We start from the raw sequence: 57,381 nt of genomic DNA on the forward strand, positions 1-57,381 counted from the left end.
TCACCCAAAGCTGACAGGAATATGAATCACTTCATAAACCTGACTTACTTTAGTGTGAGACTCTTGATACTTTCGCTATCTGATCCGAGGATCAGCTCGCGGCCATCAAGCGCCCACACTTATCGGCTGTTAATTTTTAAAGAGCATGTCTGCGAGGACCCGGAGGCTTTCTCAGCAGCGCTGCGTTTTCAGCAGCAGAGAAGCGAGATTATGAACCGTCTTTTTCAGTTCGTCAACAACTTTTTAACTGCTTCGTTGCGACGGCTGGGGTTCAACTTCCTGCACCGCCGAGGCCGCTACGACCCGCCCGACAGCACCGCTTCCCTTCTTCCCCCGCGCCGCGTTTCCGTTAGCGCGAAAGAGGCGTGATTCTAAGCACCCGCCCCGCTCTCCGCAACCCCTTTGTGAAAATATTTTGAAAAAGCCCCGTGCGCTGCCGCGCACGGGGCTTGGGGTGTCACGCTCAATACATACTGCAGCGCGAGAAGTCCACGGCGGATCAGGAGCGCCGCCTTCTTTCCTCCTATATATAGACGGTCGACGACATCCTCTGGTCCACCGCGCTCCGTATTGGCGTCGCGCTCTCGTCATCCTGCTGCGGAACAAACGAGGGGGCGCACGCCGTCGAGTATCATGCCGCGATCGAACAACGCACTCACACCGACGATGGACAGCACCACACAATCCGGCGACGCCGATCTCCGCGATGAATACGCCGCGCTGCGCGAGCGCGCCGTCATGCTCGAAGAACAGGTCCCGCCGCTCCTGCAACGCATCTCGGATGTACTGCCGCGCATCAGCGGCGAGTCCGAACTAGCGGACGAGCATCGTGAACGGCTCGTCGGCGCGCGCAACGCAGCGATGGTCTCGATCGAAAACTATCAACAGGCGATCCCGTTCCTGCAGACCGCCGACTCGATCATCGAGCAGCTCGACAAGACGCCCGAGCGCGACGAGGACATCGAGTGGCGCGAATCGCTGCTGCAGCGGCTCGACGAACTGATCGACGTCGCGGTCGTGATGATCGACGATGCGCAAGGCTACTTCGAGCAGGCAGATGCCTGCGATCTCTCCAGCGTACCGAAGTCCATTCTCGAAGACTGAGCATCACGGCCGTGAGGCATACGGTGCGTCGACTGCCTATGTCGATGCGCACGCCACCTGCTGCGCACATGCCGAACGGCCGTCCCTGCTCGACACCGTGACGTCGGCAGTCCGATGCGCCTCCCGAAAAAGCTCACCCCGCTGCCACGGGTTCACCGGTATCAGCGAGCCGCGGCCCGTGACTGGAGCGTATCGAGAACGATAGTCTCGCCGACGACCGGTACACGGATATACCCGCCCTCCGCATCGCCATACGCGTGTGCGCTGCCGTCGATCACGTATTGCGCGGTCAATGCGCACAGCGTGGCGTCCCGCGCGTCGACCGATCGCAGCGTCGAAACATCGATTCCGAGTTGCGCGAGCAATTGCCGCCGCTGGTTGCGTTTCTGCTTCGCCGACGCAATCGCCTTGCCGAGCATCGCACAGGTAATCGCGTACGGATAAGTCTCGAAGCTCACGCGCCCGCCGGCATACCGTGCGTCGGTCAGCAGCGGATAGGCGCCGGCCAGCGCGCGGTAGACGCGCTCCCCCATGAACATCCAGTCGAAAAAGCCCGACGTGCTGGCCACGGCCTGCTCGCGCGACGGCGTCGGGAAACATGAGATCCGTTCACGCGCGAGCGCCTGCTCGGCCGCCCGGCGCCCGCTTCCGGTCCACCACAGGCTCGGCGCGTCGACGCCGACCGCCACCACGTCATGCTCGATACACAGCGAAGGCAGCGCTTCGGGCGCGATCCGCGCCTCGCGCCGGACGATCGTCGAGCCGCGCAGGATCACGAGGTCGCACTGCTTCCTGTCGCCGCCACGTCGACGCCCGCCACCGCAGGCAGTGACCGCGCGACGGATCGGGATCGGGCCGCCCGCATGGCCGCGCGTCAGTCGGCCGGCCGCGCGTCGTACGCGGCGTCGAAGATCCCTTCCAGACCCGGATGTACGCCGCGCATCCGGTCGACGACCGACTTCGCCCAGTCGAAGTACGCCTGTTTGCGCTCGAGCGGCCAGTCCGCGGGCGGATGCCGGGCGATGTCGCGCAGGTTGCAGATCTTGTCCGCGAGCTTCACGAGCTTCGCGCGGCGGCTGATCGTCGCCGCATGCTCGACCTGCAGGCGCTTGCGCTCGTCCTTCGGCAACGACTTGTCGTCGGTGACTTCCATCACGATGTCCGCGACGTCCTTGCCGAACAGCCGCAGCAGTTCCTGCTCGGTGGCCTCCGTGTCCTCGATCGTGTCGTGCAACACCGCGGCGACGATCACGCGCTCGTCCTCGATGCCGGCTTCGTTGGCCAGCACCGCGGCCAGCGCAATCGGATGATTGATGTATGGCGACGCCTCGTCGTCCTTGCGCCGCTGATTGCGATGCTTGTCCGCCGCGAACGCAATCGCAGCTACCAGCTTGTTCATGTCGATCCCTCGTGTGGCCGGACCCGTGACCGGCAGAACCGGTCGCGTGCGTTTCGGAACCGCACATACTACCTGTACGCGATGACCATTCCCACGTATCGGGACATCGGGCCGCCCGGCGTCATGCGCCGGCTGCCTCGCGCTGCAGCGCGACCACGTTGACCTGCGCGCCGAACACGTCCCGCACGAGCGGCAGCAGGTGATCGTGGTGCGTCAGGAACAGCACCTGGGTTCGCGTCGACAGATCGCGCAGCGCCTCGAGCCCCGCCTTCGCACGTGCATCGTCGAAGTTGATGAACAGGTCGTCGGCAACGAACGGCAGCGCGGTCCTGCTGGCGAGCTGCAGTTCGAGCGCCGCGATCCGCAGCGCGAGGAACAACTGGTCGCGCGTCCCTTCGCTCAGGCCGGCGACCTCGACCGACGCGCCCTTCGTGCGCCGCGCATACAGCGCGGGCGGCGTCCGTTCGGTGTCGACGGTCAGCCGCGCGAATTCGCCCAGCGTGAGTCCCGCGAAAATCTCGCCCGCCCGGCGCAGCATCGGCCCCTGCTTCTGGTCGCGATAACGATCGGTCGCCCACTTCAGCAAGCGACTCGCGGTCGCCGCTTCCAGATACTGTTCCGCTGCATCGCCCATCGCCGCGAGCGCTTCCTGCCGCTTTGCTTCGGCCACGGCCGCATTCGCCTGGCCGTCGATCGCGCCGAATGCCTGCCGGGCCACCACCTGCTGCTGCGCGAGCGCGTTCAGGCGCGTGCCGACGTCGCCCAGCGACTGCTTCACCGCTTCGAGATGCGCGGGCACGTCGGCGATGTCCTGTTCAGCGACCTCGGCCTCGACGGCCGGCTGGGACAAGCCGTCGCCGTCGCGCACCAGCGCCTCCTTCGCGGCATCGACGGCCTGTCGAAGCTGGCGCTGCCGATCCGATTGCTCGGCCAGTGGCAGCGCCGCGTCGATCGATGCGACGCCGGCCAGTTGCAGCAACGGCTGAATGCGCGCATCCGCGCCTGCCACCGCGGCGGCGGCATCGGCGACCTTGCCGTCGGCCTGCCGCACCGCGTCGTCGGCACGACCGATCGCACGCGCGGTTTCCCGTGCGGCCGCAACGCGCATCGTCAACCGGCGCGCAACGTCCAGCCAGTCGCCGCTCGCCAGCCACGCGGGCTCGAGCGCTTCGGCCAGCCGCCGTGCGCCGGCCTCGAGCGCGGCCAGCTCCGCGCGGATCGCGGTCATCCGATTGCGCGGCGCATCGGCGTCGGCCAGTTCGGCGGTCACCGTATTCGCGAGCGCGAGCGCACCTTCCGCGGCAGCCAGCGTCACCGCATGGGCGGACAGCTTCGCGTCGGCAAGCGCGTCGCGCCATTGCGCGTGCCACGCATCGTAGGCGGTCTGGGCCTGGTCGGCGCGCGAACGAGCCGTCGCGCATCCGCGTTCGGCTTCGCGCGCGCGGTCCTCCAGGCTGTCCTTTTGCGCGAGCGTCTTTTCCGCCGACTGCACGAACGTCCCGGCGATCGCGATGAGTGCCGTCAGGCCGTCGGCGTCGCCGCCGCGCGATACCATGCGCAGCGCCGAACGCAACGCGGCTTCCGCACCGGCCCGCGCATCGCGGATCGTCGCGAATTCGCGGCGCAGGCGCTCGAGCTCGAGCTGCGCGGCAAACACCGTGTCGCGCTTCGCGAGCCAGTCGCCCATCGCCGCCAGCGGCATGCCGGGCACGCCGGCCGTCGTCGCCAGTTCGGCCCACGCGTCGCGATGTGCCGCCAGCTCGCGTTCGCGCTCGTCCACGGTCGCCTGTCGGCGCGTCAACACGACGCGCGCGGATTGGACCTGCTGACGCAGCGATTGCAGTGTCGCCGCCGCTTGCGTGGCGCCGAGCTGCGCATCGACGAGTTCGTCGGCAAGGCGAATTGCATCGTCGACGGCCGGCGCGCCGGTTGCCAGATCCACCGCGCCGCTGCGAACGTCGCCCCAGGCGCCATCGCGGCGCGCGCGCGCCGCCAGCACCTCGGCGGTCGTGACGACCTTGTGGGTCTGAGCGAAATGCTTCTCCTGCAGTTCGAGCCGCTCGTGTTCTTCCTGCGCGCCGTCCCGTGCATCGCGTGCGGCGGCGGCCGCGCTCGCGCGTTCGCTCGCTTCGGTCAGCAGCACACCGAGCCGAGCCGCCGACGGCACGTCGAGCGCACGCAGCGCGTCGACCGGCTTGCGCCACTGGCCGAGCGCATCGAGCGCGTCGGACAGCGTCTGCTCGGCGGCCGCGATGTCGCGTTCGAGTGCCTGTTCACGCTGCCCGCTATTGCGAAAGCCCTGCGCATCGGCGAGCGCCGCACGAAGCGCTTCAGGCACATCGACGGTCGACAGGCGCGCCAGTTGTTCCTGTGCCTGCGCGAGTTCCTGCGTGCGCTCGTCGAGCGACTCGCGCGCGCCGGCCAGCGCCTGATGCAGCGCGCCGTGGTCGCGCAGCAGGTTCGCGACCGTCTTCAGCGACAGCGCGGTCGGCAGGGCCGCGCGCAGCGACGTCTCGTCGGTCGGCCAGCCGAGCTGCGCGGCGGCCGAACCCGCGGCGGACAGATGCCGCTCGACGTCCGCGCCGAGCAACAGCAGATCCTGTGCATGATTCATGCATGCGCCGCGCAGCCGGTCGAGCGCTTCGATATCGGCTTCGAGCGCGAGCGCGTCGGCATCCGGATCGATCGCATCACGCGCCTGCCGTTTCGCGAGCAGGTCCGCGCGCCGTTCCTCGAGCACCTTCTGTTCGGCCGCGAGATCGCCTTGCGCTTTCAGCAAGTCGGCATACGCGGTCGGCGGCAGCTCGACGACGGCCCCCAGTTCGGCCAGCGCCGCTTCCTTGATCGTCAGTTCCTTCAGGTACGGCGCCAGCCGCCGCACGCGCTCGAGCTTCGAGCGCAACGCTTCGAGGCGACGCTGCTCCACGCGCGCCTGCTCGATCTCCTGCTCGACCGCGTCGCGCGCCTCCTTGCGATCGACCCAGTCGCGCGTGCGCACCTGGACTGCCTTCAGTTCGCCAACTGCTTCGTTGAACGAAGTCTCGGCCTGCGCGAATGCGCTACCGCTGCGCCGCGGCGCCCACAGCTCGGCCGCGCGCGCGTCGAGTTCCTCGCGCACGGGGCCGAGCGTGCCGACACCCGCCGCCGATTCGAACAGCACCTGGCCGAGCTTGTCGGACGCGTCGAGAATGCTCCGGCCGCCGTCGACGAGCCGCCCGTGGTCGAGCCCGAACATCTGTTCGAAGAACTCGCGCGTCGCGCCGTCGAGGATGGCGTCGAGATAGTCGTCCGGCAGCTTGTCGTCGGCGGGCGTGCGCAGCGGACTGCGCCCGCGGGCGCGATGAAAGGCGAGCGCGCCGGCGCCGCCCTCCAGCACGCCGCCGATCCGCAGTTCGGGCGTCGCATGCAGGAAGTCGAGCGGGGTCTGCAGTTTCATCCCGAACAGCAGTTCCGACACGGCCGTCCGGATCGTCGACTTGCCGGCCTCGTTCGGCCCCACGATCACGTGGAAATCCTGGCCGGCCGACGGAAAGCGCAGCGTCTCGTCGGTGAACTTGCCGTACTTGATCAGGTCGAGCTGGCTGATTCGCATCGCTTATTCCCCCCTCGCCAGCCGCGCGAGCAACGCGGGACCGACCTGCTCGACCAGCGCCGTGAGTTCGCCGGCGCGCGCCATCGTCAGCAGCGGCACCTCTTCCTTCACGTCGCTGCGCACCTTGCCGACGAACGGCTTCAGGTCGCGTTCGAGCAGCGCGAGAAAATCCGGATCGTGTGCGGCATCGGCCAGGATCTGCTTCAGATCCTCCAGCGCCTCGAGTTGCTCGCTCTCGCCCTGCGGCTGCACGGGCGCGGACGTCGCGAGCCGGACCTTCTCCAGCCACAGCCGTTCGTTGCCGATGATGCCGATCTGGTTCAGCACCTCCGCACGCAATTGCGGCGCACGGCCGAAGAAGAGACCGTGCGCGGGCGTGCGCCCCGTGACCGTCACGCGCACCGCGCGCGGCACGTGGCCATCGACGCTCAACAGCGCCTCCAGCGACTGGCCGATCTTTCTCGACAGGTCGGCGACCGTCAGGCAATCGGACGCGTCGACCGACAACGCTTCCCAGCGCAGCACGTCGAGGTACAGGCGCTCGACGTGCGTGCGGCCCTGCTCCACCGTCACGAGTACCGCGCCGCGGCGGCCCGTCTCGCGGATATGGCGCCCCTGCAGGTTGCCGGGAAACACGACGGTCGACGGCCCCGACCAATGCTGGAATTCGTGCACGTGGCCGAGCGCCCAGTAGTCGTAGCCTTTCGCATGCAATTCCGCCAGCGAGCACGGCGCATAGTTTGCATGCGCCGCATAGCCTTCGAGCGCGGTGTGCAGCACGCCGATGTTGTAATGGCCCGGCACGGGATCCGGATAGCCGATCGCGAGATTGTCGACGACGGCCTTGTCCTTGAAGCTCTGCCCGTGCAGCGCCACGTCGAATTCCGGCAGCTTGAAGGTTTCCGGCTTGCGGTGGCCGAACACGGTGACGTTGTCGGGCAAGGTCAGCTTCTTCGTCATCTCGCTTTCGGCATCGTGATTGCCGCCGAGCACGAATGCGCGAATGCCGGCCTTGCGCAGGCGGCCCATTTGCTGGCCGAAGAAAATGCCGGTGTTGTGGTCCTTCCAGTCGCCGTCGTACAGGTCGCCGGCGATCACGAGGAACGCGACTTCCTCTTCGATCGCACGATCCACGAGCTGCCGCAGCGCCTCGCGCGACGCGTTGCGCAACTGCGCGGCCGGCGCATCCGGATACGCGCTCAGGCCGTGCAGCGGGCTGTCAAGGTGAATGTCTGCGGCGTGGATGAACTTCACGAAGATTCCTCTGTTTCATGACGAAGGGGCGATGTCGACCGGCATTGTGCGCCGTCGAACGACGCGCGGCCGCCGGTCGCAATCCGGACCGCCGCCGGGTGCGCCGTCGCGGGTGGCGGCGCTCGTCCGCACCGATCGTGCCGCCCGTCGCCAGCGGGTCGGGATGGTACCTGAAAGCGGGCGCCGCGAATTCGTCCGGCCTCGCGCCCACCGTGCTCACCCCGCACGCGTCACTCGCCGCACGGCATAGGCGGTGACGCGCAAGCCGCGAACCGCGGCACGCAAGCAAGCGCGAGAAGACGGAGCGGGATGGTCATGGTCGTGGTGCCTCGGAATGTTATCGGACCACGCCGGGCGGGCCGCGGCAGCGCTTTGGAGTCGTCTGTCGTCATGATGCCGATCGGACATGCTTGCCTGCATCGGCCGGTGCCGCGCAAGAACGACCGTCGACCGGGAGCCCCGCTATTTAAGCATGGCGGGCAGGCAATGGGCAGAGGGTGCGCGGCACGCCTGTTCCGGTTCGCGGCACACTGACGCGGCCGCGATGCGCGGCTCGCGCCAAAAAAAAGACCCGGCCCGCATCGAAGCGGGCCGGGCCTTGGCTGAAAGCGTATCGCTTACAGCGCGCCGCCTTGTGCCGACGCCGAGCCCTTCACGCCGACCGATGCGCCGCCCTGCACCGAGTTCGCCGCACCCTCAAGCGCTTCGCCGGCCTTCGCCTTCGCGCCGCCTGCGACATCACCCGCCGTCGACACCGCGCCTTGCGCGTGGCTCTTTGCCGAGGATGCAACATGCTTCACGTGCGACTTCGTCGTGTGCACGGCCGATGTCGCGGCATCCTTCGCCGAACCTGCAGCCGAGCCGACCGCCTGCGTCGCACCGCCAACCGCATTGCCCGCTGCCGAGCCGACGCCGCCGACCGTCTTGCCCACGCCGTTCAGCGCACCGCCGACCAGGTTGCCTGCGCCCGAACCCGAGCCCGCGGCATTCGCGCCTGCACCCGCCTGCACGCCCACGCCGCCGCCGAGCAGCGGCGTCTGGACTTGTGCACCGACGCCGGCGGAACCTTCTGCGCCCGTCTGGGCCGTTTGTGCGAAAGCGGCCGATGCGATTGCCGTCAGCGCGGCGCCAAGCAGAATCGTGCGAATCTTGTTCATGGTCATTCTCCCCAAAGACGTTGTTGCTGCGGGCCGCCTTCGTGCGGCTTGTCGCATGCCTCACCGCGACGTGCGGCAGGTGGAGCCAATGTAGCCGCACCCGCGCCCGAAACCGTCGAATTGCGGGGACTGTTACTTCCGTTGCAAATGCTGACGATTGACTCACACTGTTTGACAATCATCGCGGCAGGCACGTGATTGGCATCGTCCGATCGCATGCATCGGCGCATCCGGTACGCCGCATCGGCTAGCAGGGAAACCGGCCGTTCGTGTAGGCATCCCAAAGAACGCGTGACGGCCAGCCGTCGGTGCGGCCCGACAGCCGGCTTCGCGCGATCAGCTCGATGTCATCCGACACGCACGCCGCGATGTCGGCATTCCCCGAGGCCCGGAACGCGAGCCTGAACGCCTTTTCCCTCAGGGCATCCACGGCCGGCTTGTCCAGCACGGCGCCCGGATCGCCGTCGATTTCGTCGAATGCCGTCATCCAGCCGGCGTCGAACGGCTCCGCCTCGCGGCTGGCCAGCGCGCGATCGCAATCGACGTCGCCGAGAAAATCGAAAAACCCCGGGCCCGACAGGATGGCGTCAATTTCGAGCAGATGCGCGTTCGTCACGGCGCCCCCTTGCCACGATGCGTGGCCGTTCTGTTCATCGATCGTTGCTGCCATGTGCCGCCTTCATGTTTCGCATTGGTCACGTGCAGCACCCTGCCCGCCGCGACCGGCAGACCGGAGCCGCAGGCGAGCGCTGATCGGCGCGGTGCCGCGCGACGGCGCGCAATCAGCCCTATTCGCTCTTGTTCGACTGGATCAGCCGCAGAATCCGGCTGTCGTACGGCGACTGCATGACTTCGGTGATGCGGATCCCGGATGCGGCAGGGTGCAGCGGATTCAACAGGAAGTTGTGCGCGTGCGGCACGACGACGCTCGGTACGCGCAACAAGGCGCTCGGCTGCGTGTGCAGCCACTCGGTGCCGGCGCTGCGGGTCCAGTCGACGTCTTCTCGCCAGTCGGCCGGCGCATCGCCCTCCGCGATCTCGGCAACATCCACCGATTCAGGCACCTCGACCCGAAGCAGCTGGTAGCCGCTCGGCAATTGCGCAACGGTGGCGAGTTCGAAGTGAACGAGCGTCTCGAGCAACGCGAGCGCCGGATGCTCGGCGAGATAGACGACGGGCTGCCCGGCAAAATGCCAGCGCCCGCCGGCCCGCAATCCGCCGATGCCTTTCAGGTCCGCGTAATTGCTGATGCGCCACAGCGTCGTCAAGCGAAGTACCCCTCGTCGATCTGCGTGAGGGCTTCCTCGACGAGCCGCGCGCCATGCTCGGTACTCGCCATGTCGAGCGACGTGCGTCCGCCGAAGCGCTGGAGCCCGTTGCGCAGCCACGCCATCGCCTTGTCCTGGTCGCCGAACGTGGCCGTCGCCTGCGCGACGATGCGCGCCAGCCGGATCGCCTTGTCGGACTCCTCCTGCGACAGCCGTTCGTGCGCCTGGCGGCGATGGCTCAGCGTGCGCCGCGGGATGATGAAGGCGAGTTCGTCCGACTTCAGGCCGCGCTCCGACAGCCGGTCGATCACCGCGACGTCGACACGCGCGCTCGCCAACTCCGCGAGATCGGCGCCCGAGCGCACGCGAATCGCGAGCAGTTGCTCGAGGATCGTGAACTCTGCCTGGCGCGGGTGCGCGACGCCCGAAGGGTGAAACGCGATCGTACTCATGACTCTTCTCCGGCAATTTGCCCAACCATTATAGGCGTTTTGCCGAAGACGGGCGGATTCGGTCGTCAGGCGGTCGACGACCGGTCGACGGCGGGCAATTGCGGGTGTCGGCGAAACGGGGCTTCCCGCTCGCCGCGCCGGCACGCGCGGCCGGAGATGCGCGTCTGAAGCGGGATCGTGAAATTCACGTATATGAAGTCGCTGACTGACGTCATGAAGTTGTCACGTAACAACTTTTCTAATGAATATTCCATCGACGAAACGGAGCCCGCCACGTCCGGCCACCGAATTCGACATGCGTCGCACCGGTTGCCTTCCCCCCCGCCCCGCCTGCCACCGACACCGATCAACCGGCCCACGCCGACGCTCGGATCACGCTGCAGAAATTGCCTGCATGGAAATGCGGATCCTTGTCGGCCAGCACATCGGCCTTCACGTTGCCGAACGTCGTGTCCGGCTTGTGCCGGATACCGTCGTAGAACGCCTGGATGATGTCTTCCTTGAAGCGCGGCGTCCTCGGATGCGCGTGGACGACGGCTTCTCGCTCGACGTCGCTGTACTCCGGATACGTGAGGCCCAGCACGTCCATCTCGACACCCGCGGTGACGAGCGCGACGACCGGATGCATGTGCTGCGGAATGCCGGGGGTGGTGTGCAGTGCGATCGCGGTCCACACGACGTCGATGTCCTGCTGCGAAATGCCCCTGCTCTTCAGGAAATCGCGCGCGGCATTGGCGCCGTCCACTTCGAATCGCTCACACGCGCTGCTGTGTCGATGCGTGAGCCCCATGTCATGGAACATGCAGCCGCAATAGAGCAGTTCGGGATCGTAGCTCAGCCCGCGGCGCTGGCCCGCGAGCGCACCGAAGTAGTACACGCGGCTGGAGTGATGAAACAGCAGCTCGGACTCGGTATCCCGTACGAGTTCGGTGATCTCGCGCGCGAGTTGGCTATCGGGAAGGGTGATGCCGGCGACGTTCACAGTCATGATCGACCTCCTTGGAAGACAGCATTCATTCTGCGGAGACCGTCGTTTGGCATCAATCGGCGTATTACGCCAAATCCTGCCATTTTGCTCGATCGACGGCCACCACTGCCGGAACCATCGAATCGCACCCGCGTAATGCGCCGATGCCCCGCCCGTCGCATCGCACCGCGCGTCTATACTGCTACGCGTCACATTCGACACATCACGCAACCGAACATGCCGAAGGTCGTGGGTATTTTCGCGGTACCGGGCGTACAACTGCTCGACGTCTCCGCGCCGCTCGACGTATTCGCACAGGCAAACGCCGAAAGCGGCAAACCGTTCTATACGCTGCGGATCATCGCGAGCGAGTCCGGCCCGATCCGCACGTCATCGGGCGCGCAATTGCTGGCCGACTGGATCGCTCCCGACATTCCCGATCGCATCGATACGCTGCTCGTTGCCGGTGCACCGGGTGCCGGCCGGATCGCGCTGCGCACCGACGTGCTCGCGTGGCTTCGATCGGCCGCCGTGCAAAGCAAACGGTATGGCTCGATCTGCACCGGCGCATTCATCCTCGCGGCGACCGGCCTGCTGAAAGGACGACGCCTGACGACGCACTGGGCCGCGGCCGATGCGCTCGCCGCCGCCTATCCGTCGCTCACCGTCGAAGCGGACGCGCTGTACGTACGCGACGGCAAGCTGCGCACCGGTGCCGGTGTCACGGCCGGCCTCGATCTCGCGCTTGCGCTGGTCGAGGAGGATCTCGGCCGGGAAATCGCGCGGCGCGTCGCCGCGCAACTCGTCATGTTCTTCAAGCGCCCGGGCGGGCAGCTCCAGTTCAGCCGCAGCGGCGCGGCGCGCCCGGCGGGGCGTTCGGTGCTGCAGGAAGTCCAGCGCTGGATCGCCAGTCATCCGGAACTCGAGCACTCGGTGGCGGAACTCGCGAAGCATGCGGGCATGAGCCCGCGCCACTTCGCACGGCTCTTTCGCGCGGAGGTCGGCATGACGCCGGCCGCGTGGGTCGAAGCGACCCGCGTCGCGGCGGCTCGCCAGTTGCTCGAAAACGGACATGACACGCCGAAGCAGGTCGCCGCGAAATGCGGCTTCGCGAATGTCGATACGCTCAGACGGTCGTTCGCGCGGCATGTCGGGATCACGCCTGCCGAATACCGGAAACGGCAGGCGATCGTCGACGCGTGATGTGGTACGCGCGACGAGACGGCACGGGCATTCCCGTCGATGCGTGCAGAAAGGCTCGGCTCGATTTCAACGCGATGGGGCGCGCGGATTTCCGTGCCCACCATCAATACTTCGTTATCCGATTCAATTGAGCTTTCTATCGGCCAAGCTCGGGGCCAAGGTCGGCGTTCGGTCGCCATACGCTCCTGTCCTGTAGCGCGCCGGCCCGTCGTTCTTGCGTCGACATGCCATGCTCGACTCACCGCCGCCGCGACGATCATGCCGCACCGCAACCCGTGACCGCCATCAGGCACGCCAACAATCGTCCGACAAAACCCGATTTTCCCGCGAATCGTTTACCCAGTTGCAATAATTATTCGCTGGAACGCCTATTTCCGACCGGTATCGCGATCGCTACGATGCAAATCAACCGCTCAACGCAACCAAGCGAAGCGCGAAATCTACGAAAACCGGAGGTCATCATGAAGTCGTTCATCTACGCAGTCGCCGCTGCCAGCGCCCTGTCCGCATCGTTTGGCGCATTCGCTCAGTCGAACCCGTCAGACCAACTGACGCGTGCCCAGGTCCGCGCAGAACTCGTCCAGCTCGAACAGGCCGGGTACAAGCCGGAAGTCTCCGATGTCCACTACCCGAATGCGCTGCAGACCGCGCAGGCGCGCGTGACGAACGGCGACGCGACGGGTTACGGCGCACAGGCCGCCGCCGGCGTGCGTGCCGGCCGCGCGATCGCGGTCAAGCAGAACGCTCGCGACTCGGTCTATTTCGGTCAGTAAGACTGCCGCACGCGACGCATTCCGCGATACGCCCGTTGCCGACGCAACACCCCGCTCCCGTCCATCGGGGCGGGGTGTTGTGTTTTCGGCGCACGCGACATGCGCGCCGCACGACGCCCGATCGATGCGCGCGCGCGAATCGGCCGCCGCATCGCGCCGTTCACGCAGACCGCCGGCGTTTGCGCATAGAATGGCCGCGTGGTCGGCGCCGGCCGAAGCGAACGCGAGCGAGACCTCGACTCACCGGGCATACCGCACTCGCTGGCCGACCCGATGCCGCACTCATCGCATTTTTCGAAAAGGAGCGGTTTCATGTCTCAAACATCCGGTTCCATGATCACGTTTCGCCGTCCGGACGGCCAGGAACTGCAGGGCTACCTCGCCACGCCGGAAAAGACCGAAGGCGCACCCGCGGTCGTCGTCATCCAGGAGTGGTGGGGCCTGAATGACCAGATCCGCGGCGTCGCCGATCGCCTCGCGCGCTGCGGCTACTTCGCGCTCGTGCCCGACCTGTATCGCGGCAAGTCGACGGTCGAGGAGGAAGAAGCGCACCACCTGATGACGGGCCTCGATTTCGGCGACGCCGCATCGCAGGACATTCCCGGCGCGGTGCAATACCTGAAGACGCACGCGTCGCGCGTGGCGGTCACCGGCTTCTGCATGGGTGGCGCGCTCACGCTGCTGTCGCTGCAGTTCGCCGAGGCGGACGCCGGCGTCACGTGGTACGGCTTCCCTCCGCTCGACTACCTCGACCCGTCGAAGATCAAGGTGCCGCTGATGGGTCACTGGAGTACGCAGGATGCGTTCTTCGCGATCGACCAGGTCGATGCGCTGGAGAAGAAGCTGACCGACGCAAAGGTCGACGTCGAATTCCACCGCTATCTCGCGCATCACGCGTTCGCGAACGAAACGGCCGTCGGCCCCGGCCGCATCGGCGGCACGCAGTTCGATCCGGTGTGGTCGCAGATCGCGTGGGATCGCACGCTCACGTTCTTCGGGCGCACGCTCTGGGACAAGCAGCAGTAATACCGCAGCAGGCATCCGCCACTGCCGTGCAGCGATGCACGTCAAGCAAAACGCCACGGACTTGCATCCGTGGCGTTGTCGTATGCGGCAAGGATTGCGTTACGCGAGCGGCGATGGCGCCTGCCGCGATCACCAGACCGGCCTCGATTAGCTGGCGACGGAATCCGGATGGTCGGTCTGCCATGGAAGCCTGTGTTCGACGGAGCGGAAACGGAGGAGCGGGTTGCGCGTGGCCGGTGCACGACTTGCAAACGGTCGCGTGAACGCGCGGGCACGCGTCGCATCGATGCCAGGCGGTCGACACTTCACACCGAACCGACGATCTCCGATATCGAAAGCAGGTTTTCCATAACGGCGCGCATCGAGCGATGCAGCCGGTCGGTGAAGTCGTGCCGCGTCTTTTCACCATCAATTCAGGTATGCAAAGTATCTTGCGCAGCCGAACCTGGATTCAAGGACGATGCGTGTGCCGCATCATGCGATCCGGCACACGTCGTCCACCTTCGCTCAGGACTCGCAGGAACCGCGCAGCGCAGCCTCGTCGGCGGACAGCATTTCAGGCACGCATTCACGCAGGAAATCGACGAAGGTACGGATCTTCGCGTCGAGGTACTGGCGCGACGCGTACAGCGCGTAGACCGTCAGTTTCTGCAGTCGGTACTCGGGCAACACGCGAACCAGCGCACCGCTCGCCAGTGCGGGCACCGCGGTCGACATCGGCAACGAGCCGATGCCGAGGCCGGCGCGCAACGCGGCGCCGAGCGCGTCGGCGATGTTGACCTGGAAATCCGCCAGCGGCAGTTCGAACGTCTCGCGACCGTCGGGGCCGTCGAGATGCCAGCGGTCGCGCGGAAAGATCGGCGTGACGATCTGCAGGCACGCATGCGCTTCGAGATCGCGCACGGTGCGCGGCGTCCCGCGTTCCTTCAGGTACGCCGGCGACGCGCACAGCACGCTGTGCACATCGCCAAGCCGCTGCGACACCAGCCCCGAGTCGGGCAACTCCGTCGCGCTCAGTTGCAGCGACACGTCGTAGCCTTCGTCGATGATGTCGGGCACGTGCTGCGACAGCGTGAGCTCGACGGCCACCGACGGATAGCGCTGCCGGTATCGCACCACTGCGGGCACCAGGTAGGCCTGGCCGAAACTGGTCGTCGCGTGCACATGCAGGCGCCCCGACGGCTTCGCCTGCGCATCGGCCGCCTCGGCTTCCGCTTCGTCGATATAGCCGAGAATGCGCTGGCATCGGTCGAGATAGCGCTGTCCGGCATCGGTCAACGCGATGCGGCGCGTGCTCCGGTTGAGCAGACGGGTGCGCAGGTGCGTTTCGAGTTGCGCGACCGAACGCGATGCGTAGGCGGTGGTGATGTCCAGGCGCTGGGCCGCGCTCGTGAAGCTGCCCTCCTCCGCCACCCGGACGAAAATGCGCATCATCTGTAACGTGTCCATCGACATGTCCCCGGGATTGAAATCGCTTCGCAGCGGCGCCCGCCCCGGCACGGGCCGGTCTGGCGCGAATCGTGCGGAACAGTACCGCAGCGATGCAGGCGTGTCCAGTTTGCCGTGCACCGCGGCGGCAGGCCGTCGTTCACGCGACAACCCATGCCTCAGGACGACCGGCGCCGGAGCGATGCAGGCCGCATGGCGGCGGCCTGCCGGGCACGCATTGCGCGTGCCGCGTCGCGCTCAGGCCGGGTCGAAAGGATTGCTCAGCACGATCGTGTCGTCGCGCTCGGCGCCCGTCGTGATCATCGATACGGGCGCGCCCGCGACCGCCTCGACGCGTGCGATGAAATCCTGTGCGGCACGCGGCAGCGCCGCACGCTCGCGCACGCCCTTCACGGTCCCGTCCCACCCGGCGAACGTTTCATAGACGGGCGTTGCGCGTGCCTGCGCATCGAGGCTCGCGGGCAGATGGTCGACGCGTGCGCCGTCGAGTTCGTAGCCGACACACAGCTCGATCGACGCAAAGCCGTCGAGCACGTCGAGCTTGGTGAGCGCGAGCGAATCGATACCCGAGATCCGCACGGCCTGCCGCAACTGCGCGGCATCGAGCCATCCGCAGCGGCGCGGCCGGCCCGTGTTGACGCCGAATTCCTGTCCGCGTGCGCGCAGCGTTTCGCCGGTGGCGTCGTTCAGTTCAGTGAGGAAAGGGCCGCCGCCGACGCGCGTCGCGTACGCCTTGGTCACGCCCAGCACGTGGCCGAGTTTCGACGCGCCGAGGCCGGTGCCGGCCGCCGCTGCCGATGCAACGGTGCCCGAGGACGTCACGAACGGATACGTGCCCCAGTCGATGTCGAGCATCACGGCCTGCGAGCCCTCGAACAGGATGCGCTCGCCGCGCTCGTTCGCGTCGTTGAGATCGGCCCACACGGCACGCACGAACGGCAGGATCTTCGGTGCGATGTCGACCAGCATTGCCAGCATCGCGTCGCGCGAGCACGGCTCGAGCCCCAGGCCGCGGAACCATGCATTGTGGTGATCGACCAGCACGTCGAGCTTGCCGGCAAGCCGGTCCGGTTCCGCCAGATCGGCAACCCGCAGCCCGCGGCGCCCCACCTTGTCCTCGTAGGCCGGCCCGATCCCGCGCAGCGTGGTGCCGATGGGCTCGCGACGCAAACGCTCCTGCGCCTGGTCGATCGCACGGTGAATCGGCAGGACCAGCGTGGCGTTCTCCGCGATCGACAGATTGTCCGGCGTCACCGACAGCCCAAGCTCGGCCATCCGCCCGATCTCGGCCAGCAGCGCCTCCGGATCGAGCGCCACGCCGTTGCCGATCACGCCGCGCTTGCCGCGCACGATGCCGCTCGGCAACAGCGCGAGCTTGTACGTCTTGTCGCCGACGACCAGCGTATGGCCCGCGTTGTGGCCGCCGTTGTAGCGTGCGACGAGATCGGCCTGCGCCGCCAGCCAGTCCACGACGCGCCCCTTGCCTTCGTCACCCCATTGGGCGCCCACCACCACCACGTTCGGCATGCTCCATACTCCATGTGAGAAATTCAGACACATATTCCGGCCGCGTAGGCCGTTTGTGTGCCATATTGGCGAAGCATGATCGCCCGATCAAACGATTAAATCTGAGCATTCGCGTGAGTAAAACTCACGCGAAACGATGAATGGCCCGACGACTCCCTCCATTGAATTCGCTGCGCGCGTTCGAAGCCGCGGCCCGGCACGGCAGTTTCACGCTCGCCGCCGACGAGCTGTGCGTGACGCATGGCGCGATCAGCCGGCATGTCCAGCAACTGGAGGCGTGGCTTGGCCGGCCGCTGTTCGAGCGGCACAACCGGCGGGTCGACCTGACCGATGCCGGTCGCGCGTACCTCGCCGAGGTCGGTGCGTCGTTCGACCGGATTGCGCTGGCCACCGCGCAGCATTTCGGCCAGGGGCAGCAGCGCGTGCTGCGCGTCGGCGCGCCCGCGACGTTTTCGCTGCGCTGGCTCGTGCCGAAGCTGTCGTCGTTCCAGGTCGCCCATCCGGCCGTCGAAGTGCGGCTGTCTACATCGAACGAGCCGATCGAGAAGTTGCGCGACAAGGTCGACCTGATCGTCCGCGGCGGCCCGCAGGCAATCGACGGCTATGTCGCCGAGGAATTCCTGTCCGAAGTCAGGCTGCCCGTATGCGCGCCGAAGCTGCTCGAGGGCAGGCCGTTGCGTACGCCGGCCGATCTCTCGGGCTTCACGCTGCTGCATGCGGCGACCTATCCCGGCATGTGGCCCGAGTGGCTCGCGGCAGCGGGGCACGCGAATCTGGTGCCGCGGCATTCGCTCACGCTCGAGCATTTCTATCTGACGCTGCAAGGCGCGCTCGACGGTCTCGGCGTCGCGATGGGGCCGATCGCACTCGTCGCGGACGACATCGCCGAAGGCCGGCTGGTGCAGCCGTTCAGCGAACCGGCACTGCCGCCGTGGCGCTACTTCACTTATGTGGCGGCTGCGCGCGCGGAGGACGAAGCCGTGCGGGCATTCAAGGACTGGCTGAAAATGACGGGGAATGCGGCGGCAGCGAACGCGCGGCGCTGACCAGGTCCTGATGGCGACGATCGCTCGGTCGGTGTGGGTTTCGGGCGCCGCTGCGACGCCGCGTATTGCTCGTGCATGAACGTCTTTCGCCTCGTCGTTCATCCAACGGTTTTTGCATTCCGTAGGATTACTACTAGTCTGAACAGGACGGACAGAGCAGGAAGAGTCACCGCATCGAGGTGGTTTCCACCTCATCGAAAAACAAAGGATACCGAATTATTTGATGCGGATGTGATACCCGCATGGGTACCCGGGCGCGCATCGCGTTTCCACAGCACAAACGACAAACCCCGGCTCGAGCCGGGGCTTTTCTCGCGAGGGACGCTTATTGGCTGGCGCCCGCGGCTTCACCCGCCTTCTTCTCAGCGTTCTGCAGATTCTGCGGGTAGTTCGGATCGTTGGCCGCCGGCTTGTAACCCGCGTCTTCGAGCTTCTTCAGTTCGGCGTTGTTCTTCGCGCGCGCTGCCTTGTGTTCGGCTTTGCGTTTTGCCCGTGCTGCCTTGCGTGCTTCACGCTTCGCAGCTTTCGCATCCGAAGCGGCGGATGCGGCCGGTGCGCTGGCGTCGGTCTGCGCGAACACCGGAGCAGCCGAGCCGAAGAGGAACGCCGCTGCCGTAGCAGCCAGCGTCAGTTTTTTGATCTGGATTCGCATCGCTGAACTCTCTTTTCTGATTGGTCACGGAGTGAAAGTACATCGAGATACCGCCCCTGCCCCTGGCCGGTCTTCATCTCGCGATCAGGGCCTTTGCATCATAACCGCGTTGCAAAAAATGTGGCGCTATCGTGCGCACATTCTTGGGGATACACGTATGGGAAACGTCGCATCGTCACGTCTCCCGCGTGCCCGCCGGATCCTCGTTTCGCAGGGACACGGCAATACATCACGCGACGTGTGCGACCGCCGCAAACATGTGACGAAGCGGATTGTTCCGTCGATACGATGCAGGTTGCCGATGAGGATGAGATCCGCTTCGGCGCACCGCGCCCGCGTACGACGCCGACTGTTTCATCCGTGGAATTTGCTGCTCCCGCAACGCGATCGTTGCCTCATGAGCGGAACATGCGACGGAATCGCGGACCTGTGCGCCATGTTGCGATTTGCGGCCGCGCGAACGACGGCTCCTCCCATAAATGACCACGAATCGTTCCATGCCGAGTCCGCCCCGTTCCACTACACGTCGGCCCGATAGGATGCGAACGATCGGGTAACCGGTGGCCGCTTGCATGGTTACCTGTTCGGCGCGATTCGTCGCCACTTCTGGGAGATGACATCTGCAGCACAAGGTGAGCGCTTCGATCGGCATTCGTTCACGATCGCGCATCTGCATCGTACGATGCAGTCGCATGAGCGCCTGCGCTGCGCGCGTCATCGAATCTGCGTCACGAAGCGTTTTGCGCCTGTGCGACAAGCACGCCGGCGCGTCTGGCGCTGCGCGCATACGCCACAGCTTTTCCATCGGGTGCCCGCATCTCGTGCGGACGCGTCGCACGGACGGTCCATCAACCTGCGAGGAGCTAGTCGGTGAGCCTTTACAGGATCCGACAACTTCCGACGGTGAGCATTTTCGGGATTCGAGTATGTATCCAGTGAGGGGGAGCCTGGTTGATGGCGCTCGCCTCACGTTCGGAACCATGCCGGGATCGCCGTGACCGAAGCGCGTTTGATTGTCGTGTCGACCGGCACAGGGATGCAATTCTTGTCCCGGCTGTCGGGATCCTGTACCGATTCCGATACAGGCCCAAAGGTAGAAAGCTATGAGGCCAAATGAACGGAGCAAGGGCCGGGGGTTTCGTCCGCGCACGGGTTACTGACTGAAAAGTGTCGGACGAGCCGGCGCGCGATAGCCGGAGACTTATCCACGGAAGCGCGGACACAGACGCAAAAATAACCGCTCGCGGATGAATTCCGGTCATTTCTCACTGCCCTGAGGCGTACCCGCAGTATTCCTGTGCGGGTGTGATGGCCGTGGTCTACGGGTAATCCCGGACGGAGAAACCTCCCGCTGTGGGCATTTTCCGATCCCATAGATGGGAACCTATGTCCTGAAAACGCGGATTCCATCCCATAAGTTTCTACGTTTGAGCGCTTGTTAGTAGGTACTCACCCTCTTGCGAAGCCTTGTCAGGCCTGGGAGGCTCGCAGAATGAGGCCACATATCGGGGGATCCACAGGCTGGAGACCCGGATTGCTGTGCCCGTCGAGCCCGCTGGAGTCTCTTTGGTAGCGGTTTATGGGGGTTGTTTTTCTGCACAGGCACACGTGTGTTTACATCTTTGGTAAACAACGTTTACTTCTTTAACTACTTTTAGACGGCTCACAGCCTTGTCTGGCAAGGGTTTGACAGGTGTTCGGTACCCATTTATGGGAGCACAGGCGGAAGAGTATGGGGTTTCAGGTCTGTGGATTTGGGGAATCGGGTACCGCGTTGTGGGAAATGGGGGTTGTGGATATGGGGCACGCGTAGCCTGTTATGGGAATTCGGCCCAAAAACACTTCAGGTAGCCCTCTATGGGGGAATCCATTGGTAGCCATTTATGGTGCGTTCCAGCTGATCGGTTCGTGCCGCCGGGCACAGCATTTTATGTGGGGTAGCCGGTTATGGGGCGGACTTCAGGTAGCCGTTTATGGGTGCCTGTATTGACCGCGTGATCTCGTTTGGCTCGTCCCTATGGTTGTGGCGTCCCATAAACAGGATCAGGCCGGTACAAAGGTTACCTTCTGTGGGGGAGTCTGAAGGTAGTCATTCATGGGGAGCATTTTCGCCTGTCGGACACAGTTGAAGACACAACGCCACGCCGGTGGATTTCGACAGGTACCCATTCATGGGGCGCGTTGAAGGTAGCGCGTTATGGGAGGAACGCAGATCGTGTTGCAGGGCACCACGAATCGGGTTCGCCAATCCAGTTCGAGTCGATTGTTTCCCATGAATGGGTACCTTTGATAGGGCAAGTCCCATGCCGGATCCTGGCGACAAACCACACAGGTAGAAGGTTTTGGGAGCTATTTTTGACCCAAAGGTATATGGATATGGGGCTCCGAACAAATAGGAAAACCTAGGTTTTTCCTTTTGTGACTGGAACTTAGCATCGATAGTGAAAGTGATACCGTAGAAAGAGACGTTGCTCGGTGGCTGGAAAAGGTATAAAGTCCGCCATCAACACGGTCACCTTCTCCGGACATCACGATGCCGCGCAAGCCCGCAATCAAAGGCTCCGACAAGCAGGTTTCGCTATTTCAGACGCCCGAGCCTCCCGATCTGCTGCGCAAGGCGGTCCAGGCCATTCATATCGCTCCGAAGTCCGGAAAGATCGGGCTGCAGCAGCGCAAGATGTTCAGCTCGTTGATCAAGAATGCCCTTCGTCAGGAAGCGTTCGAGCCCGGCCGGACGAGCTTCTCGATCTCGATCGCCGCGCTCTCGCACGAAAGCGGGTTGAACAGCAACAACACGAAGTACGTGAAGGACACGGTCAACTCGCTGATCAGTACCGTCGTCAACTGGGACTACCTTGCGGCCGACCGCTCAACGGTGTGGAAGGCGTCGGGCCTGCTCGCCGGCGCCGAACTCGAGCAATCGGTGCTGAAGTACAGCTTCTCCGACCAGATTCGCAGCGAACTGCTCAATCCCGAGATCTACGCGCTCATCGATATGCGGATCGCGCGCGAGTTTCGGCGCTCGCACTCGCTTGCCCTGTGGGAAAACACGGTGCGCTACGAGGGGATCGGCATCACGGCGAAGATTCCGCTGCCAAAATTCCGCGATCTCATTCTCGGTCAGGACAAGGCGTCGCAATCGTACAAGGAGTACAAGCTCTTCAAGAGCAAGGTCCTGGTGCCGTGCATTCAGGAGGTGAACGAAGTTTCCGACCATACGCTCGAGCTGATCGAACACAAGTCAGGTCGCAGCGTGGAGGCCGTCCAGTTCAAGGTGACGCGCAAGCAGAGCGCAGATATGGTCGAGGAAGGCGACGTCAAGAACGAAGCACTCGTCGACGAAGTCGCCAAGTTCGGCATCCCGCGTTCGGAAGCGCGCCGGCTGATCACGCAGTACGGTGTGCAGCGCATCAAGGCGGCAATTGCCTATACGCTCAATCGGACTACGAAGAAGAATGCCGCCCCTGTCGACAACGTGGCCGCGTATTTCCGCAAGGCGCTGACACACGGCTATACGCTGGCCGACGGTCAGGGGACCGAAACGGCCGCGCCGGCAAAAGAATCCGCGCAGAGCAAGCAGGAACAGATTCGCGATAAATACCTGGCGGCGAAGGTCGACGAAGCTGGCGCGTATTTCCGCGAGCTGGAGATCGACGACCAGACCAAGCTGATCGAGCGCTACAACGAGACGGTGGCCGGTTCGAAGGATCTCACGCTGTCGCCGAAGAAGAAGGCGAGCAAGCTGGCGCAAACCAGTTTCTTCCGTTGGCTAGCGATCGACACCTGGGGCGAACCGACCTCGGACGACCTGCTGGAATTCCTGCTGAAAAGCAGCCTCGCGACCAACTGATCAAGGCCTCGCAGCCTGGCATGCGCCACGCGCCGGACTTCATCCGGTTGCGCGGTGCCGTGCAGGCGCGGGGCCTTTGTCTTGGCGCACCTACTTTTGCGCGGCTTCTGCCAGTTCGGCGACGTACGCGTCGATTACGGTCTTGAGCCGGTCGGCGAGTGCTTCCTGGTGAGACGCATCGACTCCCTTCAGTTGCAGATCCAGACGCCCGTCCGGATAGGTCTTCAGCTGACCGATCGCGCGTGATTCGAGCGCGAAATCGTGACGGACGCTGTAGCGCGTGCGCCCCGCCTTCTTGTTGCCGTCGCTCTGCGCGCGCAGGAAATTCTCGAGGTCGCGCACCGACTTTTTCCGGTCGATCACCGCGGTGAGCAGCCGGTCGGCAGCCGGTTCGCCCAGGCGCTCGAAAATCAGCTTCAGGAAGTACGCCGCCTGCAGGCCGACCACATCGTTCGCGCTGGCCATCCGTTCGAGCAGCGTGTTGGGCAGAGCGTTCAGCGACAGCGTCTTGCTGATCGATGCCTTGTCCTTGCCGATCTTTTCCGCGAGCGTGTTCTGGTCGGGGAAGACCTTTTCGTCGAGAAGACGCTTCCACGCGACCGCATCGTCGAAGATCGTCTGGCGCTCGTGGTCGTGGTTGGCGCGATACGCGATCGTGTAGAGCTGCTCGGGCGTATGGTCCGTGCGAAACGTCGCGTTGATCGTCTCGTCGCCGTTGATGCTCGTCGCGCGCAGGCGGCGTTGCCCGTCGATCACGACGAGCTTGCCGGGAAACTCCGGGAGCCGCGTGACCTTGATCGGCTCGATCTGCCCTTCCCGCTTCAGTGTCAGTGCGAGCTCGTGCAGGCTCGATTCCGAATAGAACACGCGCGGGTTGAACGGGTTCGGGATGCAGTCCTTGACCGCGACTTTCTGCGGCGCGCCGAGGTCGATCGCGTCGGCGGACGTGGTCGAGGCGGGGGCGACGGGGGAAGCGGCTTCGGCGGCGGGATTCGACGCGGGCACCGGCTCCGGCAGGCGCGTTTCGAGCGCCGCGTTTTCCTGCGCGAGCCCGCGCAGCAGGCCGGCCGCGAGGTGCAGGTTGCCGGTCGGCTTCTTCTCTTTTGAGGTGTCCTTAGCCATGAGCGGCTCCGGTAGCGCGCGTCGACGCGATGTATTGGGCCATTTCGGTGACCAGCCGCTCGATTTCCGCGCGGGCTTCCTTCAGTCCCTTCAGGTATCGATTGTGATGGTGGATCGTGGTGCCGAGGGCGAACGTCTGCCGGTAGACCTCTCGCTGCGCGATCTGGCTGTCGAGCAGATGCTCCCCTATTTCTTCAGCCTTTAGAATTTTTAAAATTTCTTCACGCATTTTAGTTTTTCCATTGACGCTATTCAGCATCAGCGCGGAAGACAAATTCGGGTTCCGAACGGCACGCATCGACTCGATCATCCGAATCATCGCGACGGTGCTGTACAGGTCGGCGGGCGACGGGGACAGCGGGACGAGGCAGAAATCGGCGACTTCCAGCACGGACGCGATGCGCGGGTCTTCGAGGTTGCCCGGGCAGTCCACGACGATCACATCGAAATTTGCATCCTGCTTCTTGATCTCGCCGCCGATGCCGCGACCGGCGGGGGCCAAAGACAGAACCGTCATCGGGAGCGTATTTTCCCCGCTTGTGACCCATCTGACTGACGTGCCTTGAGGGTCGGCATCGATCAAGGCGACTTTGTTGCCGCCAGCCTCGAAGGCCGCCGCGATATTGACGGAGATGGTCGTCTTTCCAGTACCACCTTTTTGATTACTAACGGCGATCTTGAAAGCCATTAAATTCCTCCAAGGAGTTTTGCGTAATATATGCAGTTGTTGTTGAAAAGTCCAGAAAAGTGTTAGATGCGCCAAGAAATTTTCTGATCAATGTGGTTGTCACGTGACAAGCAGGCCAAATGGCTAGCAGATTATTTCTTGAGTTCAAATCGACTGAAAAATAAAAACGGACAACACGTCGTTTGAGATGGTAAGTGCCGATGGAGTGGTGGGGAATTCAGCGGCGGAAGCGACAAGAATCGCGGTGCGGTTTCTAAGGGTGATTTTGTTGTCGACCTGAAAATGCGGGACAAGTTTTCCAACTACTTGCGAACTTGAACAGCGTCGGGATCTGCAGTTGTCACGTGACAAGTCGATGCGGATGACTAGGATCGCAAATGCCCGCCGACGGGGAGTATGCAGACTCGACGCGCGGTGGACTCGTGGGGATTCTTTCTTCCTCTTTCGTCATTGCCGCTGTTGCACTCAGATATGCTGGTGCTGGTGCTGGTGCTGGTGCTGGTGCTGGTGCTGGTGCTGGTGCTGGTGCTGGTGCTGGTGCTGGTGCTGCGACTGCGACTGCGACTGCGACTGCGACTGCGACTGCGACTGCGACTGCGACGGACGTGGTTGTTACGTGACAACCCGCCTCAGTTGTGATTCCGGGCGGGTTCGCTTGCCTCAATGCACTTACTAGAGAGCTTGCTAGCGTGAAGAAATCCGTGCGATATGTGAAGTGACGTGGCCGATTGGACCAGGTCATGGATGGGGGAGCCGTTCGAGTCGCATGGTTGTCACGTGACAACCGCTGAGGTCTCGTGTCGGAATTACCTGCTTCACACCGATGCGGCGTCTTCATTGGGAGCCAAATTAGCGAGTTGGAACGTGCGAGTGATATGTGCGAGCGAGCGGTACTGGCCGGGCGGCTCGGCCATCCTCTAGCATTCTTGTACTGTGCGGACTCTCGATCTCTCACGGCATGTCGGATGGGAACTTTGGTGACCATGATGTGGCCCCAATAAATTGCCCCCGGTCTGCGCTCCCCCTTGCCACGACGACGTGGCACGGGGAGGGTTGATATTCGGAGCTTTGTTGCGTCGACGAGTGATTCAATGGTGGCGGGTAGCGACGTCGTTTCACGTATCCTGATCGCGCGACGGCTTTTGGGGCGAATTCATGCATGTCAACGAGGCGAGATGACGCGAATCGACAGGGTCGTGAAACATTTCTCTAAAACGGTTCGTCTCCGTAAACCTTTGTCTAGCAATCAGTTGCGCCACTTTCTTCATGTTGTTTCACGCGAACTGAACGTGATTGATGGGTAAAATGGGGGCGCATGGATCTCGAGCGTCCTATTGGGTTCAAGCGATGAAAAGCGAGGTCAAACCGTATCAATGAAAACGTGTTTTGTGGTTTTCAATACGTTTCGCTCTGCGAAGACAATCGACACGCCGTCGAACTGCGACGTCGCCGAACAGACCCGGGATTCAAGAGATGCGACGCCCCTCTTCATCGCCAGTTGTCACGTGACAACGCGCTGCCCCGGCGGTGCCGGATTGCGAATCCACGGGGGTTGGGAGAAATCGAAGCGGGCGCCGGGCCGATGTTGAATTTACCGGGCGTCCAAAGACTGCGTCGAACTAATGCTGATTCTGTAGACAGCCTCGGATGAACGTCTCCGAGGGGCTTGGCCAATGTCTATCGCAGCGCATACGAAACGGGGATCTGCAGAAAACTGCATCAAGAAGATAAGGTGCATTGCCATCGTCGGGCTGGCCGTGTCTATCTGGATAGTGTGGAAGGTCAGATTTCCGGCCTCACCGACCATCAACCCCGTATCGCGACGAAAATTCACCGCCGCGACGTTCTCGCCCAGAAACCGTCGCGGCCATCGAACCTACTTCGTCGCTTGCGACGCGCAGGGTTGCCACCGGCGTGTCTTCGTTTCGGAAGTCTTTGCCGGCTCATCGACCGATCGCCACCACCGCTCGCCGCGATGCGGCTTATTCAGATCGAGTCGCTCGCCCATCCTGGGCGTTGACAGCTCGACGCCACGCACCATTGCCAGCGCGGTGACGCGTTCGAACGGCTCTTGCCAACGATGCATCGCGAGATCGAACGTGCCATTGTGAATCGGCATCAGCGTGCGACCGCGCAGGTCGATATGCGCCTGCACGGTTTCTTCCGGCTGCATGTGCACGTAAGGCCATTGCGGGTCGTATGCGCCGGTCTCGATCAGCGTCACGTCGAAGGGCCCAAGACGCTCGCCGATTGTCCGGAAACCGTCGAAATAGCCGGTGTCGCCGCTGAAGAACACGCGCAGATCGTCGTCGACGACGACCCACGACGCCCACAGCGTGCTGTTGCCGTCAAACAGGCTGCGCCCGGAGAAGTGCTGCGCCGGTGTCGCGATCAGCGTCAGGCCGTCGACGTCGATGCTCTGCCACCAGTCGAGCTGCCGTACCTTCTGCGAGTCGATACCCCATTCGATCAGGCGGTCGCCGACGCCCAACGTCGTGACGAACACGCCGGTGGTGGCCGCAAGCGCGAGCACCGTGTCGCGGTCGAGGTGATCGTAGTGATCGTGAGACAGGATCACGCCGCGCAACGGCGGGAGGTACTCGAGCGCAATCGGCGGCGCATGGAAGCGCTTGGGGCCGACGCGCCGGAACGGCGATGCACGCTCGGCAAACACGGGATCGGTCAGCCAGAACTCACCGCGCAGTTTCAACAATAACGTTGAATGCCCCAGCCGATACAGGCTGCGGTCGGGGGCCGCGTCGAGTTGCTCGCGGGTCAGTGAATCGATGGGCAATGCGCCTGTCGGAACCGTGTTGCGCGGCTTGTTGACCAGCATGTTCCATGCGATACCCAGCGTCTTGCCGAAGCCTTCGACCGGTCGCGGTGCGACGTTGCTGAAGCGTTCGCCGTTGTGCTGCGGCGACTCGCCGGACAGCGTGCGGCCACGCCTGGCGGCGGCGAAACCCAGTACGCGATGAAGAAAAACGAGAGGCGAAGCCATGTCGATTCGTCCGGAAATAAAAGTATACCGAGCAGTGTAGTTTATCCCTGGGAAAAGTAAACTCGGCGGTGTAGAATTTTTTGTATGGATACGAGCACTTCTCCTCAGCGCCTGACCGACCGAAAGCGTGCGGCAATACTCACCGCGGCGATCGAGGAATTTCTCGCGGCCGGCTATGACGCAACCAGCATGGATCGCATTGCCGCGCGCGCCGACGTGTCGAAGCGCACCGTCTACAACCACTTCCCGGGCAAGGAAGCATTGTTCGCGGCGATCCTGCATCAGCTGTGGGACGCGACACTTACCGCCGGCGCGCCGGCTTACTGCGCCGACGTGCCGTTGCGCGATCAACTGCTCGCGCTGCTGGGCCGCAAATTGCGGTTGCTGAACGACGAAGCGTTTCTCGCACTCGCACGCGTCGCGATCGGTGCGGCCATCCACTCGCCGGAACGCGCGCGCGACATGGTCGAGCGCATGGGCGAGCGCGAAGAAGACGTGACGGTCTGGATTCGCGCGGCCGCTGCGGCCGGCCGGCTGACGGTGACCGATCCGGTATTCGCCGCGCATCAGCTGCACGGAATCGTGAAAGCGTTCGCGTTCTGGCCGCAGGTGACGATGGGCCAGCCGCCGCTCGGTGTGCGGGAGCAGAAGAAGGTTGCGGAAACGGCCGCCGACATGTTTCTCGCGTACTACGCGCATGCGGACCGCGCCGATGCGAGCGTCGGGCAGGACTGACCGCACATCGTGCGAAGCGCGGAGTGGAACAGGCGCGTCGATATACTCGATGTGCGCTGCGTCTGCCGCCTCGAAGAATCTGCCATTCGACAGCGGAAGAACGCAGGCCCGGGCACACACGTCGACGTAGTCCGTTTGAGCCTTACCGACGTGTGCGGCGGCCGCATTTGAAACCGAACGCGAGCGAACCCCGATGAAGACGCTGTTGATCGTCTATCACACGATGACCGGAGGCACGCAGCAGATGGCCGAGGCGGCCGCGGATGCCGCGCGCCAGCAACCCGGCGTCGACGTCAGGTTGCAGCGTGCGGATGCGACGAGCGCGGATGACGTGCTCGCCGCCGACGCCTACCTCTTCGCGACGCCGGAAAATCTCGCCGCGATGTCCGGGCTGATGAAGGATTTCTTCGATCGCTGTTACTACGCGGCACTCGATCGGGTGAACGGCCGTCCGTATGCGGCGATGATCTGCGCAGGCAGCGACGGACAGAACGCGCTGCGCCAGATCGACCGGATCGCGACCGGATGGCGGCTCAGGAATGTGGCGCCGGGCCTGATCGTCTGCACCCATGCGCAGACACCGGAGCGCATCCTCGCGCCGAAGACGATCGGCAGCGAGGATCTCGCGCGCTGCGCGGAGATCGGCGCGGGTCTTGCCGCAGGGCTTGCTCTCGGCGTGTTCTGATTGGCGACGATCGAGCCGGCCGCCGCGAAGCCGCAACTGTGCGCAACGACCGGAGCGCGACGCCTCGTGTGCCGCGTTCGATGACCGCGAGTGCTAGCGATGCGCACGATTCGCGGGACACCACTCCAGCGAACCGCATTGCCGTTCGCGGCAGCGACACCCAGCGATACCAAGCGACACCAACAGCTTGTCGATGCCCCGGTCAACCTTTGCCGATACTGGCAGCCGATGATGTTCGGGCCACATGCTTTTCACGTGAAGCGCACTGAAGCGAGAAAGTGCGGAAAGCGACACTACGTAACGCGTGTGTCGATACCTGTCGAAAACACCGCCATAATGCGCGTCACGACTGCGCGGACGCCTTGCCTGCCACCCGGATCCGTCAAATCCGAACCGGTGAGTCAACCGACTGCCGCGCGTACCGGTATACTTCCACTCCTGCCTTTGTCCGGCATCGTGGCCGGGTGCCTGAAACAGTGGTGGTGGCGATGCGGCCCCGCAATGATCCGCATCGGTGGCAGTCGAGCCGCAGGCGATGCGGCGAACGCCGATGTGCGGAATGGCCGCACGAACCACACCTTATATTCCTGGTGGATTGAATTTATGGGTTTTGAACAACTTGCCGAATTGCGGGCGCAGCTCGCAGCCAAGGCCAAGCAGGAGCGCAACGCGAAGCGACCGGCTACGCAACCGGACGCAGGCGCGAAGCCGAAGTCCGGCGATCGGCCCGCTCGTGGGGCCAAATCGGGTGCCGGGGCCAAAGCGCCGTCCGGCGCGAAGCCCGCTTCGGCGAAGCCGTCGACGCCGGTCGATCCGGTCATCGTCGCAATCGGCAAACTGCAGCGCCGGTTCCCGCGCGCGTTCCCGAAGAATCCGGCTCCCAAGGTGCCGCTGAAGGTCGGTATCTGGGACGATCTCGCCCGCGAGGCGCAAGCCGTCGGCCTGAGCGAAGCCGAGCTGCGCGAGGCAATGTCCACGTGGTGCCGCGGCAATCGTTACTGGTCGTGTCTCGTCGAAGACGCGGTGCGGGTCGATCTGCAAGGTAACGAAGCCGGACGTGTGACGCATGACGACGCCGCGCGTGCGCGCCGGCTGAAGTCGCGTCGTCCGGGCAACAAGGGCGGCGCACAAGCAGCGAAGGGCGCACCGCAGCAGCCGAAGGCCGATGCACAGGCCGACGCCGCCGCGCCGCAGCCGGCAGCCGTGGAAGCACCGGCCGACGCAGCACCGCAGGCCGAGCAGCAAACGGCCGCGAGCGAGTAACACGCGATGCGTCGCCGCGCGATATGCGCGGTGACGCGCCGGCCTTCACCGCACATATCGCGCATCACAGACGGACCGACCTGTCCTTGTCTGGGCGGGTCGGGACTGCCACCGCTGGCCGTACAGCCAGTCAGCCTTGCCCGATCAGCATCGAACTGCCAATCGAACCGACGACGAAAGCACGTCGGCGGACGCGGCTTGCGAAACGTGTCGCTTACGTCGGGCGCGCGGCGACCAGGCATCGGGGAGTGTCGGCGCGCATCATGAATGCACGGTGCCGTCCCATCCGGAGAACGATGCACAGGCGGGCGTCCCGCACGACTGCGTATCCGCGCTTGCGCGCAGACGATCGACGCATGCGCCATCGAGTGAGTGACCAACGCACATCCGCTTGCGTTCAATCACGATAATTCGTGTTCCTAATGTAATCGGATCGGCGATGAAATCCGGATTCGCACCCACGCGAATATGTCTCACGGGAACTGTTGTCAGGCGTGAAGTGCGGCCGTATTCGAGAGACGGACGTGGAGATGTCCGGATGCGCCGTCGCGGCCGGCCGCTCGTCAGTTGGCGACCCGCAACACAAACGCGATAATCTCCCCGGCACGAATCGTCGGGCCGGCCTGCGTTGCCGCCCGCGCATGACGCGACAGGTACCTGAAAGCCTGCGCAATTCGTCCGACATTCCCCGACATTGAAAGGCACCGGCAAACCGCAAGCGCCACCGCATCGCACGCAACCTGCCGATTCCATACGCCCAACGCCAACGCCAAGACCGCATCATGAACCCGAGACATTCCGCGATTCTCGTCGCGCTCACCGCCGCCGCGCTGTTCGGCGCCGCGACGCCGCTCGCCAAGGCACTGATCGGCGCGATGTCGCCGTTCATGGTCGCGGGCCTGTTCTATCTCGGCAGCGGGATCGGCCTGGGCGTCGGGATCCTGCTGCGCGGGTTGCGCTGCCGCCGCGCGCCGGCCGAGGACGCAGCGCCGCTGCAGCGCGCGGACCTGCCGTGGCTCGCCGGCGCGATCGCGGCCGGCGGCGTCGCGGGTCCGGCGCTGCTGATGCTCGGGCTGTCGAGCACGCCGGCCGCCACGAGTGCGCTGCTGCTCAATCTCGAAGGCGTGCTGACGGCGGTCATCGCGTGGGTCGTGTTTCGCGAGAACGTGGATCTCCAGGTGTTTCTCGGCATGGTTGCGATCGTCGCGGGCGGCACGCTGCTGTCGTGGGTGCCGGGGCGCGCCGGCGTGCCGGTCGGCGCGCTGCTGATTGCCGGCGCATGCCTGTGCTGGGCGATCGACAACAACCTGACCCGCAAGGTCGCCGCGAACGATGCGATGGTCATCGCGTGCGTGAAAGGCCTGGTCGCCGGGCCCGTGAACATCGGCATCGCGCTCGCGACGGGTGCGTCGCTGCCCGCCGTTCCGGCCACGGCCGCCGCGATGCTGACCGGCCTCGGCGGCTACGGGATCAGTCTCGTGTTGTTCGTCGTCGCGCTGCGCCATCTCGGCAGTGCACGCACGGGCGCGTATTTTTCGGTGGCGCCGCTGTTCGGCGTCGTGCTGTCGTTGCTGATCTGGCCGGCGCTGCCGTCGGTCACGTTCTGGATCGCGGCCGCGCTGATGGCGCTCGGCATCTGGCTGCATGTGCGCGAACGGCACGAACACGAGCACGCGCATGAGCGGCTCGAGCATACGCACCGGCATCGGCACGACGAACATCATCAGCACGCGCACGACTTCCCGTACGACGGCGATGAACCGCACACGCATCCGCACGTGCATCTGCCGATCACGCACAGTCACGCGCATTTCCCGGATATTCACCACCGCCATCGACACTGATCGCGCGGCACGGGCGCACGCCCCGCGCTGTGTGCCACGCGCATCGCAAGGTAACCGTTTATGGGGCCGTCGCTCGTGTCCGCTGCACGGCTTCGGCGTCGATCGACGGGGCGAACCGTGGCGAGTCAGTCGTCCGTCTGAATCAACCGGATCAACGACCCGTCCGGGTCGATCAGCGCGCCGACGGTGCCGCCCCATGCCTCGCGTTTCGGCCGATGCACGCGCGGCCAGCCGGTCGTTTGCTCGGGAATGCCGGCGGCGAGCACTGCGTCGAAAAACGCATCGACGTCGGCGAGCCGGAAGCAGCAGCTGAACCAGCTCGTGGCCGGATCGAGACCGGGGTGCGGAAAGAATTCCAGCAGCAGGTCGCCGCGCCGCAGGATCATCCAGCCGTCGTCGCGCCAGGTTTCGACGAAGCCGAGCTTCGCGTAGAAAAGCGACGTAACTTCGAAATCGCGCGACGGCAGATTGGGACTCGCAAAGTCGGTCAAGGCGGTTCCTCCAGTGGGCGCAGCGATCGAACGAACGCGCGGGAAAAACGTGCGGACGGATGTCGCGCATGAACGGTCAAACGATACACACCGGCAAGCCGCGGGCCGCCGCTGCGACTATCGTCCCGGGGGAAAGCAGAATCCGAAATCCTCGCAGCCCGGGCATCCGGGGGCGGGCCCGGGCGGCAGGCCGAGCGATGCGGCCGCTTCCTGCGCGAGGAATTTCTTCCAGCGCAGGTTCGCGAGATTGCGTGCGGCGAGCGCGGGAAAATAGCGGTCGAGCAGCGCGGACACCGCGGCGCGTCCGTCGAGGCCGAGATCGCGCCACAGGTGATCGGGGCGCAGGCACGCATGCGCGATGATGGTCGCGACGCAGTCGGCATCGTCGCGTGCGACGGCGCAATGCGCATCCTGCATCAACCGCGCGTGCAGTGTCGCGATGAACTGCGCGTGCGCGGTCGGCAGCGGCGCGATGGCGGTCGCCGACACGAGCGCGGCGACATCGTCCGAACCCAGGTGCGGAAACTGGCGGGCAAGCAGGCCGCTCAACCGCGCGGGAGACAGACCGAGCAGCGCGAGCTCGTTGCGGCATGCGCGTGCCGCAACGAGGGTGCCGAACAGACGTGCATCCGGAGAATCGGCGTCGGCCGCCCCGGCCAGCAGCGATTGCAATACGCGCTCATGCGCGTGCTCGAGCATGGACGTCATCGTGTGCGCCCGCGCGCCGGTCGAGCGTCGCACGCCGCGTGCGGGCGCGGCGCACGATGGATCGTCGGTGCGGTCGACAGGGCGCTCACTCGACTCCGACGATCACGCTCGACGCCTTGAAGATGGCGGACGCGGCCTTGCCGCTCGCGAGGCCGAGACGATCGACGCTGTCGTTGGTGACGATCGCGACGATCTCGGCGCCGCCCACCGCCTTGATCACGACTTCCGAATTGACCGCGCCTTTCGCGATCGACGACACGGTGCCCGAGACGCAGTTGCGGGCCGACACCTTGCTGCTGTCGACGTCGACCATCACGATCACCGACGATGCCTTGACGAGCGCAAACGCCTTCGTGCCGGCCGCGAGGCCCAGCGATGCGACGCTGCCATGCGTGATCACCGCGACGATGTCGAGGCCGTCCTGGGTACGCAGCGTGATTTCGTCGTTGACCGCACCGGGCTTGACGGCGCCGATCTGGCCGGCGAATTGATTACGGGCGCTGGTTCGCATGATGACTCTCCGGGAAATGGGCGGCCCGACGGGCGGCCGGCGAATGACGGAAACTGCGGACGAGTTTACCGGCAATGCAGGCGACGCGCGACGTCGGCATCGACATACCGGACATGCGAAATCGCGCACGATGGCGCGGGACGGCAGACGTGTCGTGCACGCCGGCTGCCGCCCCGCGCGCGCTCACTTTGCGGCGGCCGGCGCCGCGGCCGGCGCAGCAGCCGGCGTACCCGCCGCCGAAGTCTGCTGCGCCGCAGCGGGCGCAGCATCGCCTTCCCATCCGCCGCCGAGCGCGAGGAACAGCTTGACCTGGTCGGCGGCGACCTGGCCCTCGGCCGCGGCGACCTGCGCGCGCACGCTCGTCAGCGTGCGTGTCGCATCGAGATCGGAGATGAACGACTCGCGGCCGGCCGTATAAAGCCGGTGCGTTTCGTCAGCGGAACTGCGCGCCGATTCGTAGGCCGTGCGCAGCGCATCGGTGCGCTGCACGTCGGCAGCATAGGTCGCAAGGCTCGACTGCGTTTCGCGCAGCGCGTTCAGCACGACGCCGTCGAAATGCGCGAGCGCGCCACCGGTCGCGGCTTCGGCCTCGCGCACGCGCGCGCGCTGGCCGTTGACCGGGAACGACCAGCTGATCAGTGGTCCGAACGACCAGCGATTGGTGGTGGATGAGAACAGGTCGGCAGCGACGCCGACCGAGCCGGCCGACGCGCCGATGCTGACCGACGGATACAGCGCGGCCGTCGCGACGCCGATCCGCGCAGTCGCGGCGGCGAGCTGGCGCTCGGCCTCGCGCACGTCGGGGCGGCGGCGCAGCAGCGCGGCGCCGTCGCCAATCGGAATCGGCTGGCGCAGCTTCGGCAGCCGCTCGCATTCGGCGACAGCCTTCGGCAGGTCGGCGGGTGAGCGCGCGAGCAGTGCGGCGAGCTGGTACTGCGCGATCTTGCGGCGGCCTTCGAAACGCGGGATGTCGGCCGCGAGCGTGCGCACCTGCGTGACGCCGCGCGTGACGTCGGTCTGGTTGCCGCGCCCCGCGTCGCGCAGCCGCTGCGACAGCTTCACGCGCTGCTGCTGCAGCGCGAGCGACTGCTTCGCGATCGCGAGCTCGTCGCCGGCGGAGCACGATTCGACGTAGGCGCGCACGACGTCCGCGACTACCGTGATGCGCGCGAGGTCGGCGGCCGCCTGCACGGCTTCGCTGTCCGCGCGCGCGGCCTCGACGCCGCGCCGCAGCTTGCCGAACAGGTCGAGCTCGTACGACACGCTGATGCCGACCGCGCCCTCGTTCACGACCGGCAGCTTGTTTTCGAGCAGATACTGTTCGGCCGATTCCTGCGCGCGCTGCACGGCGGCTTCCGCGCGGCCGGAAAAGCCGCCCTGTTCGTTCGCGACTTCCAGCGCCGCGCGCGAACGCGCAAGGTTGGCCGCGGCGACGCGCAGGTCGGTGTTCGATTTCAGCGCGCTGCGCACGAGTTCGTCGAGCACGCGGTCGTCGTACAGCTGCCACCAGTTGCCGGGCACCGGGTCACGCGACACGAGCGTGCCGTTCGCATCGTCGAGCGCATGGTTCGCGAGCGGCGCATTCACGTACGCCTGCTGCGGCAGCCTGTAGTCGGGGCCGACGGATTTGCACGCGCCGAGTGCGAGCGCGAGTGGCGCGAGTGCCGCCGCGAGGCGCAGGCCGTGCCGCTTCATTGCGAGGCTCCCTTCGCGCTTGCGCCCGCGGGTGCCGAAGCCGTCGCCGGCGCGGCAGCGCCGGCAGCCGGCTTCGCCTTGTCGTCACGACGCGCATCGGGCGAGCGCATCGCGACGGTCGCGGTGCGCCCTGCGATCATCCGGAAGTCGTCGGGCACCTCGTCGAGCACGACGCGCACCGGCACGCGCTGTGCGAGCCGCACCCAGCTGAATGCCGGGTTCACGTTCGGCAGCAGGTTCGCGCCCTGCGTGCGGTCGCGATCCTCGATCGCGGCGACGATGCTCTGCACGTGGCCGCGCAGCGGCCGCGGCTCGCCCATCACGACGATGTCGACCGGCTGGCCGATGTGGATGCCGCGCAACTTGGTTTCCTCGAAGTAGCCGTCGACGCGGAACGAATTGCGGTCGACGACCGACAGCACCGCGCGGCCGGCCGGCACGTATTCGCCGACGCGCGGCGCGCGATCGTTCAGGTAGCCGTCGACGGGACTCACGATCGTCGTGCGCTGCAGGTTCAGCTTCGCTGTGTCGAGCGACACCTGCGCGTCGGCGACGGCGGCTTCGCCCTGCTCGACGCGCGTGCGGCTTTCTTCGACCTGTTCGCTGGCGACCAGGTTGCCGAGCTGCTGGTTGCGCGCATATTCGCGCTTCGCCTGGGCGAGGGTCGCGCGGCGCTGCGCGAGCGTCGCTTCGGCCAGCCGTTGCGCGAGCGCGTAGCGGGCCTGGTCGATCACGAACAGCACCTGGCCGCGCTTCACCTCCTGGTTGTCGGCGACCTGCACCGCGGTGATGAGCCCCGCCACGTCGGGTGCGACCTGGATCACGTCGGCGCGCACGTGGCCGTCGCGTGTCCACGGCGAGAACATGTAGTAGTTGATGATCCGCCACAGCACGAGGGCGGCCACGACGACGACGATCAGGGTGAGCAGGATCTGCCCTGCCGAGAGCCAGGTTTTTTTCACGGTTAGCTAGCCACGAGATGGTGAGACACGATGACGACCGCGGCAAGCACGAACACGTAGATGCCGAGGTCGAAGATCGAACGGTGCCAGACGAGGCGGTAAAAGCCGACGCGTTCGAGCAGCGCGCGCACGACGATGTTGATCAGGTAGGCGATCAGCATCAGCACGAGCGGAGCCGGCACGAATACGCCGAAGATGTCGATTTCGCCGATCATGGTCGCGGTCGGAAAGACAGGTTGGAAAGCGGGATCATGCGCGTGCTCCGTCCGGTGCGGCTTGCGGCGGCTGCGCGGATGCGGCCGGGTACAGCGACAGGCGCAGGCCGACGAGCGCGTGCAGCGTGTCGCGCAGCCGGCGGTGCGTCGCGGGCGTGACCGGCGCCGCGGGCGTGCCGGGCGTCGTGCCGCCGTCCGCCGGCGCGACGGAAGTGCCGGGCAGGTTGCGCCCGGCCACGCGCTGCAGCGCGTCGTCGATCGATGCGAGCAGCGCGGGCGGTGCAGGCTGGCGTGCATTCGCGGCCGCGCAGCGCGTGTAGTGATCGTTGACGCCGGCGAGCACTCGGTCGATCGCATCGGGCACGTCGCCCGTCAGCTTGCGGCGCGAGCGGCGCAGGTCGAGCGCGTTCAGCGCGATGCGCAGGTCGCGGAAGCTCTCGATCGACGGATGGCGGTGGTCGTCCGACGCGCCGAGGCGCGGCAGCAACTGCGTGACGCGATCGAGCATGCGCGACGCATGGTTGCGCTGGTCGTCGAGCGGCTGCGTCGACGCGGAGCGCGCGACGTCCTCCCAGCCCGAGCGCAGCAGGCGCCGCACCGCGAGCTCCGCGCCGAACGGCCGCGTCGCGCGCGTCCATACGTACGCGAACAGCAGCCCGGCGACACCCGCGAGGTTGCTGTTCAGGAACACGAAGAAGTCGGCGTCGTATGCGCTCTGGATGCTGATGAAGGTGGCGGTGTTCACCGCGACGAGCATCGTCACCATGTTGAATTGCGGGCGCGGCAGCAGCGTGCCGATCAGGATGAACGGCCCCGCGAACATCAGCACGAGCATCGGGAAGTCGTGCACGTGCGGCAGCACGACGAACAGGTACAGCCCGGCGAACACGACGCTCGCGGCCGTCGACAGGAAGAACTTGAACACCAGCGGCGCCGGTTCGTCGAGCGCGGCGAAGAAGCTGCACGACACGGCCACGAGCGTGACGGCCGCGGCACCGTCGTGCCAGCCGGACGAGATCCACAGCGAGCACGCGAACACGATCGCGAGCACGACGGTCAGCGTCGAGAACAGCATCATCCCGCGATCGAAGAAGCGTTCGGTGCCGCCGAGCCGCCAGTGCCGGTAGCGCGGCTGCCAGACGCCCGACTCGTTCGCGATCAGCGCGCGCAGCGAGCGGCAGTCCTGCCAGATGTCGATGACCTGGCGCAGCCGCCACAGCGCGTTCGACAGCAGCGCGCCGTCCCAGCTCGCCAGCGCGCCGTCGGCCGGCTGCAGCGCGGCGATGCGTTCGCGCAGGTTGTCCGCGACCGGGTCGTGCGCCATGTCGCCGTCGTTGCCGGCCTTCACGGCCGGCAACGGCGCGTCGAACCACTTCGCTGCGTCGGCGAGCAGCGCGTCGAGCGCCGGCGGCCGCACGTGCAGGTCGCGCATCAGCGCGATCAGCGGATCGGCGAGCGACGACATCAGCGGCAGGAACAGCTGCATCCGGCCGGCGAGCGCCTGCGCGCGGGCGAGCACGCGCGGGTGCGCATGGTCGTAGCTCAGCTGGCTCAGCAGGAATTCGAGGCCGGTGATGGTCGCGGCGAGGCGTTGCCGGCACGCGGACAGCGCCTTGCCCGCGATATGCCCGGACAACGTCTCGCGGCCGTAGAACGCGGCGTCCTTGAACCATGCGTCGGTGCGCTCGATCAGCGTCGGCGCGAGCCGGTTCGGGAACACGGCGCTGCCGACCACGCTCGCGCACACGATGCCGAGCACGATTTCCTCGGTCCGCGCGATCGCGACGTCGAAGATCGTCGACGGATCGGTCACCGTCGGCAGCGCGACCAGCGGCATCGTGTAGCCGGCCAGCATGAACACGTAGCTACGCGCGGTGCGGTCGGAGATCGCGAGATAGAGCAGCGTGCCGCACCATGTCGCGACGATGACGCTGAACAGGAACGGCGTCTCGACGAACGGCGGCACGAACAGGATCGCGGCGGCCGCGCCGAGCGCGGTGCCGAGCGCGCGATAAAGCGCCTTCGAGCGCGTCGCGCCGACGAACGGGTTCGACACGATGTAGACGCTCGCCATCGCCCAGTAAGGGCGCGGCAGCTGGAAATACAGGCCGAGGTACAGCGCCAGCATCGACGCGGCGAACGTCTTGCCCGAGAACAGCCAGTCGCGAAGGCTCGGATAGGTCATGACGTGGAATCGGCTGGGTGGGACGGACGCGACGCCGGATGCTGCGCATCGGCCGCGTTGAACGCGTTCAGCACGCGCAGCGTGGCTTCGAGATCGGCGCGCGTGACGCCCTTGAGCACCTGGGCGCGCAACACGCGCAGGTCTTCTTCCATCTTCGCGGTGACCGCGCGGCCGGCGGCCGTCAGCGAGATCGTCTTCGCGCGGCGGTCGTGCGGATCCTCGTCGCGGCGTGCGAGGCCGGCCGCGCACAGCTGGTCGAGCAGGCGCACGAGCGACGGCCCCTCGATGCCGACGTGTTCGGCGAGCGTACCCTGGCGCACGCCTTCGCCGAGGCGGCCGGCGATCAGCAGCGGCGTCGCGCAGGCTTCGGATACGTTGTACGCGGTCAGCACGGCGTCGCTCGTGCGGCGCCACTTGCGCGCGGTGAGCACCAGCAGGCTGCTGACGGCGAGGCGGAGGTCGTGCAGATTGGTCATGGGCGAGATGATAGGAGCAAAAACATTCGATAGCAAACTATCGGTTTTGTCACCCGGGTGTCATGCCGCATGCCGGGGCGCCGACCTGCAATGCGCAATTCGGGCGTCCGGCCGAGAGGGGGTCAACCTGTAAGGTCGCAAGCGCGCGGTGCGCCGTGATGCCGCGCGGCAACCCGATGGATCGACCGGATCGCGCCGCCTGGTCCGACCGGGAGATCGCGCCCGGCGAACGCCGGCTCGCGAGGCCGACGCGTCGCCCGCATCCCCGTCTACCGCACGTACGGCAGCAACGCGCGCAGCCAGTACGCGACCGCCACCGCGCCGCCGTCCGGCGTGCCGATCGCGCGTTCGCCGAGATAGCTCGCCCGTCCCGCACGCGGTGTCATGCCGGCCGTCTGCTGCGCGCCGCGTTCCGCGGCGTCCACGGCGGCCGCCCATGCGCTCGCGGGGTCGCGGTCATGGTCGAGTGCGTGGTCGAACGCATCGGCGGCGGGCAGCAGCGCGTCGAGCATCGTCCGGTCGCCGGCGCGTGCGCCGCCCAGTTCGGCGATTGCATCGGCTGCGCTGCGCAACGCCGCGGCCCAGTCGCGTGCCGACGGCTCGGCGGTATCGGCCGCCGCGGCGAGGCGCCGCGACGCGCGCAGCAGCGCGGTCGCGTAGAACGGTCCCGAACTGCCGGCGATCGCGCGGCGCAATGCGGCGCCGAGCGCCGCGAGCGTGCCGGCCGGCGAGCCGTGCGCGGCGTCAGGCAACGCGAGGATCGCCTGCGCGGCGCGCCGCATGCTCGCGCCGAGATCGCCGTCGCCGGCGGCCGTGTCGAGTTCCGTCAGGGTCGCCTCGTGGTCGATCAACGCCTGCGCGACCGCGCGCAGCGCCGGCTGCAGCCGGGCGGCCCACGCATGACCGGCCGCATCGAGCGGCGGCAGCGGCTCGTCGTGCGCGGCGGCCGCGGCCACGCGAATCTGCGCGTTGACGGCGCCGCCGCCGGGCCATGCGCGCGCCTGCGTCGGCGCGTCGAGCAGGGCGATCCGCTCGTCGTTCAAGCGCAGCAGCGAGATCGAGCAGCCGGGCATGTCCAGCGCGGACAGGAACGTGCCGGCCCATGCGCGCGCGACGCTGATGCCGCGCCGGCTCAGGTTGTCGTACGCGGCGCGCAGCACGATCGCCAGTTCCATGTCCGGGGTCGCGCCGAGACCGTTGACGAGCAATGCGACGCGTTCGCCGCGATCGAGCACGAGGTCGGTGACGATGCTCGACAGCAGCGTCTCGACGAGCGCGTCGGCCGGCATCGGCGCGGTGCGTTCGACGCCTTTCTCGCCATGGATGCCGAGGCCGAGCTCGATCTCGTGTTCGGCGAGGCTGAAGCCCGACTTGTCGGCGCCGGGGATCGTGCAGCCGTCGAGCGCGACGCCCATCGTGCCGAGGTCGGCGGCCGCGTCGCGTGCGATCGCCGCGACGCGGACAAGCGGCAGCCCGCGCGCGGCAGCCGCGCCCGCCAGCTTGTGGATCAGCACGGTGCCGGCGATCCCGCGCCGCTGCCCGCGCTCGACGCGGCCGCGCAGCGACACGTCGTCGGCGACGATCACCGTCTCCACCGGAATGCCGTCGGCGCGCGCGAGTTCGGCGGCCAGCCCGAAATTGAGGCGGTCGCCTGTGTAGTTCTTCACGACGAGCAACGCGCCGTTCGGGCCGACGCTCGCGCGGATCGCGGCGAGCACGGCATCGGTCGGCGGCGACGTGAACACTTCGCCGCAAACGGCCGCGCTCAGCATCCCTTCGCCGACGTAGCCGCCGTGCGCGGGCTCGTGACCGCTGCCGCCGCCGGACAGGATCGCGACGGGGCGCCGCGACGGCTCGGGCAGCGGCTGGCGGACGAGCACCTGCTCGTCGCCGAGGATCGCGACATGCGGCGACTGCCGCGCGATGCCTTCGAGCATTTCGCGCACGACGTCGGACGGGTGGTTCACGAGCTTTTTCATGGCGACGGTTTCCTGACGATGGGGCGCAGCCCGGCGGCACGCGTGCGGTGCCGCCGGGGCTGCGTACTGTGGATGGTAGGCGGTGAATGGCAGGCGGCGCGCGCCGAATGCAATGCGCCGCGCTTAGCGTTACGTAACATCGAAGCATTCGTAGCACGAATGTAACGATACCAGCGCCGCTCATGGGCATGAAACGCATCGATCGCGATCGCGGGCAGGCGCTTGTCCGGGCCCGCGGGCGCCGGCACGGCGGCGGGAATGCCCGTGCGCTCGCACCAATGGCATGGAAAATGCTGTTTCTTCCTCCGGTCCTCAATCGAACCTTCCATCGCCCGGACCGCGAGGAGACCACCATGTATCGCACCCGCATTGTCACGTCCGCGGCGTTGCTCGCCGCCGCCGGCGTGCTGGCCGCCTGCGGCGGCAACGACGTCGCCGCGCCGTCGAGCGCCGCCGCGAGCACCAGTGGCGCAACCATCGCGGGCGACGCGCCCGGCAGCAACACGCCGGACGGAGGCTGGGGCACCAGCGGCGCCCCCGGCACGCGCGGCGTCGTGAGTACCGCCGGCGCGCTCGCGGTCGGCGTCGGCTCGACCGTCAGCGCGGCGTCGTTGCCGGTACTCGGCAACGCCGTGACGCGCAGCGCAGGCGACACGATCTCGAGCGTCAGCACGATTTCGCGCGCCGCGACCAATGCGCTCAGCGACGGGCTCGGCAGGATCGGCTCGACGTCCGATCCGGTCGGCACGACGGTTGCCGGCCTCGGCGACGTGGTCGGCGCAACGGCGAATCCGGTCGCGGGCCTCGCGCAGACCGTCCGCGCGCTCGGCTCGGGGCCGCTGGCGCCGCTCGCGCCGGTGACCACCCCCGTCGGCGCGGCGCTCGACACCGTGGCCGGCGGCCTCGGCACGGCGGGCAAGACGGTCGGCGCGACGCTGGCGTCGGGCGCCGTGCAGCAGGTCACGCAGCCGCTCAGCTCGGCCGTCACGCCGCTCGTCATCACGGCCGGCCAGGCGACGCAGCAGATCGGCGCGACCACGGGCCTCGGGCAGCCGGTGGCCGGCCTGCTCGGGCAGGTCGGCGGCGTGCTGGCGACGACCGGGGGGCGGATGGGCTCCGTTTCGTCGCAACCGGCGGTCGGGGCGGTGGGCGAAGTCGTCGGCGCGCTCGGCAATACCGTCACGAACGCAGGTGGACTCGTGAACGCCAACGGCCCGAACGGCGTCGCGCCGATTCCCGGCCTGATCGTGAGTCTCGCGGGCGCTTCCATCACCACCGTGCAGAACGGTCCGTCGAACGGCGCGCCGGGCGGTTCGAGCGCGTCCGGCCCGCTCGGCGGCTTGCTGTCGGGGGCCGGCTCGACGCCGCTCGGGTCGCTGACCGGTGCGCTCGGCAGCGCGGCCGGTGCCGGCGCGGCGAGTCCGCTTGCTCCGGTGACCAATCTCGTGTCGACGGTCACCGGTGTGGTCGATAGTGGCGCGGGCGGCGCCGGTGCCGCGGCGAATCCGCTCGCGCCCGTGACGTCGTTGCTCGGCGGTGTGACGGGCGGCGTCGGGAAATAGCGGCGCACCGCGCGGCGAGCGGCCGGACGACGCGCGGCTCGCCGCTGCGGGAACGCGCGCCGCATCGCCTTCGCCGAGCCACGCCGTCGACGATGCGCGACGATGCGCGACGCGCCGACGCGGCCGTCACCCGCAGCACCTGACGCGCGGCGCCGCGTGCCGCCGCGCGATCGCGCCTACTTGGCTGCCGCGATCGCCTTCGCGCGAATCAAGCGCGCGCGCAGCACATTGCGGCTGATGCCGAGCAGGCGCGCGGCCTGGATCTGGTTGCGGTGACTGAAGTCGAACGCGACCCGCATCACGGTGTCCTCGATATACTCGAACAGGTTCTCGTGCGCCTCGTCGAACAGCGCGCACAGCGCCAGCTCGAGCGCTTCCCGGGCAGGCACCCGGCTCGCTGCTTCCCCCGCGGCCGTGACCGGCACGCACGACGATGCCAGGTTCAGGTCGGTGTCCTGCAGTGCATCGTGACGGCTCACCAGCAGCGCGTGATGCATCACGTTCTCCAATTCGCGGATATTGCCGGGCCACGAATGCGCTTCGAGGCGGCGTGCCGCGCGCGGATCGATGCTGCGCGGCCCGTGGCCGAGGCGGCCGCGGTATGCGTCGAAGAAGTGGCGCGCGAGCGGCAGGATGTCGCCGGGCCGTTCGCGCAGCGATGGCACGTCGAGCCGCACGACGTTGAGCCGGTAGAACAGGTCGCCGCGAAACCGTCCGTCCGCCACCGCCTGCTGCAGGTCGACGTTGGTCGCGGCCACCACGCGCACGTCGATCGGGATGCTCGTGCGCGAGCCGAGCCGCACGACCTCGCGTTCCTGCAATACACGCAGCAGCTTGACCTGCATCGACAGCGGCAGGTCGCCGATCTCGTCGAGAAACAGCGTGCCGCCGTTCGCGGCCTCGAACCAGCCCGGCTTCGTGCCGGCCGCGCCCGTGAATGCACCTTTCTCGTGACCGAACAGTTCGCTGTCGACGAGCGTGTCGGAGAGCGCGCCGCAATTCACGGCGACGAACGGCCCGCCGCCGCGATGGCTGACGTCGTGCACGTGGCGCGCGATCAGCTCCTTGCCGGTGCCGGTTTCGCCGACGATCAGCACGTTCGCGTCGCTCGGCGCGACGCACCGCACGCGCTCGAGTAGCGCGAGCGAACGTGGATCGACGAAGACGTGCGTACGTGGGCGGGCCGGTGCGTGGTGCGCCGGACGGGCGGGAGCGGGCGCGCTATGCGATTCGTCCGGCTGCGCGGTGACGACACGAAGATTGACCGGACGTGGCGTGGCAAACAGTGAAGTCATGGCGATGAAGGCGTAAGTCGATCGAACGGGCCGGACCCGCGCCGACGGGCGCCGCGGTCCGGTTGCTGCCCGGTCAGCAGAGTGTTCAGTGTTTTGCGCCGCACGGGAAACATCGATTTCTGATAACGAAAGCGGGATTGCTGCGCAGGATGCAACGGCGCGGGAACGTGCTGCCGTGACAGCGGATTCGACGGCATTGCGCTCGGCACGACGCGCGCAGGGCGTTGCGATCGGACGGCTGGAGCGCGCGGCACTGCTGATTGAGCAGCAGCGCATCAGCACGGCTGTTTCCGCCGGTTCATCGCCGTGCGGAATATCGATGTGACGTGATTTCCGGAACGCTTGCCACGGCCGGCCATATGGCTGCGGAAGCCGCGCCAGGCGGTCGCTCGAACGATATTTCGTGATGCAGAGGATCGACGCGATCGCGCCTGCGTCGACAATGGCACGCTCCTTGCGGACCCGACACGGTATCGGCGCGGCAACGCGCAGCTCGACAACGGGAACGCATGGCATGAGCAATACCCTCAACGTCGTCGCCATCTCGGGCGGCCTGCAGCGGCCGTCACGCACGCTGGCGCTGACGAACGCGATCGTCAGCGCGCTCGGCGATGCCGTGCCGATCGACGCACGGTCGATCGAACTCGGCGAAATCGGCAGCCGGCTGGCCGGCGCGCTGAAGCGCGCGCAGGTACCGCCCGATCTCGACGCGCTGATCCGCGCGATCGAGACGGCCGATGCGCTCGTCGTCGCGAGCCCCGTGTATCGCGCGTCGTACACCGGCCTCTTCAAGCACCTGTTCGACCTCGTGCATCACGAGTCGCTGGTCGATGTGCCGGTGCTGCTCGCGGCCACCGGCGGCAGCGAGCGGCATGCGCTCGTGATCGACCATCAGCTGCGGCCGCTCTTCAGCTTCTTCCAGGCGCGCACGCTGCCGATCGGCGTGTATGCGGCCGAAAGCGATTTCGACCGCTACGAGATCGCGAACCCCGCACTGCGCGCACGCATCGCGCTCGCGGTCGAGCGCGCGGTGCCGCAGCTGCGTCCGCGCGCGCTTGCCGCCGCGGCCGCGTAGCCCGTCTCTCGTTTTTCCATTCGATCAGGACTTCTCATGAGCATTCACGAACCTTCGGCCGACGGCGTCAAATTCGCATACTGGGTGCCGAACGTCAGCGGCGGCCTCGTCGTCAGTACGATCGAGCAGCGTACCGACTGGAGCCTCGAATACAACCAGAAACTCGCTCGCACGGCCGAAGCGGCCGGCTTCGACTACGCGTTGAGCCAGATCCGCTTCACGGCCGGCTACGGCGCCGAATACCAGCACGAGTCGGTGTCGTTCAGCCAGGCGCTGCTGCACGCGACGACGAAGCTCAAGGTGCTTGCGGCGATCCTGCCGGGGCCGTGGCATCCGGCCGTGGTCGCGAAGCAGCTTGCCACGATCGACCACATCTCGAACGGGCGCATTGCGATCAACGTGGTGAGCGGCTGGTTCAAGGGCGAGTTCACCGCGATCGGCGAGCCGTGGCTCGAGCACGACGAACGCTATCGGCGCTCGAAGGAATTCATCCAGGCGCTCAAGGGCATCTGGACGCAGGACAATTTCACGTTCAAGGGCGACTTCTACCGCTTCAACGACTACACGCTGAGCCCGAAGCCCGTGCAGAAACCGCACCCGGAGATCTTCCAGGGCGGCAGCTCGCGCGCGGCACGCGACAACGCGGCGAGCGTGTCGGACTGGTACTTCACGAACGGCAATACGCCGGAGAACCTGAAGGCGCAGATCGACGACATCCGCGCGAAGGCTGCTGCGAACAACCATCGCGTGCGGATCGGCGTCAACGCGTTCGTGATCGCGCGCGACACCGAGGAAGAGGCGAAGGCCGTGCTCGACGACATCATCCGGCACGCGCATGTCGAGGCGGTGAATGCGTTCGGCGATGCGGTGAAGGAGGCCGGCAAGGCGTCGCCGGAAGGCGAGGGCAACTGGGCGAAATCCACGTTCGAGGATCTCGTGCAGTACAACGACGGCTTCCGCACGAACCTGATCGGCACGCCGCAACAGATCGCCGAGCGGATCGTCGCGCTGAAGGCGATCGGCGTCGATCTCGTGCTCGCCGGGTTCCTGCATTTCATCGAGGAAGTCGAGTACTTCGGCAAGCGCGTGCTGCCGCTTGTGCGCGAACTGGAAGCGCAGCGGCAGGCGGTTGCCGCGTGATGCGCGGCGCCTGCGCGCTGAGGCGCTGAGGCGCTGACGCGCTGACGCAGGCCGCGCACCGGGCGGGCGAACGGACGGCCTGCGATGAGCATCGCAGGTGAGGCGCCTGACGCTTCCCCTATCGAAACTGGCGGTCGACGGATGCCTGCGCGGCGTCGTCGATCCATGCAGATTTTTGCCGGAAACTCCATGTCCACGGAAATCATCGAAGAACACACGCGGCCGCAAGCAGACGCTGCGCCGGTTCCCGTCATCGGCTCCGATGCCGAAGCGCTCGACGTCGCGCATCAGGTCGCGGCGCGACTCGCCGAACATGCGGCGCTGCGCGATCGCGAACGGAAGCTGCCGTACGACGAAATCGAGTTGTTCTCGTCGAGCGGACTGTGGGGGATCACCGTGCCGCGCGAATACGGCGGCGCGGAAGTGTCGAACGTCACGCTCGCGGAAGTGATTGCGATCGTCTCGCAGGCGGACCCGTCGATCGGGCAGATTCCGCAGAATCACTACTGCCTGATCGAGGATATTCGTCTCGAAGGCAACGATGCGCAAAAACGCTTCTTCTTCGATCTCGTGCTGAAGGGCGCGCGCTACGGCAACGCGTTTTCGGAAGCGGGCGGCAAGAACGTGCTCGACATCCGGACGCGCGTGCGCCGCGACGGCGACGGATTCGTGCTGAACGGCCGCAAGTTCTACTCGACCGGTACGCTGTTCGCGCACTGGATTCCGGTGCTGGCCCTCGACGAGGCGGACCAGGCGGTACTTGCATTCGTGCGGCAGGGCGCGCCGGGGCTTACCGTGGTCGACGACTGGAGCGGCTTCGGCCAGCGCACCACCGCGAGCGGCACGGTGATCGCCGAGAACGTGCGCGTGAGCGCGTTCGAGATCTTCCATACGCAGCGTTCGTACGATCGTCCGACCTTCGCGGGCCCGTTCGCGCAGATCACGACGGCCGCGATCGATCTCGGCATCGCGCGCGCCGCGCTGCAGGACACGATCGCATTCGTGCAGCAGCATGCGCGGCCCTGGATCGACAGCGGCGTCGAACGCGCAAGCGAGGACCCGCTGACGATCGCGCAGATCGGCGACATCGCGTACCGCGTGCATGCGGCCGAAGCGCTGCTCGCGCGCGCGGGGCGCTTCGTCGACGTCGCGAAGCGCGAGCCTGACGAGGACACGGTCGCGCAGGCCGCGATCGCCGTCGGCGAGGCGAAGATCGCGACGACCGAGGTATCGCTGCTCGCGGCGAGCAAGCTGTTCGAACTGGGCGGCAGCAAGTCGACGCTCGCGAAATACAACTTCGACCGCCACTGGCGCAACGCGCGCGTGCATACGCTGCACGATCCCGTGCGCTGGAAATACCACGCGGTCGGCAACTACTACCTCAACGGCGTGAAGCCCGCGCGCCATTCGTGGAACTGACGAACCCGCGCCGGCGTCGTCGCCGCGACGTCGTTCCGATGCGCGCCGCGGCGCATTTTCGTACGGGCGCCCGCAGCGGCCCGCGTCGAGGCCATGACACGGACGCGGCACACGCCGCGCCGCCCCAATCATGACAAGGTGAATCGATGAGTCATCCAGCCACACCCGCGCAGGCGCTGCCCGCGCCGGGCACCGCGCCGCAGGCAGGCGGCCTGCGGCGCAATTACCTGAGCCTGCCCGAGCTGATCGCGCAGTCGATCGGCCTCGTCGGCGTGTCGGGCGGGATCGGCGTGCTGATTCCCGCCGTGTTCGCGACGGCCGGCAACGGCACCTGGCTCGCGTACCTGTTCGCGATCGTCGCGCTGCTGTTCTCGTCGTGGAGCATCTCGGTGTTCGCGCGCGATTCGGCGTCGCCGGGCGCGCTGTATGCATACGTGTCGGCCGGCATCGGGCCGACCTGGGGCGCCATCTGCGGCTGGTCGCTGCTGATCGCCTATGCGGTGGCCGCGGCGGGCATCCTGCAGGGCACGATCAACACGTTTCTCGTGCTCGGCCGCGAAACGGGGCTGCTCGGCGGCGCCACGCCGCTCGGCACGGTGCTCGGCCTCACGGTCGTCACCGCGTTTGCCGCGTGGTACATCGCGTTTCGCGACATCCGGCTGTCCACGCGCTTCACGCTGTTCGTCGAGCTCGCGACGCTGCTGCTGATCGCCGCCGTCGTGATCGGAACGATCGCATTCGGCGGTCATCCCGTCGATCGTGCGCAGCTCACGCTCGAAGGCGTGAAGCCGACGCAGCTGCAGCTCGGGATGGTGCTGGCGTTCTTCAGCTTCACCGGGTTCGAGAGCGCGACCGTGCTCGGCGCCGAGGCGCGCGACCCGTTCCGCGCGATTCCGCGTGCGGTGCTGATCAGCGTGGTCGGGCCGGCGCTGCTGTTCGTGGTGGGCGCGTACGGGATGGTCGGCGCGTTCCACGGGCAGACGCCGCCGCTCGATCGCGTCGACGGGCCGCTCGCGGTGCTCGCGCATCGGCTGGGCGCCGGGTGGGTCGGGGTGCTGATCGACGCAGGGGTGGCGCTCAGCTTCTTCGCGGCGTTCTTCTCGTCGATCAACGCGGCGGCGCGCATCGTCTATACGTTCGGGCGGCAGGGCGTGCTGCATGCGTCGACCGGGCGCGCGCACGAGACGAACGCGACGCCGCACGTCGCGGTCGCGCTGATCGCGGTGCTCGCGCTGGCGACGGCGCTGGTGCTGACCGCACGCGGCACGGCGCTGCTCGATTCGTACGGCTATCTCAGCTCGATCGCCACCTACGGCTGGCTGCTCGCCTACGTGCTGGTCGCGATCGGTGCGCCGCTCTATCTGCGTCGGCAACGCAGGCTTCGCGCGCGGCACGTCGCGATCAGCGTCGTCGCGGTCGTGCTGCTCGCGATTCCGCTCGCCGGCAGCGTGTATCCGGTGCCGGACGGCGTCTATGCATGGCTGCCATACGTGTTCGTCGCGTTGCTGGCGGTCGGGCTCGCGTGGTTCGTGGTGCTGCGCGTGCGGTTTCCGGAGCGGCTGCGCGACCTGGAGGCCGAATTGCTGACGAAGTGAACGCGCGGTGGCGCGATGAACATCGGTACGTGCGTCGCGGCCGTCACGCCACACCCGCCATGCTCGACGCCTCGACGAGCATCTGCACGCCGAGGCCGCCGAGCACCGCGCCCATCGCCCAGCGTTGCGCGAGCAGCAGCGCCGGCCGCCCGTGCAGGAACTTCGCGATGCCGCTCGAGCCGATCGCGACCAGTCCGTTCGCCGACACGAACGCCGCGATCAGCAATGAGCCGAGAAAGAGCGACTGGCCGAACACGCTGCCTTGCCGGTAATCGATGAACTGCGGCAGCAGCGACACGAACAGCATCGCGAGCTTCGGATTCAGCACGCTGGTCGTCGCGCCCATCGCGAGCAGCCGCAGCGGCTGCTCGTTCGGCAGCGTCTTCACTTCGAACGGCGAACGGCCGCCGGGCCGGACGGCCTGCCACGCGAGGTAGAGCAGATACGCGGCGCCCACCACGCCGAGCACGGTGCCCGCGTACGGCACGCTCAGGAACAGCGTCGTGATCCCGAACGCGGCGCCGAACATGTAGAACAGATAGCCCACCGTCACGCCGGCCAGCGAAATCAGCCCGGCGGTGCGCCCTTGCGCGATCGAGCGCGACATCACGTAGACCATGTTCGGCCCCGGCGTGATCGCGAGCATGCCGCCGATGACCAGGAATCCGTAGAGCGAGCCGGAGGTATGCATGGTTACAGCTTCCCGCGATGAATGTCGATGACGTCCATTGTCCGGCGTTGGAGGAGGACAGTAAAACGGGATAAACTGAATCGATTGATCAGATTTTCTGAATGACATGAAAAAGCTCGACCTCGATGTGCTGGCGATGGTGGTGGCCGTGGCGGAGTCCGGCTCGTTCGCGCAGGGCGCGCAGACGGTGCACCGGTCGCCGTCGGCGGTGAGCATGCAGATCAAGGCGCTGGAGGATGCACTCGGCAAGCCGCTGTTCATCCGCGACACGCGCAACGTCACGGCCACCGACGACGGCCGCATGCTCGCCGAATACGGCCGCCGGATGCTGGCGCTGCGCGACGAGGCGTGGGCGTCGGTCGTGCGGCCGGAGATCCGCGGGCGCGTGACGATCGGCGTGCCGGACGACTACATCTCGTCGCTGCTGCCGCAGGTGCTCGGCAAGTTCGCCGCGATGCATCCGCGCGTCGAAGTGCGCGTGATCGGCCAGCCGAGCAGCGCGCTGGTGCCGATGCTGAAGGACAACGCCATCGATCTGGCCTGCCTCACGCGCATCAAGGGCGTGACCGGCGAGCTGGTGCGGCGCGAGCCGATCGTGTGGACCGGCTCGGCGAAACGGAACGTGTGGGAAGAGCGGCCGCTGCCGGTCGCGCTCTTCACGCACGGCAGCATGGCGCGCGATCACGCGCTCAAGGCGCTGAACCGGCAGAAGATTCCGTTCCGGATGTCATACGAAAGCCCGAGCTTCCTCGGCTTGCTCAGCATGGTCGAGGCCGGCCTCGCGATCGCGCCGCTCGCGCGTTGCAGCATTCCCGCGCATCTCGTCCGGCTGTCGCAGAACGAAGGGCTGCCGCCGCTCGACGCGGTCGAGGTCGTGCTCGCGCGCAGCGCGCAATCGGCGCGCCCGCTGTGCGACTACCTCGCCGAACAGATTCTCGACGAATGGCGCGCGTGAGCGCGCCGCGCGGCTGCCTGCACGTCAGCACGATTTCAGCAGCCATTCCCGAAACGCGACCAGCGACGGCAGCGTGTCGTTTTCCGGCGGATACACGAGGTAGTAGCTGCGCTGGCTGGTGATCGCGTCGCCGATCGACACGAGCTCGTTGCGGCTCAGTTCGTCTTCCACCAGCACCTTCGGCACGAGGCCGATCCCCATTCCCGCCCGCACGGCCTGGATCAGGTGCGACGTCAGCTCGAAACTGGGACCGATGCGCATCTCGCGATGATCGAGCCCGAAATGCGAGAACCATTCGGCCCACGCGTGCTGATTGCTCGTCACGCCCAGCAGCGTCTGCCCGGCCGCCCATGCCGGCGCACGCGGAGCCGCCTTGCGGCGCGCGGCTGACTCGGGGCTCGCGATCGCGATCAGGAACTCGTTGTACAGCCGGTGCGCGTGCAGGCCGGGCCAGTCGCCCGCGCCGACGGTGATGGCCGCGTCGAGGTCGTCGGTATGGAAGTCGATGCCGCCGATCCGCGAATGCAGGTGCACGGTCACGCCCGGATGCGCGGCATAGAAATCGTGCAAGTGCGGCAGCAGCCATTTCGAGCCGAAGGTCGGCAAGGTCGCGAGCCGCAGCGTGCCGGCGCCGGCCTGGTGCGACATCGCCTGCAGCGTCGCGCCGCGGATGCGCCCGAGCGCGCCGCTCAGCTCGACGAAGTAGCGCCGGCCGACTTCCGTCAGCTTTACGGAGCGGCCTTCACGCCGGAACAGCGGCACGCCGAGCTGATCCTCGAGCGTCTGGACCTGCCGGCTGATCGCGCTCTGGCTCAGCGACAGCTCGTCGGCCGCACGCGTGTAGCTTTCGTGGCGCGCGGCGGCCTCGAACACCAACAGCAGCGACATGGACGGGGTCAGGCGACGGTAATTCATGAGTTTTATGCAAGTTTTGCCGGGGGAGAATTCGTTTGTTTATCGCGCTGATCCGCACGATACTGGATTTCCGGGCTGCGTGGAATCTTGCTCAAAACTCATGTTTTCGATCGAGGCCGCGCACCGGCTCCCTCCACATTGCGCTTTCATCCCATGCCGATCGCTCCGTTGCCCCGTCCCGCCAGCCCGCCCGAGGCTCGTTACCGCGACTTTCTCGCCGCCCTCCAGGCGGCCGGATTCGCCGGCGAAATCCGCGCGGACCATGCGAACCGGACCGTGCAGGCGACCGACAACTCGATCTACCAGCGCCTGCCGCAGGCGGTGATCTGTCCCGCGCATGCGGACGACGTGCGGCTGCTCGCGCGCCTGCTCGCCGAACCTGCGCACCGCGACGTCGCGGTGGCGGCGCGCGGCGGCGGCACGGGCACCAACGGGCAGTCGCTGACCGACGGCGTGGTCGTGGACCTGTCGCGCAACATGAACCGGATCCTGGAGATCAACGCCGGCGAGCGCTGGGTGCGCGTGCAGGCGGGCGTCGTCAAGGACCAGCTCAACGCCGCGCTGAAGCCACATGGCCTGTTTTTCGCGCCCGAGCTGTCGACGTCGAACCGCGCGACGGTCGGCGGGATGATCAACACCGACGCGAGCGGGCAGGGCAGCTGCACGTACGGCAAGACACGCGACCACGTGCTCGCGCTCGACTTCGTGCTGATGGGCGGCGAGCAACTGCACAGCGACGCGCTCGCGGACGACGAACTGGAACGCCGCTGCGCACGGCAGGACCGGGTCGGCAAGGTCTATCGCACCGCGCGCCGCATCAGCGACGAAAAGGCCGCGCTGATCGACGCGAAGTTTCCGAAGCTCAATCGTTGCCTGACCGGCTACGATCTCGCGCACCTGCGCGAACCGGACGGCCGCTTCAACCTGAACAGCGTGCTGTGCGGCGCCGAAGGCTCGCTCGGTTTCGTGGTCGAGGCGAAGCTGAACGTGCTGCCGATCCCGAAGTATTCGGTGCTGGTCAACGTGCGCTACGCCGGCTTCATGGACGCGCTGCGCGATGCGCGCGCGCTGCTCGAACTCAAGCCGTTGTCGATCGAGACGGTCGACTCGAAGGTGCTGATGCTCGCGATGAAGGACTTCGTGTGGAGCAGCGTGGCCGAGTATTTCCCGCAGGACGATGCGCGTCCGACGCTCGGCATCAACCTGATCGAATTCTGCGGCGACGACGCCGGCGACGTCGATGCGCGCGTGCGTGCGTTCGTCGAGCATTTGCGCACCGACACGCGCGTCGAGCGCCTCGGCCACACGCTCGCGACCGGCGACGACGCGGTGAAGCGCGTGTACGCGATGCGCAAGCGCGCGGTCGGCCTGCTCGGCAACGTGCAGGGCGAGGCGCGCCCGCAGCCGTTTGTCGAGGACACCGCGGTGCCGCCCGAGAATCTCGCCGCGTACATCGCCGAATTCCGCGCGCTGCTCGACGGCCACGGGTTGCAGTACGGGATGTTCGGCCACGTCGACGCGGGCGTGCTGCACGTGCGCCCGGCGCTCGACATGAAGGACCCGAAGCAGGCCGCGCTGGTGCGGCCGGTGTCGGACGCGGTGGCCGAACTCACGCAGCGGCATGGTGGCCTGTTATGGGGCGAGCACGGCAAGGGCGTGCGCTCCGAATATGCGCCGGCGTTCTTCGGCGAGCTGTATCCGTCGCTGCAGCAGCTGAAGGCCGCGTTCGATCCGCACAACCAGTTCAACCCGGGCAAGATCGCGACGCCGCCGGCGCCCACGCTGCGGCTCTTGAAGATCGACGAGGTGCCCACGCGCGGCGATCACGACCGGCAGATCGACGAGCGCGTGTGGCAGAGCTACGGCACGGCGATGCACTGCAACGGCAACGGCGCGTGCTACAACTTCGATCCGGACGACGCGATGTGCCCGTCGTGGAAGGCGACGCGCGAACGCGTGCAGTCGCCGAAGGGACGCGCGTCGCTGATGCGCGAATGGTTGCGTCTGCAAGGACAGGCCGGCGTCGACGTCGTCGCGGCGGCGCGCGCGCGGCAGCCGTTCCTGCGCGGTTTCGCGCAACGCTGGCGCAACAGCCGCGCGGCGCGCAACGGCGAAGCCGACTTTTCGCACGAGGTGTACGACGCGATGGCCGGCTGCCTCGCGTGCAAGTCGTGCGCGGGGCAGTGCCCGGTCAAGGTCAACGTGCCCGAGTTCCGCTCGCGCTTTCTCGAGCTGTATCACCAGCGCTACTTGCGGCCGCTGCGCGACTACCTGATCGGCTCGCTCGAATTCACGATGCCGTGGATGGCGCGCGTGCCCGCGCTGTACAACGGCCTGATGCGCGCCGGCTGGGTGCGCACGCTGCTCGAGCGGCACGTCGGCATGGTCGATAGTCCGCTCCTGAGCCGCTTCGACCTCGCGGCCGTGATCCGGCAATGGAAGGTGCGGCCGGCCGAGCCGCAGGCGCTCGCCGCGTTGAGCGATGCGCAGCGCGCACGCAGCGTCGTCATCGTGCAGGACACGTTCACGCGTTATTTCGACACCGAGCAACTGGCGACGCTGATCGAACTGGCCGCGCGTATCGGCTTCCAGGTGTGGCTCGCGCCGCTCGCGCCAAACGGCAAGGCGCTGCACGTACAGGGCTTTCTTCGCGCGTTCGAGCAGGCGGCGATTCGCAACGCGACGCAACTGGCCGCGCTCGCGCGCTCGGGTGTCGCGCTCGTCGGCCTCGATCCGGCGATGACGCTCACGTATCGGCAGGAATACCTGAAGGTGACGGGGCTCGCCGACGTGCCGAAGGTCGCGCTGCCGCAGGAGTGGTTGCTGGACGCGATGCCGGAGGCCGGGGCGGGCGCGCACGGCGTATCGGCAGCGTACCGGCTGCTGCCGCATTGCACCGAGAAGACCAACGCGCCCGACAGCGGCAGGCAGTGGGCGCAGGTGTTCGCGCGTCGCGGGTTGCGCCTGGCGGTTCAGGCGGCAGGGTGCTGCGGGATGTCGGGGACCTACGGGCACGAGGCGCGCAACCTGCAGACGTCGCGCACGATCTATGCGCAATCGTGGGCCGCGCATGTCGATGCGCCGGAAGTGGAGGGTGAAGCGCTGGCGACCGGGTATTCGTGCCGCAGCCAGGTGAAGCGCATGTCCGCGCGGCAGGTGCGTCATCCGCTGCAGGCGCTGCTCGAGCACGTGCGTGCGGCGGCGTGACGGGCGGGCCGCGAGCGCGGCGCGGCAGCGCGCGTGACGGTGTCGAGCGGCACCGGCGATGCCGCTACCGACCGCTGCGGCTCAGGAGCCGGCTTTCGCGGTCTTTCGCGTGCGCGGCTTGTCCGCCACCGGAAACGCGCCGACGCCGCGCGGCCGTTTCGGCTCGATGCCCGTCTTGCCGATCACGTGCCGGAAATCGATCTCGTGCGCGGCGAGCGCGCCGATGAGTGTCGCGATGACCGCGAGATGGGAAGGGACGGTGCCCTTGCTCGAATAGTTCGTGATGGAACTCTCGTTCATCCGGATCAGCCGGGCGAACTCGCGCGCCGTCAACTGCGCTTTCTTCAACTCCTGTTGAAATTCCGCGTACGCCATTGCACACATGTCGCCTCATCTCCGCAAAACTTGAATCGGCCCCGCGCGACGCCGGCGCAAACGGGTGGCGTTCCCGTCGTGCCGGCGTCGCGAGGCGTTACATCTTCACCTGGTCGAGGAAGGTCTTCTTGCCACTCTTGTAGCCGTAGATCGAGATGATCCCGTGCGTCAGGTCGCCCTTCGCGTCGAACGTCGTCGTGCCGATCACGCCTTCATATTTCGTCGACGGCATCGCGGCGAGGATCTTCGCCGGGTCCGTCGAGTTCGCGCGCTTCATCGCGTCGACCGCGATGTAGACCGCGTCGTACGCGAACGGCGCATCGAACTTGATGCCCTGGTTGAAGCGCTTCTGGTACTTGGCGAGGAACGCCGCGCCGCCCGGCATCTTCTCGAGCGCCGCGCCCGCCTGCGAGCACAGCACGTTGTCGGCGGCCGGGCCGGCCAGCTGGGCGAGCGAGTCGGTGCACACGCCGTCGCCGGACAGGATCTTCGCGCGCAGGCCGAGCTGCTTCGCCTGCTTCGCGAGCGGGCCGCCGGTGGCGTCCATGCCGCCGTACATGATCGCGTCCGGGTTCTCGCCCTTGACCTTGGTGAGAATCGCGCGGAAGTCGACGGCCTTGTCGTTGGTCGCGTCGTGCGACAGCACCTTCAGGCCGAGCGCCTTCGCCTTCTTCTCGAATTCGTTCGCGAGGCCCTGGCCGTATGCGGTCGAATCGTCGATCACCGCGACGCTCTTCACGCCCTTCGACTGCGCGTAGCTCGCGAGTGCCGGACCTTGCTGCGCGTCGGTCGCGACCACGCGATACGTGGTCTTGAAGCCCTGCAGCGTGTAGGTCGGGTTCGTGGCGGACGGCGAGATCTGCACGATGCCCGCGTCGCTGTAGATCTTCGACGCCGGGATCGACGTGCCCGAGTTCAGGTGGCCGATGACGGCGACGACCTTGTCGTCGACGAGCTTCTGCGCGACCTGCGTGGCCTGGCGCGGGTCGGCCGCGTCATCCTGCGCGTCGAGCTGCAGCGTGATCTTCTGGCCGCCGATCGTCAGGCCCTTCGCATTGATTTCCTCGACCGCGAGGCGCGCACCGTTCTCGTTGTCCTTGCCGAGGTGCGAAATGCCGCCCGTCGTCGGTTCGACGCTGCCGATCTTCACGACCTGGTCGGCCATCGCGCCCGACGCGGCCGCAAATGCGGCGGCCGCCAGTGCGACGGTGATCAGGGGTTTGCAGCGCATGCCGACAGTGCTTCGTTCCATCTGCCATCTCCGTTGATTGATATTTCTGGTGCCGTCCGGTTTGCCGCGCGCCCTTGTGAGGTGGTCGGTGTGCCGGACGAATCTCCGTGACCCGTGACGGGCCCGGCTTGCATGTCGCCCGGGGCTCGCACGAGCGAGCGGGCGATTGCGTCCGGCGACACGCAATTCGTATGAATATATCCGAACGCGCTTGCGCCCGCTTCCGCGAATTGCCCGGCCTTGCGCAAATGTGATGCGATGGCGCGGCCGTTTCGCGATGCGTCGCGCAGGTGTGAGCGTCTTGTGCCGTCGATTGCTTCGATTATTCGATCGGGCCGCTCCCGATGACCATGGACAGCGCGATGCAATCAATCCGGCACTGTTCGGTCGATTTGTCTGCACAGTTTCATCGCCGTGGCGCTGCTCGAGATGCCGCGATCCGCTTGTTGCAACTAACGGTCAAGCCCGGCGGCGTCGGCGAATGGCGACGGGCCGTTCGGCGCAGCGTGTACGTCCGGCTTTGCAGATGACGGGGCCGGCTCGTTCGGCTCGGCGTTGCCGTTCGGCGCGGCCGCATCCCTACGTCCGTCCGCGCAAGGCCACGAATATCACGCCGGCAATCGCCAGCAGGCCGCCGCACAC

At 66.5% G+C, this 57,381-nt stretch carries 49 protein-coding genes and 1 pseudogene (1 of these 50 only partly in view); 19 read left to right on the forward strand and 31 right to left on the reverse strand.

Annotated features, from left to right (window positions below; genetic code table 11):
- Both DIE16_RS36755 and DIE16_RS27550 read left to right on the forward strand, forming a co-directional pair.
- The coding region (locus DIE16_RS36755) for a hypothetical protein (RefSeq protein WP_221625283.1) at nt 1-369 on the forward strand (369 nt) is incomplete at its 5' end.
- A 264-nt stretch (nt 370-633) separates the two neighbouring features.
- Nucleotides 634-1,104: an ATPase gene (locus DIE16_RS27550; protein ID WP_124489723.1), complete on the forward strand. Its 471-nt coding sequence runs from the start codon at nt 634-636 to the stop codon at nt 1,102-1,104.
- Between the two features lie 161 nt (nt 1,105-1,265).
- On the opposite strand, the pseudogene DIE16_RS27555 reads toward DIE16_RS27550, so the two are convergent.
- The 9 genes and pseudogenes from DIE16_RS27555 to DIE16_RS27595 form a co-directional block, all read right to left on the reverse strand.
- Nucleotides 1,266-1,969, reverse strand: a pseudogene (locus DIE16_RS27555) (DUF429 domain-containing protein).
- A 9-nt stretch (nt 1,970-1,978) separates the two neighbouring features.
- The gene (locus tag DIE16_RS27560; protein WP_124646595.1) at nt 1,979-2,503 is read right to left on the reverse strand and encodes an HD domain-containing protein; all 525 of its coding nucleotides are present in this window, start codon (nt 2,501-2,503) and stop codon (nt 1,979-1,981) included.
- 121 nt (nt 2,504-2,624) lie between these two features.
- Nucleotides 2,625-6,095, reverse strand: a complete 3,471-nt coding sequence (locus DIE16_RS27565; protein WP_124893794.1) for a YhaN family protein — start codon at nt 6,093-6,095, stop codon at nt 2,625-2,627.
- A gap of 3 nt (nt 6,096-6,098) precedes the next feature.
- Entirely contained in the window at nt 6,099-7,349 is a 1,251-nt protein-coding gene (locus DIE16_RS27570; RefSeq protein WP_124893795.1) for a DNA repair exonuclease, read from the reverse strand.
- A 617-nt stretch (nt 7,350-7,966) separates the two neighbouring features.
- Nucleotides 7,967-8,506 (reverse strand): hypothetical protein, encoded by a 540-nt coding sequence (locus tag DIE16_RS27575; RefSeq protein ID WP_044848832.1) that lies wholly within the window; start codon nt 8,504-8,506, stop codon nt 7,967-7,969.
- A 247-nt stretch (nt 8,507-8,753) separates the two neighbouring features.
- Nucleotides 8,754-9,176 (reverse strand): hypothetical protein, encoded by a 423-nt coding sequence (locus DIE16_RS27580; protein WP_124893796.1) that lies wholly within the window; start codon nt 9,174-9,176, stop codon nt 8,754-8,756.
- 118 nt (nt 9,177-9,294) lie between these two features.
- Nucleotides 9,295-9,774: an RES family NAD+ phosphorylase gene (locus DIE16_RS27585; protein ID WP_124893797.1), complete on the reverse strand. Its 480-nt coding sequence runs from the start codon at nt 9,772-9,774 to the stop codon at nt 9,295-9,297.
- Nucleotides 9,771-10,226: an antitoxin Xre/MbcA/ParS toxin-binding domain-containing protein gene (locus DIE16_RS27590; protein ID WP_044848829.1), complete on the reverse strand. Its 456-nt coding sequence runs from the start codon at nt 10,224-10,226 to the stop codon at nt 9,771-9,773. The genes DIE16_RS27585 and DIE16_RS27590 overlap by 4 nt, the downstream gene beginning before the upstream one ends.
- 346 nt (nt 10,227-10,572) lie before the next feature.
- A complete protein-coding gene (locus tag DIE16_RS27595) occupies nt 10,573-11,214 on the reverse strand; it encodes an HD domain-containing protein (RefSeq protein ID WP_124523072.1) in 642 nt (213 codons plus the stop codon).
- Nucleotides 11,215-11,430: 216 nt separating this feature from the next.
- On the opposite strand from DIE16_RS27595, the gene DIE16_RS27600 reads away from it, so the two are divergent.
- The 3 genes from DIE16_RS27600 (at nt 11,431) to DIE16_RS27610 (ending at nt 14,195) form a co-directional block, all read left to right on the forward strand.
- A complete protein-coding gene (locus DIE16_RS27600) occupies nt 11,431-12,396 on the forward strand; it encodes a GlxA family transcriptional regulator (RefSeq protein ID WP_185640901.1) in 966 nt (321 codons plus the stop codon).
- Between the two features lie 461 nt (nt 12,397-12,857).
- Nucleotides 12,858-13,169: a DUF4148 domain-containing protein gene (locus tag DIE16_RS27605; protein WP_124893821.1), complete on the forward strand. Its 312-nt coding sequence runs from the start codon at nt 12,858-12,860 to the stop codon at nt 13,167-13,169.
- A gap of 312 nt (nt 13,170-13,481) precedes the next feature.
- Nucleotides 13,482-14,195, forward strand: coding sequence for a dienelactone hydrolase family protein (locus DIE16_RS27610; protein WP_124530008.1), 714 nt, complete (start codon nt 13,482-13,484; stop codon nt 14,193-14,195).
- A 507-nt stretch (nt 14,196-14,702) separates the two neighbouring features.
- Here DIE16_RS27610 and DIE16_RS27615 read toward each other — a convergent pair.
- Both DIE16_RS27615 and DIE16_RS27620 read right to left on the reverse strand, forming a co-directional pair.
- A complete protein-coding gene (locus DIE16_RS27615) occupies nt 14,703-15,644 on the reverse strand; it encodes a LysR family transcriptional regulator (protein ID WP_044848839.1) in 942 nt (313 codons plus the stop codon).
- Between the two features lie 237 nt (nt 15,645-15,881).
- Entirely contained in the window at nt 15,882-17,171 is a 1,290-nt protein-coding gene (locus tag DIE16_RS27620) for an adenylosuccinate synthase (RefSeq protein ID WP_124893798.1), read from the reverse strand.
- Between the two features lie 140 nt (nt 17,172-17,311).
- On the opposite strand from DIE16_RS27620, the gene gcvA reads away from it, so the two are divergent.
- Nucleotides 17,312-18,217, forward strand: coding sequence for a transcriptional regulator GcvA (gene gcvA / locus DIE16_RS27625; protein WP_124893799.1), 906 nt, complete (start codon nt 17,312-17,314; stop codon nt 18,215-18,217).
- A 325-nt stretch (nt 18,218-18,542) separates the two neighbouring features.
- Here the strand turns inward: gcvA and DIE16_RS27630 are convergent, their stop codons facing one another.
- On the reverse strand, nt 18,543-18,869 hold the full coding sequence (locus DIE16_RS27630) for a hypothetical protein (RefSeq protein WP_044848822.1): 327 nt from the start codon (nt 18,867-18,869) through the stop codon (nt 18,543-18,545).
- 2,533 nt (nt 18,870-21,402) lie between these two features.
- Between DIE16_RS27630 and DIE16_RS27635 the strand changes: the two genes are divergently transcribed.
- Complete coding sequence (locus tag DIE16_RS27635) at nt 21,403-22,719, forward strand: replication initiation protein (RefSeq protein WP_044848821.1); 1,317 nt, start codon at nt 21,403-21,405, stop codon at nt 22,717-22,719.
- A 90-nt stretch (nt 22,720-22,809) separates the two neighbouring features.
- Here the strand turns inward: DIE16_RS27635 and DIE16_RS27640 are convergent, their stop codons facing one another.
- Both DIE16_RS27640 and DIE16_RS27645 read right to left on the reverse strand, forming a co-directional pair.
- Complete coding sequence (locus DIE16_RS27640) at nt 22,810-23,841, reverse strand: ParB/RepB/Spo0J family partition protein (protein ID WP_124893800.1); 1,032 nt, start codon at nt 23,839-23,841, stop codon at nt 22,810-22,812.
- A complete protein-coding gene (locus tag DIE16_RS27645; protein WP_011879640.1) occupies nt 23,834-24,529 on the reverse strand; it encodes a ParA family protein in 696 nt (231 codons plus the stop codon). Before DIE16_RS27645 ends, DIE16_RS27640 begins: the two co-directional genes overlap by 8 nt.
- A gap of 396 nt (nt 24,530-24,925) precedes the next feature.
- Between DIE16_RS27645 and DIE16_RS36760 the strand changes: the two genes are divergently transcribed.
- Nucleotides 24,926-25,168 carry a hypothetical protein gene (locus tag DIE16_RS36760; RefSeq protein ID WP_185735524.1) on the forward strand — a complete coding sequence of 81 codons (243 nt, stop codon included), beginning with the start codon at nt 24,926-24,928 and terminating at the stop codon, nt 25,166-25,168.
- Between the two features lie 1,237 nt (nt 25,169-26,405).
- Here DIE16_RS36760 and DIE16_RS27655 read toward each other — a convergent pair.
- Nucleotides 26,406-27,530 (reverse strand): MBL fold metallo-hydrolase, encoded by a 1,125-nt coding sequence (locus DIE16_RS27655; RefSeq protein ID WP_124893802.1) that lies wholly within the window; start codon nt 27,528-27,530, stop codon nt 26,406-26,408.
- Nucleotides 27,531-27,614: 84 nt separating this feature from the next.
- Here DIE16_RS27655 and DIE16_RS27660 point away from each other — a divergent pair, with 84 nt between their 5' ends.
- The 4 genes from DIE16_RS27660 (at nt 27,615) to DIE16_RS27675 (ending at nt 32,057) form a co-directional block, all read left to right on the forward strand.
- Entirely contained in the window at nt 27,615-28,265 is a 651-nt protein-coding gene (locus DIE16_RS27660) for a TetR/AcrR family transcriptional regulator (protein WP_124893803.1), read from the forward strand.
- A gap of 193 nt (nt 28,266-28,458) precedes the next feature.
- Nucleotides 28,459-28,950, forward strand: coding sequence for a flavodoxin family protein (locus DIE16_RS27665; protein WP_044849164.1), 492 nt, complete (start codon nt 28,459-28,461; stop codon nt 28,948-28,950).
- Between the two features lie 603 nt (nt 28,951-29,553).
- Nucleotides 29,554-30,213: a ProQ/FinO family protein gene (locus DIE16_RS27670; RefSeq protein ID WP_044849165.1), complete on the forward strand. Its 660-nt coding sequence runs from the start codon at nt 29,554-29,556 to the stop codon at nt 30,211-30,213.
- Nucleotides 30,214-30,995: 782 nt separating this feature from the next.
- Nucleotides 30,996-32,057 carry a DMT family transporter gene (locus DIE16_RS27675; RefSeq protein WP_124893804.1) on the forward strand — a complete coding sequence of 354 codons (1,062 nt, stop codon included), beginning with the start codon at nt 30,996-30,998 and terminating at the stop codon, nt 32,055-32,057.
- 125 nt (nt 32,058-32,182) lie between these two features.
- Here the strand turns inward: DIE16_RS27675 and DIE16_RS27680 are convergent, their stop codons facing one another.
- The 10 genes from DIE16_RS27680 to DIE16_RS27725 all read right to left on the reverse strand — a co-directional run bounded on the left by DIE16_RS27680 (nt 32,183) and on the right by DIE16_RS27725 (nt 41,608).
- Nucleotides 32,183-32,548 (reverse strand): bleomycin resistance protein, encoded by a 366-nt coding sequence (locus DIE16_RS27680; protein ID WP_124893805.1) that lies wholly within the window; start codon nt 32,546-32,548, stop codon nt 32,183-32,185.
- Between the two features lie 117 nt (nt 32,549-32,665).
- Nucleotides 32,666-33,256 (reverse strand): nitrogen fixation protein NifQ, encoded by a 591-nt coding sequence (locus DIE16_RS27685; protein ID WP_124893806.1) that lies wholly within the window; start codon nt 33,254-33,256, stop codon nt 32,666-32,668.
- 85 nt (nt 33,257-33,341) lie between these two features.
- Nucleotides 33,342-33,767, reverse strand: coding sequence for a molybdopterin-binding protein (locus tag DIE16_RS27690; protein ID WP_124893807.1), 426 nt, complete (start codon nt 33,765-33,767; stop codon nt 33,342-33,344).
- A 183-nt stretch (nt 33,768-33,950) separates the two neighbouring features.
- Nucleotides 33,951-35,462, reverse strand: a complete 1,512-nt coding sequence (locus DIE16_RS27695; RefSeq protein ID WP_124893808.1) for an efflux transporter outer membrane subunit — start codon at nt 35,460-35,462, stop codon at nt 33,951-33,953.
- On the reverse strand, nt 35,459-36,424 hold the full coding sequence (locus DIE16_RS27700; RefSeq protein ID WP_124893809.1) for an HlyD family secretion protein: 966 nt from the start codon (nt 36,422-36,424) through the stop codon (nt 35,459-35,461). Before DIE16_RS27700 ends, DIE16_RS27695 begins: the two co-directional genes overlap by 4 nt.
- A 2-nt stretch (nt 36,425-36,426) precedes the next feature.
- Complete coding sequence (locus DIE16_RS27705; protein ID WP_044849171.1) at nt 36,427-36,639, reverse strand: DUF1656 domain-containing protein; 213 nt, start codon at nt 36,637-36,639, stop codon at nt 36,427-36,429.
- Nucleotides 36,640-36,673: 34 nt separating this feature from the next.
- Nucleotides 36,674-38,824 carry an FUSC family protein gene (locus DIE16_RS27710; RefSeq protein WP_124893810.1) on the reverse strand — a complete coding sequence of 717 codons (2,151 nt, stop codon included), beginning with the start codon at nt 38,822-38,824 and terminating at the stop codon, nt 36,674-36,676.
- Nucleotides 38,821-39,300: a MarR family winged helix-turn-helix transcriptional regulator gene (locus DIE16_RS27715; RefSeq protein WP_124893811.1), complete on the reverse strand. Its 480-nt coding sequence runs from the start codon at nt 39,298-39,300 to the stop codon at nt 38,821-38,823. The genes DIE16_RS27710 and DIE16_RS27715 overlap by 4 nt, the downstream gene beginning before the upstream one ends.
- 269 nt (nt 39,301-39,569) lie before the next feature.
- The gene (locus tag DIE16_RS27720; RefSeq protein WP_124893812.1) at nt 39,570-41,279 is read right to left on the reverse strand and encodes a dihydroxyacetone kinase family protein; all 1,710 of its coding nucleotides are present in this window, start codon (nt 41,277-41,279) and stop codon (nt 39,570-39,572) included.
- Nucleotides 41,276-41,608 (reverse strand): hypothetical protein, encoded by a 333-nt coding sequence (locus DIE16_RS27725; RefSeq protein WP_124530016.1) that lies wholly within the window; start codon nt 41,606-41,608, stop codon nt 41,276-41,278. The genes DIE16_RS27720 and DIE16_RS27725 overlap by 4 nt, the downstream gene beginning before the upstream one ends.
- A gap of 24 nt (nt 41,609-41,632) precedes the next feature.
- On the opposite strand from DIE16_RS27725, the gene DIE16_RS27730 reads away from it, so the two are divergent.
- On the forward strand, nt 41,633-42,841 hold the full coding sequence (locus DIE16_RS27730; protein WP_124523102.1) for a collagen-like triple helix repeat-containing protein: 1,209 nt from the start codon (nt 41,633-41,635) through the stop codon (nt 42,839-42,841).
- 176 nt (nt 42,842-43,017) lie between these two features.
- Here DIE16_RS27730 and DIE16_RS27735 read toward each other — a convergent pair whose 3' ends face one another.
- Complete coding sequence (locus tag DIE16_RS27735) at nt 43,018-44,136, reverse strand: sigma-54-dependent Fis family transcriptional regulator (RefSeq protein ID WP_124523104.1); 1,119 nt, start codon at nt 44,134-44,136, stop codon at nt 43,018-43,020.
- Nucleotides 44,137-44,650: 514 nt separating this feature from the next.
- Between DIE16_RS27735 and msuE the strand changes: the two genes are divergently transcribed.
- The 4 genes from msuE (at nt 44,651) to DIE16_RS27755 (ending at nt 49,365) form a co-directional block, all read left to right on the forward strand.
- Nucleotides 44,651-45,211 (forward strand): FMN reductase, encoded by a 561-nt coding sequence (gene msuE, locus DIE16_RS27740; RefSeq protein ID WP_124523108.1) that lies wholly within the window; start codon nt 44,651-44,653, stop codon nt 45,209-45,211.
- A gap of 36 nt (nt 45,212-45,247) precedes the next feature.
- Nucleotides 45,248-46,351, forward strand: coding sequence for a dimethylsulfone monooxygenase SfnG (gene sfnG, locus DIE16_RS27745; RefSeq protein WP_124893813.1), 1,104 nt, complete (start codon nt 45,248-45,250; stop codon nt 46,349-46,351).
- Nucleotides 46,352-46,540: 189 nt separating this feature from the next.
- Nucleotides 46,541-47,770 carry an SfnB family sulfur acquisition oxidoreductase gene (locus tag DIE16_RS27750; protein ID WP_124523110.1) on the forward strand — a complete coding sequence of 410 codons (1,230 nt, stop codon included), beginning with the start codon at nt 46,541-46,543 and terminating at the stop codon, nt 47,768-47,770.
- A 146-nt stretch (nt 47,771-47,916) separates the two neighbouring features.
- Complete coding sequence (locus DIE16_RS27755; protein ID WP_124893814.1) at nt 47,917-49,365, forward strand: APC family permease; 1,449 nt, start codon at nt 47,917-47,919, stop codon at nt 49,363-49,365.
- Between the two features lie 43 nt (nt 49,366-49,408).
- Here DIE16_RS27755 and DIE16_RS27760 read toward each other — a convergent pair whose 3' ends face one another.
- Entirely contained in the window at nt 49,409-50,056 is a 648-nt protein-coding gene (locus DIE16_RS27760; RefSeq protein WP_124893815.1) for a LysE family translocator, read from the reverse strand.
- 106 nt (nt 50,057-50,162) lie between these two features.
- Between DIE16_RS27760 and DIE16_RS27765 the strand changes: the two genes are divergently transcribed.
- Complete coding sequence (locus DIE16_RS27765; protein ID WP_124893816.1) at nt 50,163-51,011, forward strand: LysR substrate-binding domain-containing protein; 849 nt, start codon at nt 50,163-50,165, stop codon at nt 51,009-51,011.
- 24 nt (nt 51,012-51,035) lie between these two features.
- On the opposite strand, the gene DIE16_RS27770 is transcribed toward DIE16_RS27765, so the two are convergent.
- Nucleotides 51,036-51,926, reverse strand: coding sequence for a LysR substrate-binding domain-containing protein (locus DIE16_RS27770; RefSeq protein ID WP_124667921.1), 891 nt, complete (start codon nt 51,924-51,926; stop codon nt 51,036-51,038).
- A gap of 153 nt (nt 51,927-52,079) precedes the next feature.
- Between DIE16_RS27770 and DIE16_RS27775 the strand changes: the two genes are divergently transcribed.
- Nucleotides 52,080-55,133 carry an FAD-binding and (Fe-S)-binding domain-containing protein gene (locus tag DIE16_RS27775; RefSeq protein WP_124893817.1) on the forward strand — a complete coding sequence of 1,018 codons (3,054 nt, stop codon included), beginning with the start codon at nt 52,080-52,082 and terminating at the stop codon, nt 55,131-55,133.
- A gap of 81 nt (nt 55,134-55,214) precedes the next feature.
- Here the strand turns inward: DIE16_RS27775 and DIE16_RS27780 are convergent, their stop codons facing one another.
- The 3 genes from DIE16_RS27780 to DIE16_RS27790 all read right to left on the reverse strand — a co-directional run.
- Complete coding sequence (locus DIE16_RS27780) at nt 55,215-55,517, reverse strand: XRE family transcriptional regulator (protein ID WP_124489315.1); 303 nt, start codon at nt 55,515-55,517, stop codon at nt 55,215-55,217.
- An 88-nt stretch (nt 55,518-55,605) separates the two neighbouring features.
- On the reverse strand, nt 55,606-56,760 hold the full coding sequence (locus DIE16_RS27785; protein WP_124523117.1) for a branched-chain amino acid ABC transporter substrate-binding protein: 1,155 nt from the start codon (nt 56,758-56,760) through the stop codon (nt 55,606-55,608).
- Between the two features lie 558 nt (nt 56,761-57,318).
- Nucleotides 57,319-57,381: the 3' end of a DMT family transporter gene (locus DIE16_RS27790; RefSeq protein WP_124893818.1), read on the reverse strand. It continues 843 nt past the right edge of the window; the window shows 63 of its 906 coding nt (coding positions 844-906); its start codon lies off the right edge, out of view; it ends in the stop codon at nt 57,319-57,321.

Source organism: Burkholderia sp. Bp9090, from assembly GCF_003857985.1.
Taxonomy (GTDB): domain Bacteria; phylum Pseudomonadota; class Gammaproteobacteria; order Burkholderiales; family Burkholderiaceae; genus Burkholderia.

Coding starts and splice junctions, on each gene's coding strand:
- DIE16_RS27775 (WP_124893817.1), top strand. CDS start 52,080: ATGCCGATCGCTCCGTTGCCCCGTCCCGCCAGCCCGCCCGAGGCTCGT.
- DIE16_RS27690 (WP_124893807.1), bottom strand. CDS start 33,767: ATGCGAACCAGCGCCCGTAATCAATTCGCCGGCCAGATCGGCGCCGTC.
- DIE16_RS27750 (WP_124523110.1), top strand. CDS start 46,541: ATGTCCACGGAAATCATCGAAGAACACACGCGGCCGCAAGCAGACGCT.
- DIE16_RS27565 (WP_124893794.1), bottom strand. CDS start 6,095: ATGCGAATCAGCCAGCTCGACCTGATCAAGTACGGCAAGTTCACCGAC.
- DIE16_RS27630 (WP_044848822.1), bottom strand. CDS start 18,869: ATGCGAATCCAGATCAAAAAACTGACGCTGGCTGCTACGGCAGCGGCG.
- DIE16_RS27710 (WP_124893810.1), bottom strand. CDS start 38,824: ATGACCTATCCGAGCCTTCGCGACTGGCTGTTCTCGGGCAAGACGTTC.
- DIE16_RS36760 (WP_185735524.1), top strand. CDS start 24,926: ATGCAGACTCGACGCGCGGTGGACTCGTGGGGATTCTTTCTTCCTCTT.
- DIE16_RS27725 (WP_124530016.1), bottom strand. CDS start 41,608: ATGGAAGGTTCGATTGAGGACCGGAGGAAGAAACAGCATTTTCCATGC.
- gcvA (WP_124893799.1), top strand. CDS start 17,312: ATGGCCCGACGACTCCCTCCATTGAATTCGCTGCGCGCGTTCGAAGCC.
- DIE16_RS27580 (WP_124893796.1), bottom strand. CDS start 9,176: ATGGCAGCAACGATCGATGAACAGAACGGCCACGCATCGTGGCAAGGG.
- DIE16_RS27660 (WP_124893803.1), top strand. CDS start 27,615: ATGGATACGAGCACTTCTCCTCAGCGCCTGACCGACCGAAAGCGTGCG.
- DIE16_RS27560 (WP_124646595.1), bottom strand. CDS start 2,503: ATGAACAAGCTGGTAGCTGCGATTGCGTTCGCGGCGGACAAGCATCGC.
- DIE16_RS27735 (WP_124523104.1), bottom strand. CDS start 44,136: ATGACTTCACTGTTTGCCACGCCACGTCCGGTCAATCTTCGTGTCGTC.
- DIE16_RS27695 (WP_124893808.1), bottom strand. CDS start 35,462: ATGAAGCGGCACGGCCTGCGCCTCGCGGCGGCACTCGCGCCACTCGCG.
- DIE16_RS27575 (WP_044848832.1), bottom strand. CDS start 8,506: ATGAACAAGATTCGCACGATTCTGCTTGGCGCCGCGCTGACGGCAATC.
- DIE16_RS27595 (WP_124523072.1), bottom strand. CDS start 11,214: ATGACTGTGAACGTCGCCGGCATCACCCTTCCCGATAGCCAACTCGCG.
- DIE16_RS27655 (WP_124893802.1), bottom strand. CDS start 27,530: ATGGCTTCGCCTCTCGTTTTTCTTCATCGCGTACTGGGTTTCGCCGCC.
- DIE16_RS27600 (WP_185640901.1), top strand. CDS start 11,431: ATGCCGAAGGTCGTGGGTATTTTCGCGGTACCGGGCGTACAACTGCTC.
- DIE16_RS27765 (WP_124893816.1), top strand. CDS start 50,163: ATGAAAAAGCTCGACCTCGATGTGCTGGCGATGGTGGTGGCCGTGGCG.
- DIE16_RS27665 (WP_044849164.1), top strand. CDS start 28,459: ATGAAGACGCTGTTGATCGTCTATCACACGATGACCGGAGGCACGCAG.
- msuE (WP_124523108.1), top strand. CDS start 44,651: ATGAGCAATACCCTCAACGTCGTCGCCATCTCGGGCGGCCTGCAGCGG.
- DIE16_RS27640 (WP_124893800.1), bottom strand. CDS start 23,841: ATGGCTAAGGACACCTCAAAAGAGAAGAAGCCGACCGGCAACCTGCAC.
- DIE16_RS27635 (WP_044848821.1), top strand. CDS start 21,403: ATGCCGCGCAAGCCCGCAATCAAAGGCTCCGACAAGCAGGTTTCGCTA.
- DIE16_RS27720 (WP_124893812.1), bottom strand. CDS start 41,279: ATGAAAAAGCTCGTGAACCACCCGTCCGACGTCGTGCGCGAAATGCTC.
- DIE16_RS27605 (WP_124893821.1), top strand. CDS start 12,858: ATGAAGTCGTTCATCTACGCAGTCGCCGCTGCCAGCGCCCTGTCCGCA.
- DIE16_RS27730 (WP_124523102.1), top strand. CDS start 41,633: ATGTATCGCACCCGCATTGTCACGTCCGCGGCGTTGCTCGCCGCCGCC.
- DIE16_RS27685 (WP_124893806.1), bottom strand. CDS start 33,256: ATGACGTCCATGCTCGAGCACGCGCATGAGCGCGTATTGCAATCGCTG.
- DIE16_RS27770 (WP_124667921.1), bottom strand. CDS start 51,926: ATGAATTACCGTCGCCTGACCCCGTCCATGTCGCTGCTGTTGGTGTTC.
- DIE16_RS27785 (WP_124523117.1), bottom strand. CDS start 56,760: ATGGAACGAAGCACTGTCGGCATGCGCTGCAAACCCCTGATCACCGTC.
- DIE16_RS27610 (WP_124530008.1), top strand. CDS start 13,482: ATGTCTCAAACATCCGGTTCCATGATCACGTTTCGCCGTCCGGACGGC.
- DIE16_RS27715 (WP_124893811.1), bottom strand. CDS start 39,300: ATGACCAATCTGCACGACCTCCGCCTCGCCGTCAGCAGCCTGCTGGTG.
- sfnG (WP_124893813.1), top strand. CDS start 45,248: ATGAGCATTCACGAACCTTCGGCCGACGGCGTCAAATTCGCATACTGG.
- DIE16_RS27590 (WP_044848829.1), bottom strand. CDS start 10,226: ATGAGTACGATCGCGTTTCACCCTTCGGGCGTCGCGCACCCGCGCCAG.
- DIE16_RS27550 (WP_124489723.1), top strand. CDS start 634: ATGCCGCGATCGAACAACGCACTCACACCGACGATGGACAGCACCACA.
- DIE16_RS27760 (WP_124893815.1), bottom strand. CDS start 50,056: ATGCATACCTCCGGCTCGCTCTACGGATTCCTGGTCATCGGCGGCATG.
- DIE16_RS27645 (WP_011879640.1), bottom strand. CDS start 24,529: ATGGCTTTCAAGATCGCCGTTAGTAATCAAAAAGGTGGTACTGGAAAG.
- DIE16_RS27780 (WP_124489315.1), bottom strand. CDS start 55,517: ATGTGTGCAATGGCGTACGCGGAATTTCAACAGGAGTTGAAGAAAGCG.
- DIE16_RS27675 (WP_124893804.1), top strand. CDS start 30,996: ATGAACCCGAGACATTCCGCGATTCTCGTCGCGCTCACCGCCGCCGCG.
- DIE16_RS27670 (WP_044849165.1), top strand. CDS start 29,554: ATGGGTTTTGAACAACTTGCCGAATTGCGGGCGCAGCTCGCAGCCAAG.
- DIE16_RS27705 (WP_044849171.1), bottom strand. CDS start 36,639: ATGATCGGCGAAATCGACATCTTCGGCGTATTCGTGCCGGCTCCGCTC.
- DIE16_RS27615 (WP_044848839.1), bottom strand. CDS start 15,644: ATGGACACGTTACAGATGATGCGCATTTTCGTCCGGGTGGCGGAGGAG.
- DIE16_RS27620 (WP_124893798.1), bottom strand. CDS start 17,171: ATGCCGAACGTGGTGGTGGTGGGCGCCCAATGGGGTGACGAAGGCAAG.
- DIE16_RS27755 (WP_124893814.1), top strand. CDS start 47,917: ATGAGTCATCCAGCCACACCCGCGCAGGCGCTGCCCGCGCCGGGCACC.